The sequence below is a fragment of the Gemmata sp. SH-PL17 genome (assembly GCF_001610855.1).
In the GTDB taxonomy this organism is placed as follows: domain Bacteria; phylum Planctomycetota; class Planctomycetia; order Gemmatales; family Gemmataceae; genus Gemmata; species Gemmata massiliana.
The window spans coordinates 7,425,001-7,482,671 of record NZ_CP011271.1 but is presented as its reverse complement, the minus strand read 5'-3'; the positions used below and the strand labels follow the sequence as shown (position 1 = coordinate 7,482,671).

Sequence of the window (57,671 nt, the reverse complement as noted above, 5' to 3'; positions counted from 1 at the left end):
TGCTCGACGAACGCGGCGATGCGCTTGAGCACGTCTTCGAGGAACCCGCCCTCCTGACCGGCGCGGACCATGCTGACCGCGAGTTCGTTGAACACCTTGGGGTGGAACGCCATCGCCTGGGCGAGCCCGGTCCCGTCCGCGACCCGGGAGCGGATGTCGCGCAGCACCGACTGGAGCGTGCGGTTGGTGCTCTGGCGCTCGAGCAGTTCGAGCGATCGCAATAGCGGCACGCCGGAATGGAGCAGGTCCGCGAGTTGCGCGTACAGGGTGGCGGTCGCGCGCCCGCTGACGCGCCCGCCGAAGAGCCCGCCGGCACTGGACGCCTGGTTCTTGGCGCGGCCGATCTTGACCGGGAACAGTCCGCGCCCGTCGAGGATCAGTGCGGCCTCGCGCTCGCTGTTGGCCGTGAGCGTCCCGGTAGATTTGGCCCCGGTGCGGGCGAGTGCTTCAAAAGTGAAGTCGGGCATGGTATCGCTCGTACTCTGTTTGTTCCGTTTAGACGACTTCGGACCTTTGCACTCACGACGGACCACGAATCACGACGGCGATAGCAACTTAAATCGTCGCCTCGCCAGTCTTTATGCCAATTCAGCTAACAATTGCTGACATTTTCGGGGCGGCACGACTGCGTGCGGGGTGGGAATCCGTTCTAACTGCCGAATCAACCAAATTTTAGGGCCAAATTCCGCTCAGCCACGCTCCTCGCCGGCCACAAACGCCAGCTAACATTCGCTCACTCTCGCTCGCCCGACCCAAACTCCGGCCACTCGTCTCCGAAACACGATCGAGCGCGAATTTCAATTATACTGTACAAAAGGCCATTTTGTCAACTCCGTGTACCGGCTGGCTCTGGGACGCGCCCACGGAATTAAACGCCAAAGCCTCTAGTTAATGTCACCGGCGGTCGTGCGCGTCACTTCGTCGATGGTGGTGGTGCCGTTGAGCACCTTGCGCCAGCCGTCTTGACGGAGCGTAATCATGCCGGCCTTGAGCGCCTCCAAGCGAACCACGCCGGCGTTCACGCGCTGGACGACGAGATCCTTCATTACCTCGTTGTTGATGAGTAACTCGTGAATCCCGGTGCGCCCGCGGTACCCGCCCTGGCGACAGGCCCGGCACCCCGTCCCCTTCCACAACTTGCCGTCGTTCGCGGCTGCCGCGCCCATCATCTCCACCACGCCCTGTTGGATCGCGATGTCCGGGGCGGGCTTCACGGACCCGGTGCGCCCGGGGAAGTCGAGCGGCACGGCGTCCGGGTCGGGGACGTACTCGGCCTTGCAGTCCGGGCAGATCGTGCGCACGAGGCGCTGGGCCATGACGCCCTCGACCGTGCTCGACACGAGGAACGGCTCGACGCCCATGTCGATCATGCGGGTGAACGCGCTGGGGGCGTCGTTGGTGTGCAGGGTGCTGAACACCATGTGCCCGGTGAGCGACGCCTGGATCGCCATTTCCGCCGTTTCCTTGTCGCGGATTTCGCCGACGAGGATCACGTCCGGGTCGTGCCGCAGGATGGACCGGAGGGCGTGGCCGAACGTGAGGCCGATCTTCGCGTGCGTCTGGATCTGCGAGATCCCGGCCTGGTTGTACTCGACGGGGTCTTCCACCGTGATGATCTTGGTGACCTCGTCCTTGATCTCGTTGAGGGCCGAGTACAGCGTGGTGGACTTGCCCGACCCGGTCGGGCCGGTGACGAGGACGATCCCGTGGGGCCGGTCGATGACCTGCTTGAACGTGCCGTAGATGTCCGGCAGCATCCCGCAGTTCTTGAGGTTGAACGACATGCGGCCCTTGTCGAGCAACCGCATGACGATCCCCTCGCCGTGGATCATCGGGATGATCGACACGCGGACGTCGATCTCGCGCCCCTGCACCTTCATCTTGATGCGGCCGTCCTGCGGGAGCCGCTTCTCGGCGATGTTGAGCCGTGCCATGATCTTGAGGCGGCTGACGATCGCGAGCGCGAACCGGTTGATCTCCGGGGGCAAATTCTGGTTCTGGAGCAGGCCGTCGATCCGGTACCGGATGCGGATGCCCTGCTCCTCGGTTTCGATGTGGATGTCGGACGCGCGCTCGTTGGCCGCTTCGACGAGGATCTGGTTCACGAGTTTGACGACGGACGCTTCTTGCGCCGCCTTCGCCATCTCGCTGTCGTCGGTTTCCAGGGCCTCGAGGAGTTCGACGTCCTCGTTCTTGGCCTCTTCCGCGAGCGCCGCGACCGTATCACCGCCGACGCCGAAATTTTGCTTGATGAGTCGGGTGATTTCGCGGAGCGGGGCCAGCACCGGCATCACGTGGAAGCCGGTGAGAGTTTGCAGTTCGTCGAGCGCGTAGGCGTCGAACGGGTCCGCGGTGGCGACAACGAGGGTGCCGTTGTTCCGGGCGACCGGCATCAGGTTCTTGCGGTGAACGAGCTTCTGCGGCATCGCGGAGAGCACGTCCGGGGCGATCTTCGCGTGCGACAGGTCGATGAGTTCCAGCCCGAACTCTTCCGCCAGCACCGGCAGGATCGCTTCCTCGCGGACGAACCCTTTGTCGATGAGGATCTGGTGCGGGGGGGTGTCGGGGTTGGCCTTAATCATGTCGGCCGCGCGCGTGCGGTCGGCGTCGTTGAGGAGCCCGCGGGCGGTGAGCGTTTGGATCAGTTGCATGGTGGCCCCGTACCTGTGCTCAACTCGTGTTGCTGCACCGCGGCTGTGGTGGTCGTACCTGTGGCGAGTCTGAGGTGTTTCGAGAGTAACTGATTTTAAGAGGGAAGATATGAGAACCTGCTGAAACCGGGCAATCTGTGCGGGCTTATAACCGGCGCATTCGTCTGGCGTGGTGTACGCGCAAGTCGGCTGGTATTATCCGCAAAGCTCTTAAACGCGAGGGAGCCTCCGCTCGTGACCGGAATTATGAGGAATGTATGGAAGTAGCACTCGCAATCGGGGGACGGAAGGTGGTGGTCCCTGCGTGGGTGACAGACTTTGACACCTTCCGGCGGTGGTCGCATTCGGCCGAATTTCCCGAAGAGGGGCGGGTCTGTTTCATCAACGGAAAGGTGTGGATGGACCTGAGTATGGAGGAATTCTCAAGTCACAACGTCGTCCGCACGGAACTCGGTCGTGTGTTGGCGAATCTGATGAAGGAAACGAAATTCGGCCGGTTCGTGTCAGAAGGGATGCGATTCGGACACTTGGGGACGCAGTTGTCCACCGAACCGGACGGGATGATCGTTTCGCACGAGGCGTTGCGCAGCGGGCGCGTGGAACTGGTCGGCGGGGACACGGGGACGCAAACCGAACTGGTCGGTTCACCAGAGGTCGTCATTGAGATTGTTAGTGAGAGTTCGGAAGTCAAAGACACGGAATGGACAATGACCGCGTACTTTGACGCGGACGTGCAAGAGTACTGGGTCGTTGACGCGCGCGACGAAGACGATATCCGGTTCGATATTTACAAGCGCGGGAAGAAGGAATTCGTGGCCGTGCGCAAGGCCAGTGGGTGGACGAAATCGACTGTGTTGGGCAAATCGTTTCGGCTCACTCAGTCTGAAGGGGCAGACGGTAATCCCGACTTTACACTCGAAGTGCGGTGACGAATATGATCGATAGCCCACTGCGCCGCGTTGCGAATTACGTCTTCGGGATCAGTCAGTGCCTTTTCCAACGCTGGTAACGATCGTTCGTCGCCGATGTTCCCCAATACGATTGCCGCGTTGCGCAGCAGGCCAGTTCGCCGATTCCGCCAGAAAGATGTCTTCTTAAAACGCACGCGGAACGCATCCGCATCAAGGCCCAGCAGTTCGGCCGGGTCGATCCACGCCAAATCCGGGTCGTGCGGGAACGCCGGCGCACGGCTCCCGGCGTTGCGGTTCCACGGGCACACGTCCTGGCACACGTCACAGCCGTAAAGCCAGTTCCCGACGGATTCTCGGAGTTCGACGGGGATATCCGAACGCAATTCGATGGTCAGGTAGCTGATACACTTGGTCGCGTTGAGTACGAACGGTTCGGGGAACGCTCGCGTCGGGCACGCATCGAGACAGGCCGTACACGTACCGCAATGGGACGACGTTGAGGGAGAATCAGGTTCCAGTTCGAGGTCCGTGAGCACCGCGCCGAGGAAGAAGAAGCTCCCGCGTCGCGTGTTGATGAGCATCGTGTTCTTGCCGACCCACCCCAAACCCGCGCGCCGGGCGAAGTCGCGTTCGAGGAGCGGCGCGGTATCGGCGACCGCTTCCGTTCGACTGCCTGGGGCTTCGTCCTCCAACCACGCAGCGAGTGCGTTGAGTCGGTCCCAGATGTAGCGGTGGTAGTCCGGACCGGCGGCGTAGGACGCGACGCGGGCGAGGGCCGAACCTACCCCCCCGGCCCCCCTCCCTGAAGGGAAGGGGGAGAAAGAACGGTCATCGTGCGTAATACCGATCTCAGAGATTTCGTATGCCAGCTCCCCCTTCCCTTCAGGGAGGGGGGCCGGGGGGGTAGGTTCTGAAAACAACCCCTCCCCAACCCCTCCCCTAAGCGGAGAGGGGCTTAAAGCCACCGATGATTTTGTTCCCCCTTCCTTTCTAGGGAAGGGGGTTAGGGGGTTAGGTTGCCTCTCTCCCCTCCCGTACTCCATTCCGACCATCAGCACGCTGCGCACGCCTTCCAGAATGCTACGCGGGTTCTGGCGCTCGGTGCGGAACTTGGGGAGGTACGACATTTCGCCCGCGAACCCGCGGTCGAGCCAGGAGTTGAAGCGCGCGAAGCCGTCCGCGTCCGTAGCCGGGGCGATGCCCACTAGCTCGAACCCCAGGGTGCGGGCTTGCTCTTTGAGGCGGTCGGAGAGAGAGGTGCGCGACTCGGCGCGCTGGGGACTCGGGTGGCTCACACCTTCATCATGGTGAAGACGCGGACGAAGGTGCAGCCCAAAACGATCGGTGTCGGCACTTATTCCATGCGCACCTTGGCGCCGAAGTCCTTCTTCTGCGAGCTGATGAAGTAGGTGGCGCAGGCGGCGTCGATGAGGTCCGGGCTGAAGTTCACGCGCTCCATGTTGTACTTCGCGATCGACATCATCTGGTCGAGGATGTCGCGCGGCTGGCACATTCGGAACGGCCGCCCGCTCGGGCGGTACCACTTCTGAACCAAGTAGTCCACGCCGCGCGAGTCGAACTCGACGCGCTTGCTCCGGCACACCAGCTCCCAGATCTTGCGGTACTGGGCCTCGTCCGGGTCGCGGATCTCGATCTTGAACTTGATCCGGCGCAAGAACGCTTCGTCCGCGAGCTGGTGCGGGTCCAAGTTCGTGCTGAAGATGAGCAACTGGTCGAACGGCACCTCGACCTTCGTGCCGGTGATGGTGTTCAGGTAGTCGTACTTCTTCTCCAGCGGCACGATCCACCGGTTGAGCAGGTCCATCGCCCGCACCTGCTGGCGCCCGAAGTCGTCGATCATGAAGATGCCGCCGTTGGCCTTCATCTGGAGCGGCGCTTCGTAGTACTTGCCCACGGTGTTGTACTTCAGGTCGAGCATCGGCATCGTGAGTTCGCCGCCGACCACGATCGTCGGGCGCTTCACCTTGATGAACCGCTGGTCGAACTGCACCCCGCGCTTGAGCACGGTTTCGGTCACGTCGTGGTGGTCGTCGTCCTGGATCACGGTGTGCTGGATCGGGTCGAACACTTTGATGATCTGGCCGTTGGCCTCGACCGCGTGTGGGACGTAGATGGCGTCGCCCATGAGCCGGGTGATGCGCTCAGCGACGCTCGTCTTCCCGTTGCCCGGGTAGCCGAAGAAGAAGATCGACTGCGCGGAGTTGATCGCGGGGCCGATCTCGTTGAACGACTCGTCCGTGATGATGAGGTCTTCAAACGCCCGCTGGATGCTCCGGCGCGTCACCACCAGCCGCTTGATGGTTTGGGCCATCACCGATTCGACGTAGTCCGTGAACGGCACCGGGGCCGGACCGACGTAACTGGTCTTGGCGAGGGCGTCGCGGAGCGCGTCTTCGCCCTTGGGCGGCTTGATCGCGTAGACGAAGCTCGCGTCGCCGCTGTTACCGCGCTGGGCCACAATGTCGATGAGCGACTGCTTCCGCATCGCCTGGAACACGGGGTTCACGATCGGGAACGGAACGGCCATCGAGTTCGCGAGTTCGCCGCCCGTAATCTGCCCGCGGTTGTAGACCGTGCGCAGTGCCAGGTCGAAAATGAACGGTAAGTCGAGTCCGAGGTCTTCCCACCGGCCCGGGACACGCGGGATGTAGGCGTTCCCGGTCATCGGGATCGCTTCCTCGTCCGTCGGCGGCGCATCTCCAAGCAGAGTAACGTCTTCTGTCAGAGTGCCGGTACGCTCGGCGTCAGCGAGCAGCGCCTCAAAGTGCAGCTTGTGGAGCCGCAGGTGTGCGATGGCTTCCTGGTCGTTTTTGGCCTCGGCTTCGGCGAGGCAGTCAATAACGGCGGGGGCGACCGCGTACTTCACGCCGTCGATGTACATGTGGTGCAGAAACTCGCCAGGCCGGACGTAACAGTCCGGGGTGTGATCCGGCATGGCGATCATCTGCTGATAGAACTCGTTCGCAATAATGAACCGCATGGCGCGTGAGTTCCCGTGTTCGAGCGAAGGCGTTTTCGCGCCAAGCATAGAACACGGTTTGAGGTCACGCGCGAGCCTTCGTTTCTCACGACCTATCGCCCGCTCCGAGTCGGGAGCGGAAGTTCACCACATCAATGGGGCACGTAAGTGCTTGGGCGATTTGGGGGAAGTGCGTATCAACCCAGCCATTTACCGCGGCAACGTCCCACGATGTGCCAGGGGAGACATCGACTGATTTCAGGAGAATGAGCCGTTCGGCACGGAAAACGAGTGCTGCCCGCGCCGCGATCGAATCCGTGGTGACACTCCACGAATGGGGAAGCGCACCGGGGCGCCCCTCGTCTTCAAGTGCGAAGGCGAAGCAATCGAGACAACCTCCCCCCCCATCCCCCCTCCCTGAAGGGAAGGGGGAGCTGGCATACGAAGTCTCAGAGCTCGGTATCGCGCACGATGACCGTTCTTTCTCCCCCTTCCCTTCAGGGAGGGGGGACGGGGGGGAGGTTGTGGCTGTAACCCCTCCCCAACCCCTCCCCTAAATGGAGAGGGGCTTAAAACCACCGATGATTCGGTTCCCCCTTCCTTCTTAGGGAAGGGGGTTAGGGGGTTAGGTTCTGCCCCCACCACGCGCTCCAGAAACGCCTTCGTCACGCTCAGCGCTTGCAGTGCCAGCCAGTGTGCGGCTTCTTCGCCCAGCTTGTGCGTGCGGTCCAATTCCCGCACGGCGTCCGCGACGGGGCCGCCACCGGGAACGAGGAGTACGTCGGCAGGTTTAAGCGATTCAATGAACGTGCGGAGCGCTGGCCCGAGGGCCGGGGAGTCGAAAAGGCTTCCGCCAACCTTCACGACAATCATGGCCGGTGCTCCGCCAGCACCGCAACCGCATACGCCGGCGCGCACGCCGAGACGGTGGGGCCGAGTTGGTCGTTCAGGGAAGTGTGGTGGGGGTAATCGATGGCTTGTTGCGCGAGAAATTCTCCAGAACCGGACACGATGTAAGCGACATCTTCAGGTGGTGGCAATTCGGCGCGTAGCTCGGCGAACTTCCGATCGAGCACGCGCCGCCGGAACACACCGATACGGGCCAGAAAGTTGGTAAGCGACCACTGAGGTGCCACCCGTTCAAGGGCCGCACCTACTTGCCGAGCTTTCAGGGAACCACTGACGTCAGCGATGCACTCCCGGAGTCGCGCGAGTTGGCTGTCACGAGCACCTTGCACAAGGGCGTCGGTAATATCCGTTGGGATCGTTTCGACATCGGCACCGCACATGCGTGCGAGCCGGGCGGCGGCATATTTTCGCGTCGCCGGGCGCCCGTCGGCGGTGTCGCGGTCGTTGGGGTCTTCCGGGATGTTGCCAAGCATCACGTACACGTCGAGCGTGGTGGCGAACAGTTCGGCCGCCGTTAGCCACGGCAGGATTGCGCACACCGGTGTTCGGCGGACGCCGGTGTAAACCAGTTCGCCGCTAAAGAGGCGATCGTAATCCGTCTTGCCGACGGGCACCGGTTTGCCGTCCAGAATCGGGATGATGTCCGTTGTCGTGGTGCCCACATCGACGAGGATCGCCCGGCCCTCGGGAACGTACTGACCCGCGAAGGTCGCGAGCGCGTGCCAGTTTGCCGCGGCGACCTTCATGTGGTTCTGCTTTGCTTCTTCCGAGTTCAGGAACGCGCCGTCTGTGCTCCACACGCGGACCGGGTGCCCGCCGCTCGCGCGCCGCACGGCCGCAATGATCGCGTGGACGCCGTCGCGCTTCGCCTCGAAACAGTCGCACAACTCGCCGGTCATCGTTACAGCCAGTTCATCCGTACCCGGGAACTGGGACACAAGTTCGACGAGAGCAGTCGGCAACCGGTCCGGTTGCTTCCATAATGGGAACGGCACCGACGCCGCGCGCCCGTCCGCAGTTGCGGCCTTCAGGTTCGCCCCGCCGATGTCGAGTCCTAAGATTGAGGTTGCCATGCGGCTCAGAATACCGTCGCGGGGGCGTAACGTCGAAAGCGGTAAAGCCCTCTGAAACTCGTGCGGCGATTTCTGAACCTGGCAACTGGCAACCTTCGGCTTTGTGACCTGACGACCTTACGACACGACTTTGCGACCTTCGATTATGGGACGCTACCTCGTCGGAATCGACCTCGGCACCACGAACATCGCGGTGGCCTTCGTGGACACGGCCAGTAAAGCGGCCGGTGGTCCGCGGCTGCACACGTTCCACGTTCCGCAAGTCGTCGCGGCCGGTCAGGTGCAGGAGCACGACCTGCTCCCGTCGTTCCTCTATATTCCGGGTCCGCACGACCTCGCGCCCGGGGCGATCGACCTCCCCTGGAAGAAGAACCCGACCGACACCGCGGGCCTGTTCGCGCGGAACCACGGCTCGAAGGTGCCCGGGCGCCAGGTTTCGAGCGCGAAGTCGTGGTTGTGTCACCCGGGCGTCGATCGCACCGCGCCGCTGTTGCCGTGGGCCGGCCCGCCGGACGTTCCGCGCCTGTCGCCGCTCGAAGTATCGGCCAAGTACCTCAAGCACATCGTCGAGGCGTGGAACAACGCGCCGAACCGCAAGGACGCGGACAAACTCGAAGAACAAACGGTGGTGGTCACGGTGCCCGCGTCGTTCGATGACGTGGCGCGGAACCTGACGGCCGAGGCCGCGAAGCAAGCGGGGCTGAAGCACGTCACGCTGCTCGAAGAACCGCAGGCGGCATTTTATGCCTGGCTCGGAACTCACTCGCCCCAAGAGGCCGGGATGCTGCGCCCCGGGATGCGGTGCCTAGTCGTGGACGTGGGGGGCGGTACGTCCGACTTCAGCCTGATCCGGGCCGGCGAGGAGAAGGGCGAACTCACGTTCATCCGCGACGCGGTCGGCGACCACCTGCTGCTCGGCGGCGACAACATGGACCTCGCGCTCGCGAAGGCCGTCGAGCAGAAGCTCCCCGGCGGCCGGCTCGACGCGGCGCAGTTCGGGTCGCTCGTGCAGGCGTGCCGCGGAGCGAAGGAAGCGCTGCTCTCGGCCCCTCCGCCTCCCTCGTACCCCGTCACGGTGATGGGCAAGGGGCGCTCCGTCGTGGGCGGTACGGTATCGGTGAACATCACGCCAGCGGACGTGGCCGCGGCACTCTTCGACGGGTTCTTCCCGCTCACGGCGTTCGATTCAGCGCCGGCCCAGGGCGCCCGCACCGGGCTCCAGGAAATGGGGCTCCCCTACGTTTCGGACGCGGCCGTCAGTAAGCACCTCGCGGCGTTCATCCGCCAGCACGTCCCCACGGGCGAGAGCGTCGACGCGATCCTCTTTAACGGCGGCGTGTTCCAGCCGGAAGTGCTGCGCGAGCGCGTCATCGACGTGATGCGGCCGTGGTTCGATCAGTCGGACAAGAAGTGGGATCCGTTGGTTCTCACGAGCCCGTCGCTCGACCTCGCAGTGGCTTGGGGCGCGGCGTACTTCGCGTGGCTCAAACACTCCGGCGGTCGGCGCATCGGTGGAGGGATTCCGCGCTCGTACTACGTCGCGGTGGAAACGGATACCCCGGGTCGCGGGATGCACGCACACAGCGTTCCGGTGCTTTGCGTTGTTCCGCGCCGGATGCAGGAGGGCGAAGAGATTCACATGCCGGCGCCGGTGCTGGAACTCGCGCTCGGCGAGCCGGTGCTGTTCCCGCTCTACACCTCGACCGTGCGTGGGGATGACAAGCCCGGGCAAGTGCTGCGATTGCAAGAAGAATCACTGATGCGCCTGCCGCCCCTTCACACGATCCTGCGGGGCGGGAAGCGCGCGGGCGCGAAGCGCGTGCCGGTGACGCTCGCGGCCAAGTGTACCGAGATCGGCACGCTCGAACTCTACTGCGAATCGAAAGAGGGCAACCGCTGGCGCCTGGAGTTCAACGTCCGCGACGTGCTCCGCGAACCGACAAAGGACGACGTCGAGGACACGCAGGGGACTGTAATCGACGTCTTCCCGGAAGAGAAAGTGCAGGCGGCGGCGGCGCTGATCGCACAGGTATTTGGCGATCCCGGGACCGCGGGCGTCCCGCCCGCCTCTGGTGCCTCTGAAGCGGGCGGGACGCCCGCGGCCCCAGGGGTCACGACTTCGGACCTTCCCAAACTGCTCGAAGCCGCGTTGGAGTCGCCGCGATCTGACTGGCCCACGGGCTTGTGCCGGCGAGTGTGGGAGTTCCTCGAGGCCAACGCGCCCGGTCGTGCCCGGTCCCCGGGGCACCTGTCGCGGTGGTACAACCTCACCGGGTACACACTGCGGCCCGGGTTCGGCGACCCGGTGGACCGCTACCGCGTCGAAGCGCTGTGGAAGATGATTACCGCCGCAGCGAGCGGTCAAACGCAGACGAGCGGCCCAAAGAAGATGGTCGTTCCCGAGGGCGGCGCGGACTACTGGATCATGTGGCGCCGGGTGAGCGGCGGGTTGAATGCCGCGCTCCAGCAAGCGCTGTTCTCCCGACTGAAACCCACGCTGCTTCCTGTAAAGGGGAAGGCGTTCTCGCGCCCGCCAGCGAATGAATACGCCGAGATGTGGCGCGCCGCGGCGAGCCTCGAGCGCCTCGACGCGAAGACCCGCGAAACGCTCGGCGCCGCAGCGCTCCGCGACTGCAAGAAGTCGCCCGTGCCGACGTATGCGTTCTGGGCGCTCACGCGGTTCGGCGCCCGGGTGCAGTTCTACGGCCCGCTGAACTCGGTCGTTCACCCCGAGATCGTGGAGCAGTGGATCGACGAACTTCTGCCGTTCACACCGGCCAACGACAGCGAGAAGAACGGCTGGCTCTTTTGTTTGTCGCAACTCGCTCGTCAGAGCGGGTTGCGTGCGGTAGATATCAGCGATTCGACGCGGAACCGCGTTCTGGGTGTGCTCCGGGCGCACCCGTGCCCCGCGGCGTGGAAACGCATGGTGGAAGAGGTCGTCGCGGCCGAGGGTGAAGAAGCGTCGCGTTTGTTCGGCGAGAGCCTGCCGATTGGGTTACGATTATCGGGTGGGTAAAGCACCCAAGTGCCCCACGCTCACAAGGGCGGGCTCGCTGTAGTCGCTTGCTGCCTTGTCATTGCCACCAGCCGCTCTCGCGAGCGGAGTTCATCGGATAGCGGGCAGGATGCCCGGTTCTTCGGAACACCCTCATGATTACGCTCACGGTCGCGAACAAGCTCGAAACGCAGCAACTCACGCACAACAGCGGCCCGCTCGAACTCGGGCGCGGGCCGGCGCGGTCGGGGTCGGCGCGGGTCGTGGTGCGCGACGCCTTCGTCTCGCGCGACCACATTCACATTGAGGAACTGCCGGGCCGCAAGGTGAAGGTGCTGAACCTCAGCACGAAGGCGCCGATCACGGTGGACAACCACGCCGTGCTGAACCCCGGCGCCGAGTGCGACTACCTGCTCCCGGTGCGCCTGGCCGTCGGCGAAACGGTCGTCGACGTGGACTCCGGCGACTCCGAGCCGGTCTCGGTGAACGTGCTGAAGACCATCGCGGCGCCCGCGCGCGCCGGGTCCGGTACGCAGCCGGCGCTCATCGACCGGAGCGAGGCCGCGAAGCCCGAGGAGATCGTCGGCTGGCTCGAAACGGTCGTGAACGTGCAGAAGGCCGGCGAGCGCGATGCGTTCTACAAGCAGGCGGCCGACGCGCTCGTTTCACACATCGGGCTGGACACGGGCATCGTGCTCCTCAAGGAGCGCGACGCCTGGCGCGTGGTGGCCCAAGTGGTGAAGGACGACAACCAGCCCGCCCGGGCGTTCAGTCACGCGCTCCTGGCCCAGGCGCTCACGGGCAAGCGCACCTTCTACGTGGGCGCGGCGGCGGCCGGCGGCGGCGAGAGCCTCGTGGGGGTGCAAGGGGTCGTGGTGTCGCCGTTCTTCGACTCGAAGGACAACGTGATCGGCGTGATTTACGGCAACCGGATGCAGCGCGCACGCGGGCGCGAAATCGGGCCACTCGAAGCCCAAGTCGTCCAGTTGCTCGCGACCGCTGTGGGCGCCGGATTACAGCGCCTGGAACAGGACGACGAGGCCAACCGGCTGCGTGTGGCGAAGGACGCGGCGGAAGAGGCCGACCGCACCAAGAGCGGGTTCCTCGCGATGGTGAGTCACGAACTCCGCACGCCGCTCACCACCATCATCGGCTATTCGGAAATGCTGCTCGAACAGGCCGCGATGGACAACCTGCCGCAGTACACGGCCGACCTCCAGCAGGTCCACTCCGCGGGCCAGCACCTGCTCGCGCTCATCAACGACATCCTCGATTTCTCGAAGATCGAGGCGGGCAAACTGGAAATCGCGAACGACCCCTATGCGCCGGCGAGTTTGATCGGCGACCTGATCCTGTCGGTGGAACCGCTGGCGAAGAAGAACAACAACCGGATCGAAGTGGACTGCCCGCCGGATTTGGGGCGCGCGATGGGCGACCCGACGCGCATCCGGCAGTGCGTGCTGAACCTCGTGGGCAATGCGTGCAAGTTCACGAAGGACGGCACCGTGACGGTGACCGCCCGGCGCGAGCCGGTGGCCGGCGTGGACTCGGTCCGCGTGTCGGTGTCGGACACCGGGATCGGGATGTCGCCGGAGCAGATCGGCCGGCTGTTCCAGGCGTTCACGCAGGTCGATTCGTCCGCCGGGCGCAAGTTCGGCGGCACCGGTCTGGGGCTGGCGATCAGTCAGAAGCTCTGCGCCGCGATGGGCGGCCAGATCACCGTCGCGAGCGAACTCGGCAAGGGCAGCACGTTCACGATGACGATCAAAGCAGTGCTGTAACCGGTATGAGCCGGCGGTTTCGGGCGAACGGCCGGTGCAAGCCAGCCGGTGAGAACAGCGAAGAGCTTTTGACAGGATTTACACGATCCAGAAACCACGCACTTTGAGTCTCGTCCCTAACTGATCTGAATCCAGTTAATCCTGTCCAATTGTCTTCGCGGAATTGCGCTCGACACCGGCCGGCTTACACCGGTCGCTCGCCCGAAACCGCCAGCTCACACGGGCCGGTCACCTAAACACCACTCGCTTGCCATTTCAGCGCGATTCGTATCTTGTTCGTTGATTCTGCTGTGGATCTAAGTGCGTGAAAACGGCCGCACGTTCTGTCAATATTAAATCGCCACCTTTATATCTCGCAAAGAAATGAGTGCGGATGTAACCATCTCGTTGGTATTATGTCGCGTGCGTCGCTGATAGCCCATTTCGGTCTTCCGGTCTAACGGGAGTATTGCCGTGCTCACTCGTTGTTTGCTTGTGTTGCCCATTGTCTGGCTCGCGACTCTTGCCGGCGTGCCGCACACGCCGGTCGGCGCCGAGGACAAGCCCAAAGGCGATCCGCCCGCCCGAGCGAAGGACGACAAGGATCGCGAACTGCACGCCGTCGGCATCTACGAAGGGTACACCAAGAGCGAGGGAAAGATCCACGGGGGCAAGGCCCAAGTGCTGGTCCAGCGCCCCGGAAAGAAGGTCACGCTCGTTCTTACGTCCTACGCCCCGGTCACCTGGGAGGTAGCGATCGACAAAGACACCATCGTGGAGAAGGTAATTCTCGGCGGGTACAAGCGCTCGGCGGTCAAGGGGCTTCCGGAGAAAGTCGAGGTGATCGAGGCATTTAATGGCGTAAAGAACGCCGCACTCCCATTTTATGCGTACAAGTTCGACACGCCGAACTTTCGAGCATTGGTCGAAGCGTTGGACGGTATGACGGGGCGGAAGCTCACGAGCTTTACCGGGGTATATGGCGCCAAAGCCGACGATTACATCGAGGTAAATCAGACGCAGACGGACGCCCGACTCTCGATCGATTACCCGGTGCCGGTCGCGGCCGAGAAGCTCCCGAAGTTGACGTTCCAGGCGCACCACAGCGCCCCAGGTGCCATGCCGCACGAAGTGACGCGCTCGTTCGGCGAGTTCACACTGACGGGACCGAAGACAGACACGCTCCTCGCGCTCCCGAAGGACGTCTCCCGCATCACCTACGACCCGGTGGGCAAGAAGTACTACGGCATTCACCGTCACGCGCTCGGCGCGATCGACATGGAGAAAAAGAAAGCCGTAGTGATCGATACGGGGTTGCAGGTGCCCGAAATCAGTTGGCCGGCGGACGTCACGTTCGACACCAAGCGCGAGCGGGTGCTGCTCGCGACTTCAGGCGGGGGCGGTTACCTGTACTCTTACACCCCGAAAACGGGCAAGTGGGAGGCGCTGGCCGAAAAGCCCGCTCAGGTGCTCGCGTACCACGCGAAGGACGACGTGATCTACGGATTGAAGAGCGACTTGGGCCGTGAGGGCGTTGCTGAACTTCAGGCGATTAACGCTCAAGGTGCGGTCGTGACGGCCGCGAAAATCAGTGGCGAGTTTTTACCAGGGGTTCTCAACGCGGGACCGGGTGTTTCCGGTCTTCAACTGATCCCCGCGGGCGATAAACTCGTTCTGTTGATCTCCCCGACCGAGCGGTTGGGCGGGAGCGAAGTCCCGCTCCAGAAGATGGCGTACACGTACCTCATTGACCCCAAGACCGGTAAGGCGGAGCTGGCCTGGAAGGGTAAAGTCGGCGGGAAGTAGCTCGTAACGGAATGTCGGTCACCGAGAGTGCCCCAATCAACCGGGTGTGCTCTTGGTGACCGCCCATTCATCGCGGAGAACCGAGTACATTCGCACGTCCTCGAAGTTCCCGCGTCGTAGGAGCGCGTGGCGGAACACCCCTTCGTGGCGGAAGCCGAGCTTCGTCAGCACGCGCTCGCTCGCGGTGTTGCCGTCGATGACGCGGGCCTGCACCCGCTCCGGTTCGTACTCGGCGAACACGTGATCCAGCACCGCCCGGCACGCCTCGACAACATACCCCTTCCCCCAAAACGGTTCCGCGATCCAGTAACCGAGTTCCATCGTCTGGTGCAGTTTCGCGGCCCAGAAGCACCCGCACGCGCCGATGGGGTGTGGGTCCGGGGGAACGGTAATGGCGTAGGGTTCGGGCATTCCTTCGAGGTACCGCAGTACCGCGTAGTCGCGGAGGAACAGCATCGTGTCCGCGACGGTGCGGTGCGCGTCCCAGAGCGTGAACCGCGCCACGTTCGGGTTCCGGGCGTGCTCGAAGAGCGGTCGCGCGTCGTCTTCGGTGAACGCCCGCAGCGTGAGGCGCTCGGTCGTGAGTGTCGGCGGGCGCCAGTTGGGTGGCTTAATCATTTCAGCCCCGCAGCGCGTTCCACTTCGGCGCGATCGATTTTCGGCGTCCCGCCCGGGTACTCGCACACACGGGCTGCGTAGTGCGTGGCGAATTTCGCACACTCGCGAAGCGGGCGCCCCTCCAGGTGCAAGCACACCATCGCAGCCGTGAATGCGTCGCCCGCTCCCACAGTATCAACGACCTTCGCGGACACGCCGGGTTCGGTGAAAGTTTCTCTGGAGTAAAGCGGATCACCGTCGCTGTCTTTTTCTTCCCACTGCCGATAGACCTCGCACCCCAACTCGCCGCGAGTCAGAATCGCCACCCCGCTACCCAACGATTTGGCCGAACTTACGGTGTCGGACAACGATTGAAATTCCAGCAAGTCGCTGAGTACAGAAAGTTCATCCGAGTTGATTTTGATCCAATCGCTCATGGCGATTCCCCATCGCAGTATTTCTTCTGTGAAGTACCGACCTCGCAAATTCACATCGAACACGACCAGCCCTAACTGTTCTCGCTGGTGCAGCCCTTCCGCGAATCGGTGAACGGGAACCGGTGTACCGAACCGTTGCGCGAGCGTGCCGAAGCACGCGGCACGGGCCGTCTTCAGGAGCGATTCGAGCTTCTCGTCCCACCCGATGTAGTCCCACGCGACATATTCCGTGATCGTGTACGTCGGAACCTTGTTGGCATCGAGCGCCACCTGAACCGTGCCGGTCGGGTGATCGGGATCGGTCTGGATGTACTCGTCCGAAAGGCCGAGCGCCCGAACGCGCTCGCGCAATTCGCGCCCGAGGTCGTCGGTGCCGACGCGCGACACGATGACCGAGTCGTGGCCGAGTTGGTGGCAGTGGAACGCGAAGTTGAACGGTGCCCCGCCGGCCACCTTTCGGCCGCCCGGGTATACGTCCCACAGCACTTCGCCGATGCCGACAATTGGGTTCATAAGAGAAATCCAGCCACGGATGACACAGATAAACACGGATCAAGAATCATTTCTTGGATTGATCTGTGCTTATCTGCGTCATCCGCGGCGCGTTTCTTACCTTGCTTCGGGAATCCACGGAGCCGGCTTTTTGTCGAAGAACGCGGTCAGTCCGTGGCGGCACTCGTCGGTGAGGCGCGGTTCGGCGCTCGCTTTCGCGAGGTCGTCGACGCCCACCGACTGGCGCGAGCAGCGGCCCAGCAGTTCCTTCGTGGTCGCGAGTGCCTTGGGACCACCTTCGGCGAGTGACTTCGCCCATTCACCGGCCACCGTGAGCAAGTTTTCCGCCGATGCTACCTGATTCACCAGCCCCACGCGCAGGGCCGAAAGTCCATCAATGAGTTCCCCCGTAAGGAGGAGCCACCGGGCCGTGCGCTCGCCAACGTGTCGCAGTAGGTGCGGCATCACCATCGCGGCGACCAGTCCGCGGCGCACTTCCGGATACCCAAACTTCGCATCGGGCGTGCTCACCGCAAGATCGCACACGGTTACGAGCCCCGCACCGCCCGCGACCGCGGCGCCGTTCACGGCCGCAATGGTAGGTTTCGGGAGCGTGTAAATCAGTTCGTACAGCGCCGAGAGCTTCGCCGCGTCGTCCCAGACCTTGTCACTATCAGCGCCGAGCGTTCCGCGCAGTTCGTCGAGGTCCATCCCCGCGCAGAACGCCGCGCCGGTTCCGGTGAGGATCACACTTCGGGCGGCGGTGTCCTCGGCCGCGCGCCGGAAGGCATCGTTCAGCGCCGCGATCAGCGCGCGCGACAGGGCGTTGCGCTTGTCGGGGCGATTGATCGTGATGACCGCTGCGGAACCGCGATGCGCGTACTGCACGATGTCGGACATGGATTCTCCCCGTTCCCGTCAGGACGTCGGTTCTTCCCACGCCACCATCATCCGCAGGAGCGCGACCGCGAGCGTTTTGCCCTGCGTGTCAATGCGCAGTGACCGACTCGCGCCGCCCGCGAGGGCATCGTACAGCATGAAGTTGAAGCCCCGCACATTCGCGGCCTCGAAGCGTTCCACGCGGGTCGCTCCGAGCGGCTGAAAGTACGCGGCCACGACCTCGGCCGTGAGGTTCGCGCGCAGCCACGCGAACCCCGCGTCGGTGTACGCGATCACGGCGATATTTGAATGATTACCCTTGTCGCCGCTGCGCCCGTGGGCGATCTGCGAAAGTGGAACCTGCGCCATCACACCACCTCCACGACCGGTGTTACGGCCGACTTCGCCACGAGCGCGGGCCAATAGGCGAACACTTCGCGCACGGGCGGGCGGCCCGTGGTGTAACCCGTCGTCCCAGGGAACCCGGACGTGACGAGCGGCGCGAACTCCTTCGTGAAGCGCTCGACGGCGGCCTTCCTCGGGTCGCGCACGGCCACGCGGAGCACGACCTCTGGTGGATCGGCGGTTGCGGTGACCACTCCCGGCACGCAATCGCCCGCGCCCAGCGCTTCGATGCGACTCTCGGCGAAGGTGAACCCGGCCTGCTTCAGCTTTTCGAGCAGGACCGCTCCGGAGCGCCGGGCCTTTGCTGCGGCGTTCGGACCCGCGATGACCAGCGTGCCGGCCGACATGAACCCGTCGCGGTACGCGATCGACACCTTGTACGTGTCCGTTAGCCCGTTCGCGGTACCGCCGGTCACGTGTACCACGTCGGGCTTCGTCTGCGTTAATTTCACAGTGGTGAAATCGGCGACGACGTCGGGTGTGAAATACCGCGCGGGATCGGCCACTTCGTAGAGGAGCTGTTCCGACACCGTTTCGACGTTCACCGCACCGCCGGTGCCCTCGGACTTTGAGATCGTGAACGTACCGTCTTCGTGGATCTCCGCGATCGGGTAGCCGACGTTTTCGAGGTGCGTCGATTCGTCCGCGTTGATCCACAGCCCGCCGGTGGCCTGCGCACCGCATTCGATCAGGTGCCCCGCGACCGTTCCGCTTGCAAGCCGGTCCAGGTCCGCCGGACCGAATCCCCAGCCGAATTCATGTGCCGCCGGGCCGACCGTGAGCGATGCGTCCGCGACGCGCCCCGTGATGACGATCTCCGCACCCTGCTTCAGCGCGTCTGTGATTGGGCGTGCGCCCAAGTAGGCGTTCGCGCTTACCACTTTGTCGCGGATCGAGGAGAGCGGTTCACCGGTGTCGAGGTGATTAAGTGGGTGACCGCTGGCGAGTAGTTCGTCGAGCCGCGGGAGCAGGTCGTCACCGCTCACTACCGCGATTCGCTTCTCGATCCCGGCTTTTGCGATGACTTGTTTCGCCTGAATCGCGCACGCCCGCGGATTCATGCCGCCCGCGTTGGTAACGATCTTCAGACGCGGTTGCGCCTGGAGCGCGGGGGCGAGCCGACCGAGGACGTCGATGAAGTCCGTCGCGAACCCGGCGCTCGCGTCCTTCGCCTTCTGGACGGCGAGGATCGACATCGTGAGTTCGGCGAGGTACTCGAGCGTCAGATAATCGAGCCGTCCCGTGTTCGCGAGACGCACCGGGGCGTCGAGATTGTCGCCCCAGAACCCGCAGCCGTTGCCGATTCGCACGTGTTTCATCGTGTCCACCGGAGAGGAAGTGTCGCCTGTATTCTACGCCTCTCGGCAATTGAGAACATCTTTCACACAACCGACATGCGCGCGAACCTTACGTGGGGTATGATCTCTTTCACAGTATTGGGAGTGGAGCGAACAAAAACGAACGACAAGCTTCGACATATTAATTGGCGATCGAATTTTCGCACCCGCGGAGCGAACGCGCTCTAGGTTCGTGCGACTGCATTATTAGGGTGGACCCATGACCGATAGCGTGCTGCAAAACCCCGCCGACCGGACCGACCGCGTGACCGCGTCGTTTATTCAGGATCTGATGCGCCGCGCGCTCCAGAACGCGATCGCTCAGAGCAGCGTGGGCACGGCCGTTCCGCCCGCCCCGAACGCGGCGCCGATCGCGACCGATGCCGGTAACTGATGCCGTCGGCACACAGAAATATCAGTTCGTTTATTGATGAACAGCGCGGCGCGGGTTCGCAGTGGGCGAACCCGCGCCGCTCGCGTTTTGGTTTCTTGACTTCTTCACTTCGCGCACCCGTGCCCGTAAGCTGTGGCTCAACTCTCCGCCACAGAACCGTACTCGCACGGGCCAACTTATGTCGTCAGAGAACGTTCCCAGTGGTGCGCCGGAAACGCCACCGCATCAACCATTCATACCCGCCGCCGAAGCGCCACCAGAACTCACTTGGCCGGCGGTATTAACCGGTATCGTGCTCGGCATCATCTTCGGCGCATCGTCACTGTATCTGGTGCTCAAGGTCGGGCTGACGGTGTCCGCGTCGGTGCCCATCGCGGTGCTGTCGATCACACTGTTCCGCGCGTTCTCGAATGCGTTCAAGGTTCGCAAAACGACGATCCTCGAAAACAACGTCGTTCAGACCACCGGCAGCGCCGGTGAGAGCATCGCGTTCGGTGTCGGCGTGACGATGCCGGCGCTACTGATCCTCGGGTTCGAGATGGACCCGGTTCGCGTGATGACGGTGTCCGTTCTCGGGGCAGTTCTCGGTATCCTGATGATGATCCCGCTGCGCCGGGCGTTCATCGTGAAGCAGCACGGCAAGCTGATCTACCCCGAAGGAACCGCGTGCGCCGAGGTACTGGTTGCCGGCGAGAAGGGCGGCGCGACCGCGAAGATGGTGTTCATCGGGTTCGGCGTCGCTCTGGTACACAAGTTCCTCACCGCGGCAACGAAACTGTGGTCGTCGGAACCGTCGGCGAAGCTGTACGTCACGGACGAGGCGACCGGAGTAAAAACCGGGCTGAAGGGTGGGCAAGTGAGCGGTGAACTGTCACCGGAACTGCTCGGGGTGGGGTTCCTGATCGGCCCGCGGATCGCGGCGCTGATGATGGCCGGCGCGGTGATGTCGTACTTCGTCCTCGGGCCGCTCATCGCGACGTTCGGTGAGAAGCTGAACGAACCGGTCGCGCCAGCCGCGTGGGACGACGAGAAACCAAAAGACTCGAAGAACCCCGGGCTGATCCGCAACATGGACCCGGACGGTTTACGGGCCAAGTACCTGCGTTACATCGGTGCCGGCGCAGTTGCGGCCGGGGGCATCATTAGTATGTGCCGGGCACTCCCGCTCATCATCGGCTCGATCGTCGCCGGGTTGCGTGACATGCGGGCCGCGCGGTCAGCAACGGGGACCGGGGTGGGCGCACCTCGAACTGAACGCGACATGCCGATGACCGTGGTCTTGTGGGGCAGCATAGTGCTCGTGTTGATACTCGCGCTGGTTCCGCAACTCGGCCTGGGATTGAGTTTCCAGGGTATCGTCGGCGCGGGGATGATTCTGCTGTTCGGGTTCCTCTTTGTGACCGTCTCTAGTCGACTCACGGGCGAGGTGGGTAGCTCGTCGAACCCGATCTCCGGTATGACCATTGCCACGCTCTTGCTCGTCTGCCTGATCTTTTTGATTCTCGGCCGTACCGGTCCGTCGGCGATGCTCACGGCCCTGACGGTCGCAGCGGTCGTGTGTATCGCGTCCTCGAACGGTGGGACCACGTCGCAAGACCTGAAGACCGGGTACCTCGTCGGGGCCACGCCGTCGAAACAGCAGTGGGCCATTCTCATTGGTGCGGTTACGTCGGCGCTGGTCATCGGGTTGACGATGCTGGCGCTGAACAGTGCCGGGGTTCACTACACGAAGAACAGTATCCCGGCCGATGCGAAGCTGGTCGTGCCGGAGGACGCACCGACCGAGAAACCGGGGCGCCCTTACGATTCGGGGGATCTCCTCGACACGAAAGAGTACCGCGTCGTTCACGCGCGAGGAGGCGAGCACGACAAGCTGAAGCCGGGTCGGTACCTCGTGACATCGGACGGTAAGCCGGTGTACCGCACGGACGAACCGATCGCGCGCGAAGAGAAGAAGATGGACAACGGCGAGGACGCTCCAAAGGAGTTCACCGCTCCGCAGCCGCGCCTGTTCGCCAACATCATCTCGGGAATTCTGGGCGGTACACTGGAGTGGTCGCTCATCATCGCCGGGGCACTCATTGCCATCACACTGGAATTGTGCGGTGTCTCCGCTCTGCCGGTCGCGGTGGGGATGTACCTGTCGCTCGCATCGAGCATGCCCATCTTCATTGGAGGGATGCTGCGGTTAGTGGCCGATAAGGTACGTGGTAAAGCGAAATCTGAGGCCGAGTCCGAAACCAGCCCCGGGGTACTCCTCGCGAGCGGGTTCATCGCTGGGGGAACGCTGTGCGGTCTGATTGTGGCGTTCTTTACGTTCCTGCCGGATCAGTTTAACCAGGCTATTAACCTCGGTTTCCACTTGTTCAGCGAAGTGAACGATAAGGGCAAACGGGAGTGGAAGCCGGACGAAGTGGAATGGGCAAAGATCGTTTCGGTTGTGATGTTCGGTTTGCTTGGGGCGTTTCTGCTTTGGGTCGGTTCCCGAAAGGGAGGCGTGGAACCAGAGGCTCCTCCGTCCGCGCAGCCCACCGCGTGAGAACGCGAATTCGGGTTTGGTAGTGTAATCCGCTCGCTCCGCGAGCGGTGCTTGGGCTCCAGGGTATTCGAGCAAGTGCTCGCTCAGGAAGCCAATCGCTCGCTCCGCTCGCGGACCACACGACCGAACCGAGAAGCGGGTGAATTGCGCAGAAGGCTGCTGCTTGATTGGTGTAGCGCACAGCAAAACAGGACGGGCCGCGAGTTGGTACTCGCGGCCCGTCCTGTTTGAGATCGTTTCAATTTGGCAACTTAGCGCCAGCGGACGGCGAAGCACGAGTTCCCGAGCACGACCAGTTCGCGCTCCGAGTACCCCTGGTACTCCAGCATGTCCAGCATCTCTTCCGCCTCGCTCAACGCGCCGACGGTGGTGAGTTGCCAGTCGTTTTGAACAACCGGCTCCGAGCGGTGCCCGGTGGCCAGCGTGTCGGCGGACGGGTCGGCAAGACCGACGGCCGTGTTTTCACCGGCGAGAACAGCTTCTTTGGACTTCGCGGTCAGAACGTACACGGCTGTGAGGCCGAGCGAGATACCGCTGAGCGTGAGGAGGGTGAGCGTCATATCCTTGCCCCGCAATTGGTGCTGAACTCCGATGTAGCGGAACTGTAGAACACGAACCCCCAGATCCATTGAAAAATGGTCTAGGAAAACCGGGATCTGCTGGGCGTTCCGCGTCGGGCGAAAGAATGAAGATGGGCGCGAACCGAGAGACTTGTTACGCGGACTAGGCGTTCCTCTCCGTGTACTAAATTCACGGCGAGGCGGACACTCCCTGTCATTGAGCAAGCATCGGCGGACAGGGTCTGCCCGATTCGCTCTCGTCCATTATATCCGGGCCGAAATCAGACCGGGTAACGGACTCTTCGATTTGAGGGGTTGCGAAAACAGTGCCGAAAGTGCGCCCCGGCGCGACCTCGGGGCTGAAATTAGGCCGCAGAACCGACCAAGTGTCCACTCAGCGCCGGCGCTCGTGTGACAAGCGGAAATGGGCGCGAAACGGGCACTTGGTCGGGGGCGTGTTACTTAATCTGAACATCTGCCAGAAAATAAACAACTACGCCCCTGATACTTGCGCGTCACGCACGATCAGGTCGTTCACCCGCTTCGCAAATGCGACCGGATCGGTCACTTTTGACCCCTCCGCGATCACAGCTTGCTCGTAAAGCAGGCGCGCGTACCCGTCGAGGCGCGGGTCGACGGCGTTCTTTTCGTGTAGCACGCGGAGCGCTTCGAGGGTGGGGTGTTTCGGATTGAGTTCCAAAACGCGCTTTGGTGTTCCCGAATCGCGCCCCATGCGTTCCATCAAGCGCTCCATGTGAGCGGACACGCCGTGGGCCTCGGCCACGAGGCACGCCGCGCTCTCCGTGAGCCGGTTCGTGAGTCGCACGTCGGCCACGTCGGGCACCTTTTCCTTGAGAACGGTCAGCAGCGCTGCGAACCGTTCCTTGTCACCGGCCGGAACCTCGCCCACGCCGGTAGCCTCCCCGCGGTCGGCCGCAACGAGCTTCTTGCCCTTGTATTCGCCGAGTTGCGGGATCGCGAACTCGTCGATCGGGTCCGTGAGCAGGAGCACGTCCTGTCCCTTCGCGCGGAACGCTTCGAGGTACGGCGAGTGCCGGAGCTGCTCGGCCGATTCACCGATCAGGTACGCGATTTCCGTTTGCTCAGCGGGCATCTTCTCGACGTACTCGGCGAACGTGGTGAACTTGCCCGCCTCGGTGTTCGCGCTCTCGAACAGGAGCAGGTCCGCGATCTTCTCGCGGTTGCTCCAGTCGCGCGTCAGCCCTTCTTTCAGGACCGTGCCGAAGCTCTTGTAGAAAGTGAGGTACTTGTCCGGTTCAACGTTCTTCGTGCCGGCCAGCGATTCGAGGACGTTCTTCACGACGCTCTTCTGAATCACGTCGAGCAGCGGGTTCTGTTGGAGCAGCTCGCGCGAGACGTTCAGCGGCAGGTCGGCGGAATCGACCACGCCCTTCACGAACCGCAGGTACACCGGGAGCACCTGCTCGCACCGGTCCATGATGAGCACGCGCTGTACGTACAGCCGCAGCCCCGCGACCGGCTCCTCGTAGTCGAAGCCGAACGGCTTGTGCCCCGGGACGAAGCACAGCACCTTGAACTCGGTTTTGCCCTCGGCCGCGTAGTGGATCACGTCCGCGGGCGCATCGGTGTCGTGCGCGAGTGACTTGTAAAACTCTTCGTATTCTTCGGGCTTTACTTCACTTTTACTGCGGAGCCAGATCGCCTTGCGCGAGTTGAGCGTTTCCTCGGTCGTCTCCTTCTTGCCCTCTTCGACCTCCTTCTCCACGTCCATCACGACGGGGTGTTCGAGGAAGTCGGAGAACTTCCGCACGAGCTGGCGGAGGCGCCAAGTGTCGAGGAAGTCCTTGGTGTCGTCCTTGAGGTGCAGGATCACGTCGGTGCCGCGGGTCGGCTTCTCGCACGCTTCGAACGTGTAGCTCCCCTGGCCGTCGGACTCCCACCGCGTGCCGTCCGTCGGGGAGCCGGCCGCGCGCGTCACGACGGTCACTTTGTCGGCGACCATGAACGCGGAATAGAACCCGACCCCGAACTGGCCGATCAGCCCCGGCGTTTCGCCGGTTTTGCCCGCGCGCTTCGCGGCTTCGAGGAACGCCTTCGTCCCCGACTGCGCCACGGTGCCCAGGTTGTCGATCACGTCCTGGCGCGACATCCCGATGCCGTTGTCGGAGATCGTGAGCGTCTTGGCGGTCGCGTCCGGGGTGAGCTTGATCTTCCAGTCGGTGTTGCCTTCCAGTTTGTCCGCGTTGGCGAGTGCGTCGAACCGTACCTTGTTGATCGCGTCAGAGGCGTTCGAGATCAGTTCGCGCAGGAAGATCTCACGGTCCGAATACAGCGAGTGCGTGATGAGGTGCAGGAGTTGCTTCAGCTCTGCTTTGAATTCGAGCGTTTCGGCCGACATTTCGGAACCTCCAAAAGGCGAACGGCCGGGGCGAACCGGCCGGTGAGCGTTCCCGCTGTTGTACGCCGGCCGGCCCGTACCGGCCGTTCAGGGCCGGTGCCGCTTTACCCATTCTTTTTCACTCAAGTGTCAACCCGGCTACCGCAATCTGCCGAAACCAGTTGTGACGGATGCGCCGCGGGTCGCGCCGGGCGCGCCTTTTCCATAGGAGTCAAGGATGACGACTTCGCACGTGACGGTGAAGACCCTCGCCGCACTTACGTTGTTAGTCGGGTTCGGCTCGACCGGGCGCGCGGACCCGGCGCCGGTAACGGTCGATTGGGCGTTCAAACAGGCCCCACGGCAGCCCGGCGTGAACGTGCCCACGCCGGCGGCTGCCCAGTGTAAAGTGGCGCCGATCCCGGGTGACAAACCGGGCAAGTCGGTGGGCTCGATTATCACCGGGCCGGACGGCAAACCGGTGCGCCAGTTCGTCAGTTACGACGACAAGACCTTCAACATCGTTGTTTACTTTGTGGACGGGGTCGAGGCCTACCGCGAGGTCTACCCACCGGACCCGAAGGAACCGTTCCAGTTCCGCTGGCTCGGGCCGAACGGGACCAAGTGGGGGCTGGACCGCAACCGCGACGGGGTGATCGACGACTGGGTCGTGATCTCGCCCGAGGAGGCGAGCCAGGAACTCGTCCAGGCGGTCACCACGCGCGACCCGAAGCGGATCGAGGCCTTATTGGTGACGAAGGAGAATCTGACAGCGCTCGGGCTCCCGTCCGCGGACGCGGACAAGATCGCGGCCCGGACCGCCGGTGCCGCCAAGCGCGTGGGCGAAACGGCCACCGCGCTCAAGCTGACCGACAAGGCGAAGTGGGTCCACGTCGAGTACGGGATCCCGAACACGCGCGCGGCCGATTCGTTCGGCGGGCGCCAGGACTACACCGCGTACAAGAACGGCACCATTCTGGTCGAGGACGGCGGGAAGGGGCAGGCGCTCCAGACCGGCGAACTGATCCTGATCGGGAAGGCGTGGAAGCTCGTGGACGGCCCCTCGGCGGGCGCCGCGCCACAAGGCGGGAGCACACCAGACGGCCCGGTCGTGCCGGAAGAGGTCCGGCCGCTGGTCGAGAGGCTCAACAAGTTCGACCAAAACGTGCCGAACCCGCCGACCCCGGCCGCGATGTACGAGTTCAACTCGAAGCGCGCCGAGCTGCTCGAACAGATTCACGAGCGCCTGCCGGAAGACAAAAAGGAAACGTGGGCCAAGATGCTGCTCGACAGCCACGCCGCGGCCGCCGAGAACGACAAGCCCGGGAACAAGCACCTCGCCCGCCTGGACCAGTTCAAGAAGACCTACGCCGCGCCGAACATGAACCCGGCGATCGCGTCCTACGCCGCGTACCGCCTGCTCTACGCCGAGAACAGCGTGGCGATGGCGAACATGAAGCCGGACGGGAGCGACCTCGCGGCGATCCAGGACAAGTGGCGCGCCGCGCTCGAAGAGTTCGTGAAAGCGTTCCCGCAGAGCGCGGACGCGCCCGAAGCGCACTGGCGCCTGGCGATGGCCCAGGAGCACTCCGGCGCGAAGGACGCCGAGACCAAGGCCCGGACCGTCTACGAGACGCTCGTGAAGAACTACGCGGACACCCCGCAGGGCGCGAAGGGCGCCGGGGCGCTGAAGCGCCTCGACAGCGAGGGCAAGCCGCTCGAACTCACGGGCCAGGTGCTCGGCACGAACCAGACGTTCAGCGCCGCCCAACCCGGCAAGGTCGTGGTGGTCTACTACTGGGCGAGCTGGAGCGACTCGCTCGCCGAAGACGCCAAGAAGCTCCAGGCGCTCGTGAAGGATTACGAGAAGAAGGGGCTGGTGGTGGTCACGGTGAGCCTGGACCACGACGCGAAGCAGGCCACGGAAGCGATCAAGACCTCGGGCTTGCCCGGTACGCACCTCTTCGCCGAGGGTGGGCTGGACCGCAGCGCGCTGGCCGCGACCTACGGCATCCTGGCCCCGCCCTACGTGTTCGTGGCGGGCAAGGACGGCAAGGTGGTCAAGCGCAACAGCGGCATCGCTGCCATCGAAGAAGAAGTCAAGAAGCTTGCGCAGTAAGCGGTCGCTTCTGACCGACCGGGGCGAGTGAGTTGGCGGCCTTCAGCTTTTGATGCTGGAGGCGCCGACCCACTCGCCCCGGTCGTTTGCTGCGCCGTATCCTGTCGACATGACACCCTTCACGACGGAACTGGCTCTCGCCCGGCGCGCTCAAGAGTCTTGGGTCAAACGCAGTGTGCGCGATCGGTTGCGGCTCGTGCGCAACCTGCGTGCGCTCCTCGTCGAGCGCGTCGCCGATATCAGTGCGGCCATTCACGCCGACATCGCCCGGCCCGCGATCGAGATCATCGGGAGCGAGATTCTCCCCTGCACTGCCGCGCTGAAGTTCTTGGAAAAGCGCGCGGCCCGAATTCTCTCTCCGCGGCGCGTATCGAGTTGGGACCGTCCGGTGTGGCTAATGGGCTGCCGCGACGCGATCCACTACCGACCGTGGGGTGTGGTCGGTATTATCGGTACGTGGAACTATCCGGTCCATTTGAACGTCGGCCAGATCGCGTTCGCGCTCGTCGCGGGCAACGCGGTTCTGTGGAAGCCGAGCGAGAACACCCCGCGCACGACGAAGGTCATTCACCAACTCTTCTGCGACGCGGGCTTCCCGCCCGATTTGCTGCAAACGCTCCCCCACACGCGCGAGGCCGGCCCGCAACTGACCGAAACCGACGTCGATTACATGGTCTTCACCGGTTCCGATACGGTCGGGCGGAAGCTCGCGGCCCGGCTCGGCGAGCGCCTTATCCCCAGTACGCTCGAACTCTCGGGGTGCGACGCGATGTTCGTGCTCGCCGATGCCGACATCGAGTTGGCCGCGAAGGGCGTGTGGTTCGGGCTGACGCTCAATCGTGGGCAGACGTGTGTCGCGGTGCGCCGCGTCTTCGTTCAGCGGGCAAAGTACGCTGCGCTCGTGGCCGCGCTCAAGCCGTTGGCCGATCGCGCGGTGCCGATGAACTTGGTGATGGAGTCGCAACGCACACAGGCCGACCGGCTCATTCAGGACGCGATGAAGCGCGGGGCGAGTGTGCTGGGCGAACCTAACCCCCTAACCCCCTTCCCTAAGAAGGAAGGGGGAACAGAACCAAATACAATAGATGCGAAATCATCTGCGATGGTTTTAAGCCCCTCTCCGTTTAGGGGAGGGGTTGGGGAGGGGTTGTTTTCCACCCCCTTCCCTTCAGGGAGGGGGGACGGGGGGGTAGGTTCCGCCCTCGCCCCCACCCTCCTTCTCAACACCCCCGCGGACGCGGCCATTTGTCGCGAGGCGTGCTTCGCACCGGTCGCGGCCGTGATTCCGTTCGACACGGTGGAAGAGGCGCTCGCGATGGCGAACCAGTCGCCGTTCGGCCTGTCCGCGTCCGTCTTCTCGGCCGACGTTGCTGCGGCGCAAGAGTTCGCGGCGCGCGTGCCGTCGGGGAGCGTTGTCATTAATGATGTGCTTGCGCCAACGGCGCACCCGGCGACGCCGTTCGGCGGGCGCGGGGCGAGCGGGTGGGGCGTCACGCAGGGACCGGAGGGGCTACTGGCGATGACCGTACCGCAAGTGGTGACAGTCCACAAAGGAACGTTCCGCCCGCACCTCGACGACGCCGCAAACCCCGACCCCGCGACCATCGACCTCCTTCACGGGCTGATTCGACTGACGCACGCCCGTGGGCTCCGGGCGAGGCTCAGTGGCTTGTGGCAAATGGTGCGTGGCATCCGAAAGAAGAGAAAGTGAACCGAAAGGCGTGGGCGATCTGGGGTTCACGAACCCAACCACGACCCGATCTGCCCTTCCAGCTCCTTGACGAACTGGCTGCGCGGGAGCACGCGATCGCACCCCGCTTGCCGGGCGGCCCGCAGCACGTCTGCCTCGACGTGTGACCCGTAAGCCGTCACGCGCGGCATCACTTCGCACGCCGCTTTCAGTTCTGCAAGTAGCCCGGGGAGATCGAGCCCCGGGTTGTGAACGTCCAGAATGACCCCGCCCGGCGCAGCAACGCGCGCTGTGGCGAGGAGATCGGCCGGCGTGCGCACCATACGCACGGTCAACCCGGCCGCACGCGCCGCGCCCGATACGCGGCTGAAAAAAATCAGATCGTCGCACAGCATCAGTCCGTGCGGCCCGGCGCTCACAGTCACTTCTTTTCTCCCAGACCTTTGGCTTCGAGGGTCATGTCGATCACCTTCGTCAGCCCCTCGTCGAACTTACTCTCTTTAAAGCTCGCGATCAGCGTGGTCTTGAGTTTGGTCGCGAGCCCGGAGGGGAAGTCCTTCGGATTCGAGATCTCCACGTACAGCGTGGCCGGCTTCTTGCTCACGAGCACATATACGCCCTGGAACTTGAGTTCCTTCACCCGGGCTTCCACCAGTTCCTTGAAGAATTTTTCGCGCTCGGCCGGTTTCATCGCGGCGATCTTGTCCGCGTCGCCCTTCGGCGGGGTCATGTACGTCTCGACGAGGAAATCGGTGTTCTTCTCTTTGAGCAGCTTTTCCGCGGTGGGCGCGACCCGCTTCCACGCGGCATCGCCGAAGAATTTGCCGTCGTCCTTGCTCTCCAGGGGTTTCTCGCGCGGCGCCTTGGGCGGGTCTTTGGGTTGTTGAGTCGCGGCGCCCGCGCGGAGCAACTGGACCGAGCGCCGGTTGATGAGCCGCTTCACTTCGGACAGATCGACGAAGATGCTGATCGATTGCGCGTCGAGCGCGCCGCCCTGCGTGACGCCAATGAGTTCGCCCTTGTCGTTGACGAGCGGACCGCCGCTGTCGCCCGGGTTGGTGGGCGAATCGGTTTCGATCACCTTCGCCTCGAAGGAGACGGTGTTCCGCTCGTCGAGCTTCGCCTTCCACTTCTTGGTGTACACCTGCCGCACCTTGCCCGGCGTGTACACCCACAGCGCGCCGCTCTTGCCCGGGTTGCCGATGGAGTGGACCGACTGCCCCGGGTCCGGGCTTTCGGGCGCGAGCGGCAGTTCCGTCGCGCCTTCGGGAACGCGATCGATGCGGACCAGCGCGAGATCGGCCTGCTTATCGAGTTCGAGCACCTCGCCCGAAATACCGAGCTTACCGGAACGGTCGGTGTAATACTTTCGCTCCGAGATCGTCTTCTTACCCTCGCGCCCCTCGAATTCCGGGAAGTACACGGTCGCGGTCTTCACGTCGCCCACCACGTGATAGTTGGTGAGAACGAGCCGCCGCCCCTTATCCACGAGCGACCCGGTGCCGGTCGCGAACTTCCCGCCGCCCCGATCGGAGTGGACCCACACCGTCGAGCGCACCACCTTCTGGTACACCGACGTACCCGCGTCCGCCTGCTGTGGTGCGGGGTCGGGCTTCGGCTGGGCGGGCGCAGCCGGCGCGAGTAACGCAAGTAGGAGCAGGGCACAAGGGGGGCGGCGCATGTGGCGACCTCACGAGCGGACAAGGGAGCGTTGCCAATTCTACGCCCCTGAGCTGAACCGTGGAAAGTTCCCTGTTACCGCCCCTACCGGCGACCCCGACGGCGGAGCGGCGTTCTGCATTTCGCCGGCGCGCGGTCGTACTTGAGAGATTTTGGCACTTTTCCTCTGGCGTCGCCCGCGGCGCGACGGTATTTCCCCCGCACTCAAACACAAAACAGTTCGCACCGGTCCGCATGCACGGGGGGAAGTTCATGCGCAAGAAGGCGCTGTTGGGGGTCGGTCTGGCTTTGTTCACGGGCAGTGCGGGGACGGCGCAATTTGCGTCGGAGCGCGCCCCCGGCGCGGCCCCGGTCGGGCTGCCGGTTGCGGCGCCGCGAACACAACCCGCGCCCCTCCCGGGCGGTTTGACCCCGGTCGGACCGGGCACCGCGGCCCCGCAGCTCGGCGGCACCAAGACCGCGCCCTCGGTCTCAGGGGGCGCTTACGTTCCCCCGTCGAGCGGGGTTCAACCGGTCGATTACGCAGCCATTCCGCGCCCCGAACCGCTCCCGGCGAACGTTGAGATCAAAACCGCGATCCCGGCCAATCACGAGTGGCTCATCAAGCCGGAGCACGGCGCGTACTTCATCATGGTGAAGAGCTACGTGCGCCCCGCGAAGGGGTCGCGCGACGCGGTCGAGGACAAGGGGGTGAGCGCGCGCGAACTCGCCGAGGCGCTGGCCGCGGACATTCGTCAGACGTACCGGGTCGGGGCGTGGCTGTACGAGTACATCTCGGAGGAGCGCAAGGCCGAAGCGCGGCAGATCGCGGCGGCCCGGCAGAAGGCCACGGCCTACGCCGAACAGATCCGGATCCAGCAGCAAAAGAGCAAGCTCCAGAACATGGAGTTTCTGGCGCCGGACAACACGCTGCACATCATGACGCACAACCACCGCGACCAGATCGGTGTGCTGGTCGGCGGGTTCCAGACCGAGGCCGACGCACAGAAAGCGCTCGCGAAGCTGAAGACGTGGCCGGCGCCGAAGAACGACGTGCTGGTCGACAAGATCATGAGTAACGGGCGCGACGATCGAACGGCCGGGGCCGCGATCCTCAATCCTTACACGACCGCGTTCGTGGTGCCGAACCCGTCGGTCCCGCGGGCCACGCAGCAGCAGGGGCCGCGGAAGCTCGATCCGTTCATCGTGAAACTCAACGAGGGCCAACCGTACAACCTGCTGAAGGCGACGAAGGGGTGGACGCTGGCGGTGAAGTCGTTCACCGCGCCGGTGGAGATCGTGAACAAGGACTCCGACACGAGCATGATGCGGAAGATGGGGCTCAGCAAGGGCGCGGACGCGCTCGCGGCCGGTGCGGAACAGGCCGAGTCGCTGGCGAAGGCGCTGCGCGCCATGAAGGGGCCGGGCGGAGCGGACGGGCGCGGCGGGCAGGCGCTCAACCTCGAAGCGTTCGTGCTCCACACCCACAGCGCGAGCCTCGTCACGGTCGGCCAGTTCGACGGGCCGGACGACCCCGCACTGATCGCCACGAAGCGGCTACTCACCTCGATGAAGGTGAACGTGAGCGAGGACCAGCACGGCACCCGCGCCGCGGTGAACACCCCATCGGTCTTCGACAACGTCATCCCGATGCCGATCCCGAAGAAGGACTGAGCGGGCGGATACTGGGAAGCACGATCGCCCCGCGGGAACAGTGGCTCCCGCGGGGCGATCGCGCTTCCGTCTGCGCGTCATTCGACTTTCGTTGAGAGCGGTTGCTGTTTGCTCATCGAAGAGCAATTTGACAGGATCGACAGGATTTACGGGATAAAGACCCGGGCCGGGATGCCTTTAAATCGTGTTGATCCTGTTAATCCTGTCAAAATTCGCCTTAACTGCGGTGCTTCAAAAATCAATCGTCCCCGTTGATTCGGAACGGGAAGAACGCGGGCTCGTGATCGACGTCGTCGCCGTGGCACCCGTGCGCGAACAGTGGGAGCACCAGCGCGCCCGCGACGAGTGCAAAGAGCGCGTACCGCACGAGGCGGGCGGGCGGGCGCCAGTTCCCCGCGCGCGAAGTACGGAACACCAGGTGCGGAGTGCGGAGCGCGGAGCGGGTCTTCACTTTTGGTCCTTCCCCTTCAAGTGCGTGTCGAGGAACGTGAGCGCGGTGTTGAAAGTCTTCGTGAACGTGCGCCCGTTCCACCCGTGCCCCTCGCCGAACACGGTCACGAGTTCGGACGGCACGCCGGCGTCTTGGAGTTTCTTGTGGAGCGCCTCCGAGTGGCCCACCGGGACGACGAGGTCGAACGTGCCGTGGAACATCAGGACCGGCGGCGCGGTCTTCGAGGCGTAGGTGATCGGCGAGGCCCTCTTGAACACCTCTTTGTCGGTCTTCGCGCTCTTCCCGAACACCGGGACGAGGTACGAGTCCTGAATCGCCTCGGTGTTGTACAGCGCCAGGTCCGTGGGGCCGAAGAAGTCCACCACGCACTGGACGCGGGAACTCTGGTCGGTGTTCCCGCCCGCGTCCCAGCCGTCCACTTTGTCGGCGAGTCCGAGCAGTAGCGCGAGGTGCCCGCCGGCCGAGAACCCGCCCGCGGCGAACTTGTCCGGAGCGATGTGGTAGGTCTTCGCGTTGGCGCGCAGGAACCGCACCGCGGCGCGCGCGTCCTGGATCTGTGCCGGGAACGGGTGCTTGGGCGCGAGCCGGTAGCCGACCGACGCGACCACGTACCCGCGCGCCGCGACCGCCTCGATCAGGCTCGGGCCGACCTTCCCGTCCTTGCCCTTATCGCCGACCGACAGGTCTTTGCGGCTCCCGCCGGTCCACGCGCCGCCGTGCAACAGCACGACGCACGGGTACGGCCCGCCCTCCTTGGGCGCGGCGACGTCGAGGTACAGTTTTTCCTTTTCGATGGTGTCGTAGACCACGTTCCGTTCCGTGGTCACTTCGAGCGGCGCGGGTACCGATTTCGGCGGCACGGGGGGCTGATCGGCGCCGAAAGCGGCCGTCAGCACCAGTAGTCCGACCGCGAGTGCGGAAATGGGTCGCAACATAGAGTTCTCCGAACTCGTTCCAAGGGTGCCGATATTCTACGCGCCCGCGGCCCAGCGCCCCGACATTGGAACTGGCTTCCCGGTTCGGGGTAAGCTAGAATCTCAAAACTGGCGGGGTCCACCCGCACAAAGAATATGGCACAACGATCTGGGAATCATCAATTCGTCTCGTCGTAGTGCCACCTCCCAGTCGCCCGGCTTGATTCGTGCCATGAATTTGATCGTGAACTGTCCTGGTTGCGGGTTCCGCGGTCGCCTGCCCGAGGGCCTCGGCGACTTGCAGACCGTAGTCTGCCCGAACTGCCAGACCGTTGTGTCGCTCGACGAGATCCGGAGCCGTTCGGTTCCGGCCCCGGACGACTCGTTCCCCATCTGGGTGGACAGCGGATCGCACCCGCCGGCGGAACACGTTACCTCGGTCACCCCCGCCGCGGTAGTGCCGGGTAATGCGAGCGTGGCGCCGGTCCACGCGGTCGCACCGTCCGCCCCCTCCCCGCGCCCGGCCGAAGAGCCGATTTACACCGGCGATTACATGGCGGAAGAGGCCGAGCGCTTTTCGCAGTACGTCGCGGCCCGGCTCTCCGAACTCCACGCGCGCCGCGCGGAACTGGCCGAAGCGGAGAGCCAGTTCGAGGCGGTGACGATGCAGCGCAAACTGGAACTGCACCGGCAACAGGGGGCGCTCGCCAAAACCGCCGAGGACCTCGCGCGCCGCGAAGCGCTGGTGACCACGAGAGAATCCGACCTCATCGCGCGTGAGGCGGAGCAGATGGCGCGCGAGTCGCGCATGAGCCGGTCCGAGGCCCGTGCCGCGGACATCGACCGGCGCACCACGGAACTGCGAACGACCCTCGACCAGATCGAATCCCGGCGCGCGGCGCTGGCCGAAGAGCGGACCGAACTGGACCGCCGGGCCGACGAACTCTACCGGGCGGAACTCGCGATGCACCGGCGCACCGCCGAACTCGACGAGATGGACGAGCGCCTGCGCCAGGAACAAGAAGAGTGGGAACAGGCCCAAGAACGCGCCAAATCGCAGTAGCTCCTCTTTAGCATTTCTCACTAGATCCGGGCGCTCGCGCAATACGCCGCGGGCGCGGCGCATCACGGTTTTACTCCACGTCGAGAAGGCGCGCTTTTCGTTACCTGATTGGAACCGCGGTCATTATCATCAACCCGCTTCCCCAATGGGGGACGGGTTCCTCGCTGGCTCATAGGAGACTCTCCATGTCGTTCTCGCGCATCGCACTCGTGGCCGCGTTCGCCGCGATCGGGTCCGTGGCGCCGGCCGCCGACCACTGGGTGTATCTCGGTGTCTACACGGGCAAAGGTGAAAAGGACAGCAAGGGCGTTTACCGGGCGCGGTTCAACGACGCGACCGGCAAGCTGACCGAGCCGGAACTCGCGGCCGAAATGGACAGCCCGTCGTTCATCGCGGTCCACCCCAACAAAAAGTTCCTCTACGCGGTCGGCGAGGGCGGTGGAAAGGACGGCGGCCCGGTGGTCGCGTTCGCGATCGACGCCGGGACCGGCGCGCTGAAGAAGCTGAACGAGGACAAGAGCGGCGGGAGCGGCCCGTGCCACATCACCATCAGCCCGAACGGGGCCTTCGCCGCGGTCGCGAACTACGGCGGCGGGAGCACCTGCGTGTTCGCGGTGGGCGAGGACGGCAAACTCGGCAAGCGGCTCGGGTTCGTGCAGCACAAGGGGAGCAGTACCGACAAGGGGCGCCAGGAGGGGCCGCACGCGCACTGCTGCGCGTTCCTGGACGGCAACCGACTGGCGACGGTGGACCTCGGCATCGACCGCGTCAAGGTGTTCCAGATCGACCCGGCGAAGGGGGTGATCGAGGTCGAGAAGGACGACGTCGTGACCCCCGCCGGAAGCGGCCCGCGCCACATCGCGCTCTCGGCCGATCCGCTCTTCGCCTACGTGTGCGGGGAACTCGATTCGACCGTGAATGTGATCAAAGAGGGCAAGGTGGTCCAGTCGCTCTCGACACTCCCGAAGGCGACACCGGGCAACTCCACCGCCGAGTGCATCCTGTCCTCGGACGGTAAGTTCGTGTACGTCTCGAACCGCGGGCACAACAGCATCGCGGTATTCAAGGTGAACGAGGATCACAAGTTGACGGCGGCCGGGCACATCACGGGCGACATCAAGATCCCGCGCAACTTCAACATCGATCCTTCGGGCAAGTGGATGCTGATCGCCAGTCAGGACGGCGGAAAAGTGGGCGTGTGGGAACTCGACGCGAAGACCGGCGGGGCCAAAGAGACCGGCACCACCGTGGGGCTGAGCAAGTGCGTCTGCGTGAAGTTCGTACCCGTCCTGAAGTGAGTAAGAGTGAACCGGAGTTACGGGCGCCGGCCGGCTTACGTCGGCCGGTCGCCCAAACGAACGAGTGGGGTCTCAAGCCGCTATGCGGCCCAAATCCACTTGGTTCAACTGTAAGCGCGCAGCGAGAATGGGCTTCTTGGCTTTCAGCACCAACACGCGACCAATGAGCCGTTCGAGGAAAATGAGCGGCATGATGCGCCAAATGTGCGGGAGTTCCCCGCGGCGCAGGTGACGCTTCATCACGCGGTGCTCTGCGAACCGAGCGAATACGCGCCGCAACTCGTGTGCAGTAGTTTTAGGAGCGGTCGAGGGGGCTGGCGGGCACTGCCAGTAGATGCGTTGGAGCGGGAGCAGGATGTTCTGCCAGAACGCGGTGTCGTACCGCGCCGGGAACAGCCCGATCACCTTTCCGCCGGGCTTCAGCACGCGGAACAGTTCGTCGACGCGAAACGGGGCCGGTTCGGTCGGGTCGTAGAGCGCGTTCCACGTCACCACGTCGAACGCACCGTCGGCGAACGGCAATCGCACGCCCGTCAGCGCAACGAAGTCGGCCGTCAGGCCGTGCCGGGCAAAGTTGTCCTGGATCAACTGCGCGTGTTCATCCGGGGCGGTCGCAACGGTCACGTTCGTACCGGTTCGGGCGTAGTGCGCCGCGTCGGTACCGAGCCCGCACCCGAGGACAAGGAGCGATTCGCCGGGGTGCCGGCCGAACTCCAGTGCGCGGGGCAGCCAGTGCCCGTGCCGCTGGTATCTTTTTTGCTCTAACTCATCGAACCACGCCGCTGAATACGGCTCGCACCCGTGCCGGGTCGAACGGACCGTGTGCGGGCGGATCAGTTCGTGGGTCGCGGCCACGTGCGGGTCCGGTGCGGCCAGTGGAACCGGCGCTACCGGGATCGGGAGCGGGGTGGCATGTTCGGCCGAGTCCGAAGATTCGACCGCGAACAACTTTAGGTTCGCGAACCCGCTATCCATAGCGCGTACACCACACGTGGCTCCGGGTAAGATGACCGCGGGTTAATAGCGTGGGAACGAGAGCGGGTCAAGTGCGAGCGAGACCGGCCCGGAATTGCGTCCGGTCGGAGCGGAGGAACTATGAGCCGGTTCTGGGATGCGGTGAAACGGACGGTGACCGGTGACGCCAGCCCGCCGCCGGACGTCGAGGCGGCACTTTCGGCTGCGCGCGCAAAAACCCCGGCCCCGACGTTTTGGCTACTCGGCAAAACACAGTCCGGCAAGACGTCGCTCATCCGCTACCTGACCGGGGCCGAGGACGCCGCGATCGGGTCCGGGTTCCGCCCGTGTACCAAAACCTCCCGCCTTTACCAGTTTCCCACGCCCGACGCGCCGCTACTCAATTTTCTCGACACGCGCGGCGTCGATGAGCCGGGGTACGATCCCACGGAAGACATCGCCGCGTTCGACCCGAAGGCGCACGTTGTCATCGTGACCGCGAAGGCGACCGATTTCGCACAGGGAAACGTGCGCCACGCACTCGAGCGCGTGCGCGAGGTGAACCGTTCGCGCCCGGTGGTGCTCGTGGTGACGTGCCTCCACGAAGCGATCCCGAGGCAAGCGCACCCCGAGCCGTACCCGTTCGGCGCGATGACTGCGGACCCCAACGCGCCTGTGCCGGAAGGCGTTCCGGAACACCTGCGCGAGTGCATCGAGGAACATAAGCGAGCGTTCGTGGGGCTGTTCGATTTGTGCGTTCCCGTCGATCTCACCAAATCCGAGGACGGGTTCGCCGAACCGAACTACGGTGGCGAGTCGCTGAAACAGGCGCTCCTGAAGGTGCTGCCGTCTGCCTATAGACAGACGCTCCTGCGCCTCAAAGACGCGACCGACGCCCTCAAGGATGCGCACCAGCGCCACGCGGAGCCGATCATTCTGGGGTACACGTCACTGGCCGGGACCGCGGGGGCGGTGCCGGTACCGTTCGTGGACATGGTGCTCTTGCCGGGCATTCAGGCGCGGATGGCGCACCACATCGGCCAGATTTACGGTCAGCCGATGACTCCGGAGCGGTTGCGGGAACTGGTCGCCGCGATCGGCGTGGGGATGATCTCGCGCCAACTTGTGCGACAGGCGGTGAAGTTCATCCCCGTCGTCGGCTCCGCGGTGGGCGCGACGGTGGCGGCGGCTTCGACGTATGCACTCGGTCGCGCGCTGTGCTTCTACTTCGAGGCGGTGTGCGAGGGGCACGTCCCCACGCCCGATGTGCTGCGGAAGTTCTATCACGAGCACTACGACGCCGCCGAGAAACAGTGGAAGATCGACCACCCGAAGGGCGAGGCGAAAGCGACCTGATCCAGTCTCTGAGGGGAAAGGGGAGTAGGGCCGGCGAAGAACCTCTCCCCAACCCCTCCCCTAGGAAGGGAGGGGCTTAAAACCGCCTTTAATTCTGCTCCCCCTTCTTAGGGAAGGGGGTTAGGGGTTAGGTTCTTCGTCGGCCTCCCTGTTCTTGGGGCCATTCTTCCGCCGCACGCAGGATTCCCGTATGACCCGGCTCCGCATCGCTCTCCTGATCGTGCTGTTCACGACGCCGTTCGCGTTCCTCATGGGCGCGGGCGGGTACCACTTGTGGACAACGGGGTGGATGATCTGGGTGTGGTGGCCGATGGTGCTGTGCATCGCCCTCGCGTACTTACTCGCGTGGCGGTGGACCAAGCGCCCCACACTCCCGCCGACCGACGACCGGCCCGGGTACTGGACCGACCGCGACAACGCGGCGTGGGCGAAGGTGACCGAGAAGGCGAAATCGTTCGAGGCGATCACCACCAAGCAGCTCGAAGACCCCAAGCACTACAGCGACCTCGCGCTCGACCTCGCGAAGCAGGTCGCGGAGCTGTACAACCCCGGTGTTCCGGACCCGTTCGACCACCTCACGCTGCCGGAAGTGCTCGCGTGCATCGAACTCGCGTCCGCTGATCTCAATGAACTGGTCCAGAAGTACGTGCCGGGTTCGCACCTGCTCCGCATCCGCGACATCAAGCGGGCGCGTAAGGCGGTGGACTACTACAAGGTCGGGCAGAACATCTATTGGGCCGGCGCCGCGATCGTGGACCCGCTCCAGACGGCGCTGCGCTACTTCGCGTCGAAAGCCGCACTCGGCACGCTGCTCGACAGGCTCCAGAGCAACGTGATCCTGTGGTTCCACACCGCGTTCATTCATCACCTCGGCCGGTACCTCATCGAACTGAACAGCGGGCGCCTCCGGGTCGGCGTGAAACGGTACCGCGAGTTGCTCGCGCAGCACCAGGCGCCGCCGGTCGACGACCCGAGCACGCGCCCGCCCGTTTCACCCGAGCAGAGCGCGGACGCCACAATCACTGCCGCGGCCAACACGGCGACCGGCCCAAAGGCGATTACCGTGAGCATCCTCGGCTCGGTGAAGGCGGGGAAATCGAGCCTAGTGAACGCGCTGCTCGGCAAGAACGCGGCCACCGTGGACCGATTGCCCGTGACGGCCGGTGTGCGGTACGACTACATACTCCCGGGCGGTCAGCCGGTGAGTATCCTCGACACCAGCGGGTACGGACAGGACGGCCCGACCGACGAGGATTTCGCCGCCGCCGTGGAGGCATCGCGCGACGCGGACCTGATCCTGCTCGTAACGCAGGCGACGATCCCCGGGCGCCAGTCGGACGTTGATCTCCTGGACCGACTGCGTGTGTGGTTCGCGGAGAAGCCGCACCTGCGCATGCCCCCGGTGGTCGTGGTCGTTTCGCACATCGACTTGCTCAGCCCGAAAGCGGAGTGGGCACCTCCCTACGACTGGATGACCGGCACGCGCCCGAAGGAAGTGAACATTCGGGACTGCGTGAGCGTGGTGAAAGAACAGGTGGGCGCCCGCGCCACGGGTGTTGTACCGGTGTGCGGGCGCGAGGGGGAGCGGTTCGGGATCGCGGAGGAACTGATCCCCGCGATCGTCACCCACCTCGACCACGCACGCGGGTCCGCGGTCCTGAAAGCGTTCGAGGACGAAGCCGGCGCCCGGAAGTACGAGAAGATCGGCGAGCAGGTCATCGCCGGCGGGAAGCAGGTGCTGAACGTGCTCCGGGACGTGTTCGGGAAAAAGTGACTGGTGTACGGCGGGCTTCAGGGCGAACGGCCGGTGAATGAAGGAAGAGTATTTGACAAAATTCCGTCAAATACTCTTCCTTCATTCACTTCGTTACTTTCACCGTGAACGTGTGGAACACTTCCTGGCCCGCGCCGTCGCGGACGGTCAGGATTACTTCCTGGTCGCCGGTCGCGTCGGCCGGCACCGTCCACGTCACGACCCCGGCTGCGGACACTTCCATGCCCTTGGGCCCGCTATCGAGCTGGTAGGTCACTTTCGCGTTCTTCGCCTTCACCTTGATGGGGTACGTGAGCGTCTCCCCGGGTTTTATCTCGCGCGGTGGTTGCGACGAAACGAGCAAGTAATCCAACCCCGATTTCTCCAGCGCCGCGTCCGGGTCGAACTTGTGGAGCACCACCTGGTCGTTGCTCCCGGGAAGGACCGCGATCAGTTTCGCGTCCGGGACGAAGAAGACGCGCTTCCACGGCCCGAATTCTTCGCGGTCCCACCCGTCGAAGCCGAGCCCGTGTTCGGCCTTGTCCAGCTTCGCGATCGGCCGCTTCACCCCGCGCAGGAACACGGTAAAGTTTCCCCCCTTGCCACCCTCGGCCGAAGTCAGGGAGAGGAAGTAGTCGCCGCGCACCGCCGGCAGACAGTACCCGTAGTTCGCGTCGTCTGCTCCACCGCGCTTGAGTAATTGGGACGCGATCCCCTTTCCGGTGAACACTGTTTTGCCGTCCGGACCGGGAATCACGTGCATGAGATCGCCCTCTTCGTACCGCCGGATCACGTCCCCCTCGCGCACGAATGTGGTGGACGTGCTCGGGGAATAATGCGTGTTCCACACGCCGAACACGCTCCCGTCACCGGACGCGAAAACTCGGGCTTCGGCGACCCAGACGCGCGCGTTCTTTTTCCCGTCGACAATCGACAATTGCTGGAACGTATTCGGATCGAGACAGTACCCGTTCGTCACGAGCGGACCGTTGGACCCGTGCCCCATGACGATCGTCTTGAGATCCTCTGTGAACGGCGGCAGGGCCGACTTCTCCAACTCGAAGGTGGTCAGGCTCCAGCGCTCCAGTTTGCCCGACTTCTTCAACCCGATGACCACGCAATCCAAACCCGCGGTGTAGATGATGTCGGGTTCGGTCAGAGGAATGTATTTGGTTACCCGGCTCTCGTTCATGTCGAACACGGCGAGCTTCTTCAACTTCGGCATGTGGAAGATCAGGTACCGCCCGCCCCCACCGACCACCACATCGGTGAACACGTCCGGCAGTTTCTTGACGATCTGGTCCCCGGGCAGCGGGGCGCGGTGATGACCACCGACGACGGATCGGCCGGCCCCACACGCGCCTGCGCCGGATCGCGCACAGAAACGGGTGCCTCGACCCGGGCGAGTTCCTTGCCGCCGATCCGCGCGACCACGACCGCGGTCACAGCGCCCACTTCCGCGGTTTGAATCGCCAGTTGCGAGGCTTTGGATAGATCGAGCCGAACTTTCTGGCCGCCCACATCAATCTCGGTCGGACCGAGGCCCACAACGTCACCTTCGAGGGTGGTGCGGTCGTCCGCCAACAGGACCTTTGACTTCAGCGCGTTGAACTCGATCCGGCGCATACCGCTGAGCCGAACGGGTTTGCCCGCGACCTTGAGCACTACGTCGTTGATGGTGCCGGTAACGGCCCCCGGTCCCGTGCCGAACCGGGCGGACACTTCGATGCGCGTGCCCGGTGCTTTGCTCAGCGGGGCCGCGGTCGCGGTCCACACGCCGTTTTGGGCCTTCATGGGGTACTCGCGGGCTTCGCTGCTCCCGGCCGTGCGCAGGATCAGTACCACGTCCGGCTCCGGCGCGTTCGGTACGAGTGACGCGACCTGGGCCTTAAATTCCACCGGCTTATCGAGTTCGGCGGTTTTCACCGCGGGCGGCACGAACGCGATGTCCGGCGCGTTCAGGAACCGGTTGAGGTGGTTCACCGGGATGGCTTCGTTAATGTTCCTGCCCTCGAACCCGGACACGACCACGCCGATGACCTTTCCGTTGTCGTCCAGAACTGGTCCGCCAGAGTTACCGCGGTTAAGGGCGACATCGACCTGAATGAGTTGCAGTTCGCCGCCCTTGTGCCGCAGCGCGGTCACGCTCCCCGCGTTCACGCTGACTGCCGGGTACTCTTTCTTGTCGGTCGCGAGAATCTTGCCCAGAGGGAACCCGCACGCGACCACGTCCGCGAGTTCGGCGATGCCGTCCGCGGACCCGAGTTGGAGGCTCGGCAGATCCTTCGCGCCCTCGACACGGAGCAGTGCGAGGTCGGCATTTTTATCAGCGCGGACCACCTTCGCTTTGAGCACTTGCTGCGTCGCGAGGGTCGGGTTCAGGACGAGTGTGATTTCGCCCCGTGCGTCACGAACGACGTGCTCGTTCGTGACGAACAGCCCCGACGGGTGGATGCAGAACGCCGTTCCGCTCCCGACTTGGGGAACCTCGGCGAACGCGGTTGCGGCCTTTCCGCGCTTGCCGATTTCGACCTTCGTAGGCTTGTCCGCGCCCCAGGCGGCGGACGCGGGGGAAAGCACCATGCCGGCGAGGAGGCCGACACCGGTGACGAGTCGGAGCATGAGCGGGCACCTCTGCGGTCCGTAACGGGAAATCTTGACCGTTAAATCCTAATGGCGCGGGGACCACTGAACAACGGGTCGTGTCCGGATCGTGAATGCAGTATCGTGAACGGGTCTGATCGCCCGTTCCGCGCCGCGAAGGACGAAATGCAATCCGTTCCGACCAATTTGATTACCGGGTTTCTCGGCGTCGGGAAAACGACGGCCGTGATCGACCTGCTCCAGCGCAAAGAGCCCGGGGCGCGCTGGGCGGTGCTCGTGAACGAGTATGGCGCGGTGTCGATTGACGACGCGCTGATCGAGGGGAGCGCCCCGAGGGCGTGACAGTGAAGGAGGTGGGTGGCGGGTGCGTGTGTTGCGCGAGCGCGCCGTTTCTGCCGGTCGCAATCCACTTCCTGTTACTCGAAGCGCGGCCCGAACGACTCATCATCGAAACGACGGGCTTGGGCCACCCGGCCCGGCTCCTCGATTCGCTCCGGATGAGCTACCACGGGCGCCTGGACGTGCGCGCCACGCTGGGGATCGTCGACCCGCACGACTTCGCGAAGCCGGAGATGCGGGACAACCCCATCTTCATCGACCAGATCCAGATGGCCGACGTGCTCGTCATGAACAAGCTCGACGCCGCCACCCCGGAACTTGTGGCCGATTTCCAGTCGTGGGCGAACGGGCTGTTCCCGCCGAAACTGCTGATCGCAGGGACCACACAGGGGCGGCTCGACCCTGCGTGGCTCGACCTCAGTGCGAACGACGAGCGCCTGCCGCTGTACCCGCAGGCGCATAACCTTGAAAGGCAACCTAACCCCCCGACCCCCTTCCCTAAGAAGGAAGGGGGGACCGAACCATCGGGGGTTTTAAGCCCCTCTCCGTACTCCGGCCCGCGAGAAGCTCTGCTGACAGGGCCGGAGAGCAAACAGAGAGGGGTTGGGGAGGGGTTGCTTTCTTCCCCCCCCAAGCGCTACCTCACTCCCCCCGCCTGCGGGTGGGTGTTCGACCCTGCCGATGTGTTCGACGAAGCCAAGCTCCTCGCGCTGCTAGCGAACACTAAAGAGGTGACGCGGTTGAAGGGCGTGTTCCACCTCGCCGACGAGTGGGCGGCCGTGAACCGGGCCGGCACAGCGATGAGCGTCGCGCCGACCGCGTACCGCCGCGACAGCCGCATCGAAGTGTTCGCCGACGGTCTCGATTGGGACCGGTTCGAGCGCGAGCTGTGTGCGTGCGTGCTCGCACCACAATGAGAGGCACCCACGAGCCTTGCGGACGATCTCATAAAGTTGGGAAAATCGCTTGCGCGGACGCGATAATGGAATCGCAGTTCGCGCAAGCGAAGGCTGCGGTCCTCTCGTGATCGCCAAATTCATCTTCCCCCTCATCGGAATCGTCGTTACCCTCGGTGCAATTGGGCACGGGATTTACGCAAAGGGTAAGGCCGAAGCGTACACGCGGGCGTTCGGGGCGCACAAGCGCCGGCGAGCGGCCGCGGAACACAGTGCCACCCGCTGATCCCGTTTCCCTTGTGCGGTGCGTCTGGTACAACATCGCTGCACACCCGCCCGCTCCCGCGCACTTAATTCCGGAGACCTCTATGCCCGCCGGGCGCTCTCTCCTCTCCGTCGGCCTATTGCTGGGGTCGGCCGCCGCGCTGCTCGCTGTACTCGCTCCCCCAGCCCCCCCTACCAGAACGGTCGCTGCACAACCGGGTGAAGTTGCGCCCGGTGAACTCAAACTGGAACAGGGCGATCACGTTTGCATCATCGGCAACACGCTCGCCGATCGGATGCAGCACGACGGCTGGGTCGAAACATTCCTCTACGCACGCTTCCCAAAGCACGACCTCACGATCCGGAATCTCGGATTCTCTGGCGACGAGGTGAGCCTGCGGATCCGGTCCGAGGCGTTCGGCACACCGGACCAGTGGCTCAGCGCCAGCGCCCCGGTCCCGAAGCCGGAGTTGGTCGCGGACAAGAGCGTCGTGAACCCGAACCGCTTTGAGAAGGCGAACACGAAGCCCGACGCGATCTTCGCGTTCTTCGGTTACAACGAGTCGTTCGCAGGCGAGGCCGGGCTGCCCAAGTTCAAGACCGAACTCGCGGCGTTCATCAAACACACCCTCTCCCAAAAGTACAACGGGAAGTCGGCCCCGCGACTCACGCTGTTTTCGCCGATCCCGTTCGAGGACCACAAGTCGCCGAACCTGCTGACGGGTACGGCCGTCGCGAGCACCAACAAGAACATCGAACTGTACACGCAGGCGATGCGCGAGGTCGCGCAAGCGAACGGCGCGTCGTTCGTCGACCTCTACAACCCGATGAAGGTCCGGTACGAGAGCGTCAAGAACGGTGGCAAGTCGCTCACGATCAACGGCGTCCACCTGACGGAAGAGGGGCACCGCAAGCTCGCCGAGGTGATCGACAACGTCATTCACCCGGCGGGCGGTCAGTACGTACCGCCGGATGAAAACCTCATGGCGAAGCTCCGCCCGGTGGTGCAGGACAAGGCGTTCCACTGGTACCAGCGGTACCGCGTGACCGACGGGTACTCCACCTACGGTGGCCGCGCGTGGCTCCAGTTCGTCGGCAAGCAGACCAACTACGAGGTCGTGCAGAAGGAACTGGAAACGCTCGACATCATGACCACGAACCGCGACAAGGTCATCTGGGACATCGCGAAGGGCCGGGACGCGAAGCCGGACGACAGCAACCTGCCGAAGTCGGTGCCGGTCACGACCAACAAGCCGGGCGCGGGGCCGAACGGCACGCACCTGTTCCTCACGGGCGAGGACGCGATCACGAAGATGAAGATCGGCACGGGGTTGAAAGTCAGCCTGTTCGCGAGCGAGGAGAAGTGGCCGGAACTCGCGAAGCCCGTGCAAATGGCGTGGGACGCGAAGGGGCGGTTGTGGGTCGCGGTGTGGCCGAGCTACCCGCACTGGAAGCCGGGCGAGCCGTACAATGACAAGCTTCTGATTTTTGAAGACACCGACGGCGACGGCAAGGCCGACAAGATGATCACGTTCGCCGACGGGTTGCAGAACCCGACCGGGTTCGAGTTCTACAACGGCGGCGTGCTCGTGGCGCAAGCGCCGGACCTCGTCTTCCTGAAGGACTCGAAGGGCGGCGACAAGGCCGACATTCGCGAGCGCGTCCTCCACGGGCTCGACACCGCCGACACGCACCACACCGCGAACAGCTTCGTGCTCGACCCGGGCGGCGCGCTGTACTGGCAGGAAGGTACGTTCCACCGCTCGCAGATCGAGGATCCCTACGGCCGGTGCAAGCGCCTGGGCGACGGCGGGGTGTTCCGCTACGAGCCGCGCACGCAGAAGCTCGACGTGTACATCACGCACAGTTTCGCCAACCCGCACGGGCACGTCTTCGACCACTGGGGTCAGGACATCGTGGTGGACGGCACCGGCGCCCAGCCGTATCACGCCCCGCTGTTCAGCGGCTACCTGCCCGGTCCGAACTTGAACGGGTACCCGACCGGCAAGCACGTCACCCCGCCGCAAGTGTACCAACAGCGCACACGCCCGTGCGGTGGCATCGAGGTGCTCTCCAGTCAGCACTTCCCGTCGGAATGGGACGGGAACCTGATCGTCACGAACTGCATCGGGGTCCAGGGCATTCTGCGCTACCGCCTCTCGGACTTCGGGGGAGCCTCTCGGGTCAGGAACAGGAGCCGATCCTCACGAGCAGTGACCCCAACTTCCGCCCAGTGGACGCGAAGACCGGACCGGACGGCGCGCTGTACTTCATCGACTGGCAGAACCCGATCATCGGGCACATGCAGCACAACCTCCGCGACCCCAGCCGCGACCGCACGAAGGGGCGCATCTACAAGGTGACTTACGACGGGCGCCAACTCTCGCAGTCGCCCAAGATTGCGGGTGAGAGCACCGAGAATCTGATGAAGTTGCTCGAACACCCGGAAGACCGCGTGCGCTCTCGGGTGAAGATCGAACTCGGCGCCCGCAAGACCGAAGAGGTGATCGCCGCGGCGAAGAAGTGGGCCGGCCAGCCCTGGGGTGGCGCGGACCCGACGCACCACATCCTCGAAGCGCTGTGGGTCCACCAGTACCACAACGTCGTTGACGTCGATTTACTCAAGATGATGCTCGCGGCGAAGGATTTCCGCGCCCGCGCCGCCGCGGTGCGCGTGTTGTGTGAGTGGCGCGACCGCGTGCCCAATTCGCTCGAGATGCTGAAGCAACTGGCCGCCGACGAGCACCCGCGCGTGCGGATGGAAGCGGTCCGGGCCGCGAGCTTCTTCACCGTGCCCGAGGCGGCCGAGGTCGTTTTCGTCGCGCAAGACAAGCCCACGGACCTGTTCGTTGCGCACGTCGCACGGGAGACAATGCGGGCGCTCGACCCGATCGTGCGCCAGGCGATCGCGGAGAAGCGCCCGATCAAGTTCACCACGGCCGCCGGCGCGCGGTACTTCCTGAAGTCGGTCACCACCGACGACCTGCTGAAGATGGAGCGCACTTCGGCCGTGTACCTGGAACTGCTGTTCCGGCCGGGGGTGCGGGACGAGTTCCGCCGCGAGGCCCTGACCGCGCTCGCGAAGCAGGACCAGAAGTCGGAACTTGCGGTTCTCGTGAGCGCGATCCGGCAGCACGACGAGGCCGCCATCACGGAAGAGAGCGTTGCGTTCGACCTGGCTCGGTTGCTCTCCGGGCGCCCGCAGCCGGAACTCGTGGCCGCTCGGGGCGACCTCGAAGCTCTGGCAACGAAGGGCCGCGCCCTCGAAACGCGGCAAATGGGCTACACCGCACTCATCGCCGCGGACGGCGACATCGAGAAGTCGTGGGCGCTCGCGACGAAATCGGTCGCGGCGCTGAGGGACTACATCTCCGCGGTGCCGATGGTGCGCGACCCGGGCGCCCGCGCCGCACTGTACCCGAAGGTCAAGGCGCTCCTCGACGGGCTCCCGCCGGACCTCGCGAAGACCGTGGAGGGCGGGAAGAGCGTCAGCGGGCGGTTCGTGCGCATCGAGCTGCCCGGCCCGCAGCGCACGCTCACGCTCGCCGAAGTGCAAGTGTTCAGCGACAACGTGAACGTGGCGGTTCGCGGGAAGGCGACCCAGAGCAGCACCGCCTACGACGGCCCCGCTGTACGCGCCATTGATGGTAAGACCAACGGCGCGTACAGCGACGGCACCTCGACCCACACCCGGGAGGGGACCGCGAACCCGTGGTGGGAGGTCGATCTCGGGCGGGCGGTGTCGATCGAGAAGATCGTGGTGTGGAACCGCACCGACGGCGCGTTCGGGGACCGGCTGGCCAACTTCACCGTGCGCGTGCTCGGCGCGGACCGGAAGCCCGTGTTCGAGGCGCTGAAGAACCCGGCCCCGAAGGAGAAGGCGGAGTTCAAAGTTGGTACCGGCGCGCCGGAGCGCGTGATCCGGCGGTCCGCGATGTTCGCGCTCGCTACTGTGCGCGGTCAGGAAGCGGATGCCTTTAGGGGGATCGCGAAGTACCTCGCCGACGAGAACGACCGCGAGCCCGCGGTGCAGGCGCTCCTGCGCATTCCGGCCCGCGACTGGCCGAAGGATGATGCGAAGGCCACGCTCGACACCGTGATGAAGTTCATCCGCTCGGTGCCGGTCGCGGAGCGGACCTCGACCGTCGCGCTGGACTTCATGCAGCTCGGTGAGGGCCTCGCGGGGCTGCTCGCCCCGGCCGAGGCGAAGGCCGCGCGCAAGGAACTGGCCGACATCGGTGTCCGCGTGATCCGCGTCGGCACGCTGTTCGATCAGATGAGCTTCGACAAGGAGCGCATCACCGTGCAGGCCGGGAAGCCGGTGGAGTTCGCGTTCGAGAACACCGACATCATGCCGCACAACTTCGTGATCGTGGCGCCGGGGAACCTCGAAAAGGTCGGCAACGCGGCCGAGGCGTTCGCGCTCGAACCGGGCGCGGCCGCGGCACAGTACGTCCCCAGCATGCCCGCGGGGGCCGTGCTCCTGAAGAGCAAATTGCTCCAAACGCGGCAGGCCGAGCAGTTGAAGTTCACGGCCCCCAAGGAACCGGGGATTTATCCCTACGTCTGCACCTACCCGGGGCACTGGCGCCGGATGCACGGGGCGCTCTATGTGGTCGCCGACCTCGAAGCGTACCAGGAGAACCCGGAGGCGTACCTCGCGAAGAACCCGCTGACCGTGAAGGACGACCTGCTGAAGTTCAACCGCCCGCGCACCGAGTGGAAGCTCGAAGAACTGGCCGACGCGGTCAAGGAAATGGAGATGAAGGGCGGGCGGAACTTCGCGAACGGCAAGCAGATGTTCACGGTCGGCACGTGTATCGCGTGCCACAAGTTCGGCGGGCAGGGGGCCGAGTTCGGCCCGGACCTCACGAAGCTCGACCCGAAGGTGTTCAAGAGCGGCGTGGACGTGCTCGAACACGTCCTCGACCCGGCGAAGAAGATCGACGACAAGTACGCCGCGTACCGCTTCGTGCTGACCGACGACAAGGTCGTCCTCGGGATGATCGTGGAGGAGAAGGACGGCGTCGTGAAGATCATCGAGAACCCGCTGGCGAACGCGAAGCCGCGCGAGATCAAGCGGGCGGACATCGCCGAGCAGAAGAAGGCCCCGACGTCGATGATGTCGAAGGGGCTGCTCGACAAACTCTCGCGCGACGAAGTCCTCGACCTGCTCGCCTACGTCTGGGGCCGGGCCGATCCGAAGAGCAGGCTCTTCGGCACCGGTCACGACCACTAGGCGCACGTGATTTCTGAAGAGGGCGGGGGCGGTCCCCGCCCTCCGTCGTTTCTGGGCGGCCGGGGGCTACCCGTGTCGATCGCAACGTTCGAGTCTCGGGAACTATCACCTCGCGGTACGCTTGTTCGGCCGTTAAACTGAACGCCATCTCGCGCTAATACCATCGGGCGCGGGCCGTTTCAGGAGCCGCTAACATGAGTCAGTCCGTTGTCAGTGCCGCACTCCTCGAAAAACTGCGCTGCGCCTACACGGCGTGGCACGATTCCCGCGGCACGAGTGACGACACGTGGATCGCGCTCATGGCCGACGACATCGAGATGCGGTCCATCGCGGACGGGGCGCCGGGCATGGACTTCTCCGTGCCGCGCAAGGGGAAAGACGCCATTCGGGGCTACTTCACCGGGCTGCGGGCCGACTGGGAAATGATCCACTACACGTTCGACGAGTTCGTCGTGGACGGGGACCGCGTGGTCGTGTTCGGGCGCTGCGCGTACCGCAACCGCAAGACGGGAAAGGCGGCCGAGTCCGTTATCGTGAACCGCTGGCGGTTCCGCAACGATTTGGCGGTCGAGTTTTTCGAGCTGTACGACACCGCGAAGGCGTTCGCCGCCGCGGTCCCGGACCCGGCGTGACCCGCGGTCACACCCACACGACCGTGCGCGCGGACCGGAAGTCGTGGGCCGCGACCATGCGGCAAATCGCGTCGGCGATCTTCGCCCCGCCCACAACCGACGGCTCAATGGGCGAGATCGGTGAGTAGTCGTCGGCGTGGGCACACGTCACGCGCAGGTCGATCAGCGGGAGCCCCGCGCCGATGGCCGCGCGGGAGATCACGTCGTTGAACGCGGCGAGCGCGGCGCGCTCGGCGGCCCCCAGAACGGGGATCGCGTCGTAAATGGTGCAAAGCGCCGTTGGCTTCCCCAACGCGCGCACGTTCTTCAACATTGTTGCGTAAGCCGCGCGGAACTCGTCCAGCGATTCCGCGACGGTCGCGAGCGCGTCGCCCACGGTCGCGGCCGGTTCGCGCAGGAGCCCGCTCGCCAGGAGCGCGTCGTTCCCGCCGACGCTCACGACGAGGTGCGTCGCGTCGGCGGGGACTCGCGGTAACTGCACCGCAACACCAGTGATCGTGTGGCCGTCCACCGCAACAAGCGTTGTCTTCCAGTCCGGCGGCAGTCCCCGGCGCACCTGCTCGATGACCGGTGGGCGGTCGGGTACGTAACGCGCGTTATCGAAGATAGAATCGCCGAGCAGAACGACGTGACTCATGACCGGCCTTTGCCTCGGAGTACGGACCGAATGCTCGCACTCCGGGGTAAGAGCGCGAACCCGCCCGTGTCAGGATGCTACCCGACGCGGGCGGGTTCGCGGGGCATCAATCTTTCCCGAACTCGATGTCGTTGGTGCCGATGTCCCAGACGATCTCTTTCTTACGCAGCTCGGTCGCGAGCGGGGCCTCCCACGACGGCGCGCCGTTGATCGTCGGCTGGCGCGTCTCCACGTGCCCGTCGGCGAAGCACACGTTCGCGATCCCGTCGTGCCGGAAGTGAACGTTCGGGAACCCCTGGGACGGGGCCGACAGGTACCAGTTCTCGGTGAGCTTGTCGAACGGCGCGCTGTACGGCACGTTCGCCGAGTCCGCGAACGCGATCGTCGCGGACGTGCCGCGCCGGTTGCTCACGACCACGATCGCCTGGCCCGCGATCCCGTTCGAGGCGCTGAACTGGTCGTTGTAGGCGTAGCTCGCCGTCGGGATATCGAACCGCAGCGCGAACCGCTCCGGCCCGAACACCGGGCACTGTACGATCGAGCGGTTGCCCTCCAAATACGGCGACAGGATGCCGGTGCTCGGGTTCATGACGCGCGGGGTCGAGGTGTTGTTCGTGATCTGCCCGAACCAGTACCAGTCGGTGTACGTCATGGTCGGGGCCGATTTCATCGACGAGACGGTGAACTTTCCGCCGTTCGTTTCGGCGTGGTTGTGCAGCGCGAGCCCGAGCTGCTTCAGGCTGTTCTGGCACTTCAACCGCGCGGCCGCGGCCCGCACCTTCTGCACCGCGGGTAACAGCAGGCCGATCAGGATCGCGATAATCGCGATCACCACCAGCAGTTCGATGAGGGTGAACGCACGACGGGTCGGGGGCCGGTGCCCCTGGGGGCGCAAGTGACGCACGGGTTCGCTCCTTCTCGCCGGGACGGGCGAGTGGTGAGTTCGGGGCGGACCGCGTGCGTGAAATCGGGCGGGTTGCTGCGCGCGCAGCGGAGAAACGAGACCGGCCCGTTCACCGGCCCGGTCCGGGGCCACGAACGTTGGAATCGCCAACGGGCAGGTCTTCTGGCTCACGGCTCTTAGCGAGTCTCGCGCAGCCTTCCCGCGGTTGCCCGCAGTGGCGTGGGAGCGCGAACCTCTGGCCGAACACAGCAGCGGCCCTGCGCCGGAATTGCACCGGCTTCCCTTTTCGTCCGCGGCAGAAGCACCCGCCGCGGAACCCGTCTGGCGAACTTACAGCATAGCGACCCCGAACCGCGCGGCAACGCGCGCCGGAGCGGAACGGGAAATTCGTACTAAGGTTCGTGAAATGCACTTCTCCGGCGGGTACAGTGTGGCCACGCATTTCTCTCCCAAGGAATTCTCCTCATGCGTGTCACCTCGTGCGCGATAGTCGTAGCCGGGTTGCTGATCGGCGGTGCGTTCGTGCTCGGACCGCGTTCGTCCGCGCGCCCGACCGAAACCGAACCGGTCCGCAAGGCCACCGGCATCGAGAAACGAGAACTCTGGACAGCATCCAAAGTTGCCGGCTCGCCAGAACCGCCGGACCCGTTCGTCATGGTGAAGGCGTACCCCAAACTGAGTTTCAACGAGGCACTCGAACTGACTGCGGTGCCGGGCCAGAAACTGTGGGCGCTCGCGGAACGGCCCGGCAAGGTTTACGTGTTCGATATGGACCCTGCAAAGACCGAGAAGAAGCTCGTGCTCGACGTGAAACGCGGGATCTACGGACTCGCTCTGCACCCGAAATTCGCTGAGAACGGTTACTTTTACGTGTCGTCCATCACGGCCGGTGACAAGCCCGACGGCACGCGCATCTCGCGCTATACCGTGACCGATCGCGAGAAGATGACGGCCGATCCCAAGAGTGAGAAGGTGGTCTTCACGTGGCCCTCTGGCGGGCACAACGGCGGCTGCATGCGGTTCGGGCCGGACGGCTTCCTCTACCTCTCCACCGGCGACGGGAGCGGCATCGCGGACGGTCTGGAAACGGGGCAGAACCTAGGCACCGTGCTCGGGAAGATTCTCCGCATTGACGTGGACAAGGAAGCCGACGGCAAGCCCTACGCGATCCCGGCGGACAATCCGTTCGCGAGCACCCCGGGCGCACGCGGCGAGGTCTGGGCTTACGGTATCCGGCAGTGCTGGAAAATCAGCTTCGACTCCGCAACCGGCGATTTGTGGGCCGGCGAAGTCGGCCAGGACTTGTGGGAGATGGTCTACAAGATCCAGAAGGGCGGCAACTACGGCTGGAGCGTGACCGAAGGCGCCCACCCGTTTCGGCCCGAGCGCAAGAAGGGGCCGACTCCGATCCTGAAGCCGGTCGTCGAGCACAACCACACCGAAGCGCGGTCGATTACTGGCGGCTTCATCTACCACGGCAAGAAGCACGCGGACTTGAAGGGCGCTTACGTGTACGGCGACTTCGACACCGGCCGCACCTGGATGCTGAAGTACGACGCGAAGGCCGACCGCGTCACGGCCCACACCGAACTCGCGAAAACCAACCTGCGCATCGTCGCGTGGGGCCAGGACCACGACGGCGAGGTCTACGCACTCAACTTCATTGACGGCGGGATTTATCGGTTCGAGCCGAACCCGTCTGTCGCACAGGAGCGGGTCGCGTTCCCGCGCAAACTGAGCGAAACCGGGTTGTTCGCGTCCACAAGGGACCACGCCCCGGAGAAGGGGTTGATCCCGTACTCGGTGAACTCGGAACTTTGGTCCGACGGCGCGAGCAAGGAGCGGTTCATTGCGATCCCGGGTGAATTGCAGGTCGAGTACGAGACGATGACCTACCCGCAGCCGGCGCCGGGTTCGGTTCCGGGCTGGCGGTTCCCCAACGGCACCGTTCTCGTGAAGACGTTCGCGCTCGAAACCGAACCGGGCAAAAAGCGCCGACTCGAAACGCGGCTACTCGTGGCCTCGGTGCTGGGCGGCACGGAGGAGTACGGCGACCAGGTGTGGAACGGCTACACGTACATCTGGAACGACGAGCAGACCGACGCGGAACTCGCGGACAAAAAGGGCGTGGACCGCGAGTACACCATCAAGACCGCGGACGGGGAGAAGAAACAGAAGTGGCACTTCCCGAGCCGGGCGGAGTGCAATATGTGCCATACGGTGACGGCAAAATACGCCCTCGGTGTGAACACGGCTCAACTGAACCGCGACCACAATTACCACGGCGTGGTCGCGAACCAACTCGCGACGCTCGATCACATCGGGATCTTCACGAAGAAGCTCCCAGCTCCCGCGGAGAAGCTCCCGAAGTTCGTGGACTACCGCGACGAGAAGGCGAGCGTCGAGGACCGTGCGCGGGCGTACCTACACGCGAACTGTAGTCACTGCCACCGGAAATGGGGCGGCGGGAACGCGGAGTTCCAACTGCTCGCCACGCTCCCGGTCAAGGAACTGGGTGTGCTCGATACGAAGCCGGGGCAGGGGAGCTTCGATCTCAAAGACCCGCGCATCTTGGTGCCCGGCGACCCGGCGCGCTCGATGATCTACCACCGGATGACGCTTACCGGTTTGGGCCGGATGCCGCACATCGCGTCGAACGTGGTCGATGAACCCGCGCTCAAACTCGTTCACGACTGGATCAAACAGATGAAATGAGGGTCGTGACGGGCTTCACCCGTTCGTTGGTACGCATGATTCCTGGGGCTTTCTTGGCGAACGGCCGGCGTGAACCGGTCGGTGAAATGCGGACGCGAAACGCATTTTTTGACAGGATTAACAGGATCAACCGGATTAAGACCGAACGCGAGATTGGCTTCTGAATCTTGTCGATCCTATTAACCCTGTCAAATTTCTGCATTGGAGATCATCACCTGCTCGTTATCACGAACGGGTGTAGTCGCACTGCTTACTTCTTGAGTTGGAAGATCGCTTCGACTTCAACGCTTGTGCCGAGTGGGAGTTGCGCCATCCCGAGGGCGGTGCGAGCGTGGCGCCCGGCCTCTTGGCCGAACACCTCTTTGAGCAGGTTCGTTGCCCCGTTGATGACGAGGTGACAATCGGTGAAGTCCGGGTCCGTGTTGACGTACCCGGTCACGCGCACGACGCGCTCGATCCGGTCCAGCGAGCCGAGTTTCAGAACGATGGCCCGCAGAATGTTCGCGGTACACAGGGCGGCGGCTTTGGTCGCGTCCTCGACCGACACCTGCGACGGCACCTTGCCCTTGCTCGTCAGCACGCCCGCGTCGTAGGGCACCTGCCCGGAGGCGTAGAGCGTTTCACCCAGGACCGAGAGCAAGTCGATGACCGGCCCCTCTTTCGGTCCGCGGTCGAGAGGGAACCCAGCGGCTTCGAGCTTCTGTTCGCGATCGCCCATGACGGTCTCCGATTCGTGATGTTTTGGAACTGTTGTATGGGCCGTGTTTCCAGTTTCCCCCGCGGAACGTTCCGGTTAAGATCGCTTGAGGTTTCCCGCGCACCGAGGAACAGGAAATGCGGCTGCTGCCCCGCTCTTCCGCCATCGTCGGGCTTCTGATCGCCGCTTACTGGGCGCCCGCCGCCGAACCGCCCGGAGCGGAGTGGGCGTACAGCACGTTCAAGCGCCCCGCGGTCCCGGCACTTCCGGACCCGAAATCACGCGCCACAAACGAGATCGACCGGTTCCTGCTCGCCGCGCTCGCTGAGCACAAACTCGCGTTCGCACCGGAAGCGGACCGGCGCACGCTGATTCGCCGCGTGTACTTCGATCTCATTGGGCTTCCGCCTACGCCCGAACAGGTCGAAGCGTTCGTCGCGGATCAGTCGCCGGATGCCTACGAAAAGCTGGTGGACAAGCTCCTGGCCGCACCGCAATACGGCGAGCGACAGGCGATATTCTGGCTCGATCTCGTGCGGTTCGCCGAAACGGACGGGTTCAAGGCCGATGACCCGCGCCCGCTCGCGTGGCGGTACCGCGATTACGTCATCAAGTCGTTCAACACGGACAAGCCGTTCGATCGCTTCGTGAAAGAGCAACTCGCGGGAGACGAACTCTACCCCGATGACTCGGACGCGACCGTCGCTACCGGTTTCTTGCGGCACTACCCGGACGAATACAACGCGGTGAACCTGGAGCAGCGCCGGTACGAGATCATTACCGACATTACCGACACGACTTCGGCCGCGTTCCTGGCGCTCACGTCAGGCTGCGCGCGGTGCCACGATCACAAGTACGACCCGATCACGCAGAAGGACTATTTCCGGCTGCAAGCGTTTTTCGCGGGCTACTGGCCCACGGAATCGCCGCTGATTTCGTCCAAGAATCGTGCGGAGTACGAGAAGAAACTTGCAGCGTGGGAAACCAAAACGGCCGACGTGCGTGCCGCGATCGCGGCGATCGAAGACCCGTACCGCAAGAAAGAGAGCAACCGGCAACGCGGCCGGTTCCCGGACGAGTACGTGAGCTTGGTCGACATCCCGTTCGAGTCGCGAACACCGCTCCAGCGACAACTCGCGGCGATGGTGGAGAAACAGGTTTACATTCGCGGCGACGTCTCTAAGAGCCTCAAGCCGGCGGAGAAAGAGCAGATGGAGGTGCTGAAGGCGCGCCTCGCGGAACTATCGAAGGAAAAGCCGACCGAGCCAGTGCGAGCGATGGCGATGACCGACCTCGCCGCCCCGCCGACCACGAAACTCTTCAAGCGCGGGAACTGGCAGAAACCCAGCGACGAACTGGTGCCCGGGTTCCTCTCGGCCATCGACGACCGCGACGCCGACACGAAGCCGCTCGGGGCCTCGTCCGGGCGCCGGTCCGCGCTCGCGAACTGGATCGCGTCGAAGGACAACCCGCTGACGGCCCGCGTGATCGTGAACCGCATCTGGCAGCAGCGGTTCGGAGCGGGACTGGTTCGCACGTCGAGCGACTTCGGCGTGACCGGAGACCGCCCCACGCACCCGGAACTGCTGAACTGGCTCGCCAGCGAATTGGTGAACCCCTCCCCAACCCCTCCCCTAAACGGAGAGGGGCTTAATACCGCCTCTGGTTCTGCTCCCCCTTCCTTCTTAGGGAAGGGGGCTGGGGGGTTAGGTACTGCTCCCTGGTCCCTCAAACACATTCACCGGTTGATTGTGCTCTCCAGCGCGTACCGTCAGGGCACCCACGGGGCGCACGCGGGCGAAAAGATCGACCCCGAGAACAAGCTGCTCTGGCAGTTCCCGCGGCGCCGGCTCGACGGCGAAACGCTCCGGGACGCGATGCTCGCGGTGTCGGGGCAACTCAACCCGAAGGCGGGTGGGCCGAGCGTGTTCCCTGAGTTGCCGCCCGAACTCCAGAAATCGGCGGGCGCCCAGTGGAAGGTTTCGGTCGATGTCGCAGAGCGGAACCGGCGCAGCGTGTACGTGTTCGTGAAGCGCAACCTGCGCTACCCGCTGTTCGCTCTCTTCGACGCACCGGACCGCAACGAAACGTGTGCGCGTCGGTTCGTGACCACCACCGCGCCACAAGCACTCACGATGCTGAACGATTCGATCGTCATCGGCTTCGGTAAGGCACTGGCGGACCGCGTTACGAAGGAAGTGGGCGCGGGCCGGGAGAAATTCATCGACCGCGCGTTCTACCTGACGACCGGGCGCCCCGCGACCAGCGAAGAAAACGCGGCCATGCTCGGCTTCCTGACGCGACACAAAGGCACCGCGAGCGAAGCCGCGACCGACCTCTGCCACGCGCTGCTGAATCTGAGCGAGTTCCTCTACGTCGACTGAGAGGGTCAGTTCCAGGATTTCCAGAGTTCCACGTTCCAGAAGTTGAAGGCACGAACCCAAACACTATTGCCTTTAACTCTGGAATGCTGGAACTTGGAACTTCTGGAACTTGGGGCTCTTGGAACTAACGAACCAATTCTTCCGTAATCAGGTCGTAAAGCGCGTCGAGCGACTGCGAGATGACGTGCGTGTCGCCCGTTACTGCCATGAAGTTCTGATCGCCGGCCCACCGGGGCACGATGTGCCAGTGCAGGTGTCCCGGCACGCCGGCCCCGGCCGCCCGGCCGAGGTTCAGGCCGACGTTGAACCCGTCAGCGTTTATCCGCTTTTCCAGAATAGCGA

45 protein-coding genes and 1 riboswitch (2 of these 46 only partly in view) are annotated in these 57,671 nt (G+C 64.3%); of the genes, 21 read left to right on the top strand and 24 right to left on the bottom strand.

Annotated elements, in window-relative coordinates; genetic code table 11:
• Together VT84_RS31010 and VT84_RS31005 are read right to left on the bottom strand one after the other, a co-directional pair.
• Nucleotides 1–467: the 5' end (the start) of a type II secretion system F family protein gene (locus VT84_RS31010; RefSeq protein WP_082842243.1), read on the bottom strand. Its footprint begins 748 nt before the window's first position; the window shows 467 of its 1,215 coding nt (coding positions 1–467); it begins with the start codon at nt 465–467; the stop codon falls past the left edge of the window.
• A gap of 417 nt (nt 468–884) precedes the next feature.
• On the bottom strand, nt 885–2,651 hold the full coding sequence (locus VT84_RS31005; RefSeq protein ID WP_157470026.1) for a GspE/PulE family protein: 1,767 nt from the start codon (nt 2,649–2,651) through the stop codon (nt 885–887).
• Between the two features lie 257 nt (nt 2,652–2,908).
• Between VT84_RS31005 and VT84_RS31000 the strand changes: the two genes are divergently transcribed.
• Nucleotides 2,909–3,580: a Uma2 family endonuclease gene (locus VT84_RS31000; RefSeq protein ID WP_082842242.1), complete on the top strand. Its 672-nt coding sequence runs from the start codon at nt 2,909–2,911 to the stop codon at nt 3,578–3,580.
• On the opposite strand, the gene queG is transcribed toward VT84_RS31000, so the two are convergent.
• The 4 genes from queG to VT84_RS30985 form a co-directional block, all read right to left on the bottom strand.
• Complete coding sequence (gene queG / locus VT84_RS41385) at nt 3,529–4,857, bottom strand: tRNA epoxyqueuosine(34) reductase QueG (RefSeq protein ID WP_239465506.1); 1,329 nt, start codon at nt 4,855–4,857, stop codon at nt 3,529–3,531. The two genes, VT84_RS31000 and queG, sit on opposite strands and share 52 nt — an antisense overlap.
• A 59-nt stretch (nt 4,858–4,916) precedes the next feature.
• The gene (locus VT84_RS30990) at nt 4,917–6,563 is read right to left on the bottom strand and encodes an AAA family ATPase (RefSeq protein ID WP_082843453.1); all 1,647 of its coding nucleotides are present in this window, start codon (nt 6,561–6,563) and stop codon (nt 4,917–4,919) included.
• 237 nt (nt 6,564–6,800) lie between these two features.
• On the bottom strand, nt 6,801–7,415 hold the full coding sequence (locus VT84_RS42560; protein WP_410000372.1) for a hypothetical protein: 615 nt from the start codon (nt 7,413–7,415) through the stop codon (nt 6,801–6,803).
• Entirely contained in the window at nt 7,412–8,524 is a 1,113-nt protein-coding gene (locus tag VT84_RS30985) for a hydantoinase/oxoprolinase family protein (protein ID WP_082842241.1), read from the bottom strand. Before VT84_RS30985 ends, VT84_RS42560 begins: the two co-directional genes overlap by 4 nt.
• A 145-nt stretch (nt 8,525–8,669) precedes the next feature.
• On the opposite strand from VT84_RS30985, the gene VT84_RS30980 reads away from it, so the two are divergent.
• The 3 genes from VT84_RS30980 (at nt 8,670) to VT84_RS30970 (ending at nt 15,088) form a co-directional block, all read left to right on the top strand.
• A complete protein-coding gene (locus tag VT84_RS30980; protein ID WP_082842240.1) occupies nt 8,670–11,543 on the top strand; it encodes a hsp70 family protein in 2,874 nt (957 codons plus the stop codon).
• A gap of 134 nt (nt 11,544–11,677) precedes the next feature.
• Complete coding sequence (locus tag VT84_RS30975) at nt 11,678–13,303, top strand: sensor histidine kinase (RefSeq protein WP_082842239.1); 1,626 nt, start codon at nt 11,678–11,680, stop codon at nt 13,301–13,303.
• A 453-nt stretch (nt 13,304–13,756) separates the two neighbouring features.
• The gene (locus VT84_RS30970) at nt 13,757–15,088 is read left to right on the top strand and encodes a hypothetical protein (protein ID WP_157470024.1); all 1,332 of its coding nucleotides are present in this window, start codon (nt 13,757–13,759) and stop codon (nt 15,086–15,088) included.
• 36 nt (nt 15,089–15,124) lie between these two features.
• Here VT84_RS30970 and VT84_RS30965 read toward each other — a convergent pair whose 3' ends face one another.
• The 5 genes from VT84_RS30965 to VT84_RS30945 all read right to left on the bottom strand — a co-directional run bounded on the left by VT84_RS30965 (nt 15,125) and on the right by VT84_RS30945 (nt 19,217).
• Nucleotides 15,125–15,706 carry a GNAT family N-acetyltransferase gene (locus VT84_RS30965; RefSeq protein ID WP_082842237.1) on the bottom strand — a complete coding sequence of 194 codons (582 nt, stop codon included), beginning with the start codon at nt 15,704–15,706 and terminating at the stop codon, nt 15,125–15,127.
• Nucleotides 15,703–16,635, bottom strand: coding sequence for a carbohydrate kinase family protein (locus VT84_RS30960; RefSeq protein WP_082842236.1), 933 nt, complete (start codon nt 16,633–16,635; stop codon nt 15,703–15,705). Before VT84_RS30960 ends, VT84_RS30965 begins: the two co-directional genes overlap by 4 nt.
• A gap of 96 nt (nt 16,636–16,731) precedes the next feature.
• Nucleotides 16,732–17,514 carry an enoyl-CoA hydratase-related protein gene (locus tag VT84_RS30955; RefSeq protein WP_082842235.1) on the bottom strand — a complete coding sequence of 261 codons (783 nt, stop codon included), beginning with the start codon at nt 17,512–17,514 and terminating at the stop codon, nt 16,732–16,734.
• An 18-nt stretch (nt 17,515–17,532) separates the two neighbouring features.
• A complete protein-coding gene (locus tag VT84_RS30950) occupies nt 17,533–17,862 on the bottom strand; it encodes a hypothetical protein (protein WP_052557052.1) in 330 nt (109 codons plus the stop codon).
• Entirely contained in the window at nt 17,862–19,217 is a 1,356-nt protein-coding gene (locus tag VT84_RS30945) for an acyclic terpene utilization AtuA family protein (RefSeq protein WP_082842234.1), read from the bottom strand. Before VT84_RS30945 ends, VT84_RS30950 begins: the two co-directional genes overlap by 1 nt.
• Before the next feature lie 238 nt (nt 19,218–19,455).
• Between VT84_RS30945 and VT84_RS39120 the strand changes: the two genes are divergently transcribed.
• Nucleotides 19,456–19,629, top strand: a complete 174-nt coding sequence (locus VT84_RS39120) for a hypothetical protein (protein ID WP_157470022.1) — start codon at nt 19,456–19,458, stop codon at nt 19,627–19,629.
• Between the two features lie 178 nt (nt 19,630–19,807).
• Complete coding sequence (locus tag VT84_RS30940; RefSeq protein WP_082842233.1) at nt 19,808–22,168, top strand: OPT family oligopeptide transporter; 2,361 nt, start codon at nt 19,808–19,810, stop codon at nt 22,166–22,168.
• Between the two features lie 251 nt (nt 22,169–22,419).
• On the opposite strand, the gene VT84_RS30935 is transcribed toward VT84_RS30940, so the two are convergent.
• Together VT84_RS30935 and htpG are read right to left on the bottom strand one after the other, a co-directional pair.
• The gene (locus VT84_RS30935; RefSeq protein WP_082842232.1) at nt 22,420–22,728 is read right to left on the bottom strand and encodes a hypothetical protein; all 309 of its coding nucleotides are present in this window, start codon (nt 22,726–22,728) and stop codon (nt 22,420–22,422) included.
• A 493-nt stretch (nt 22,729–23,221) separates the two neighbouring features.
• Nucleotides 23,222–25,108 (bottom strand): molecular chaperone HtpG, encoded by a 1,887-nt coding sequence (gene htpG / locus VT84_RS30930; RefSeq protein WP_082842231.1) that lies wholly within the window; start codon nt 25,106–25,108, stop codon nt 23,222–23,224.
• Nucleotides 25,109–25,325: 217 nt separating this feature from the next.
• On the opposite strand from htpG, the gene VT84_RS30925 reads away from it, so the two are divergent.
• Nucleotides 25,326–27,206 carry a thioredoxin-like domain-containing protein gene (locus VT84_RS30925; protein WP_082842230.1) on the top strand — a complete coding sequence of 627 codons (1,881 nt, stop codon included), beginning with the start codon at nt 25,326–25,328 and terminating at the stop codon, nt 27,204–27,206.
• Between the two features lie 109 nt (nt 27,207–27,315).
• Nucleotides 27,316–28,917, top strand: a complete 1,602-nt coding sequence (locus tag VT84_RS30920; protein ID WP_162271896.1) for an aldehyde dehydrogenase family protein — start codon at nt 27,316–27,318, stop codon at nt 28,915–28,917.
• A 26-nt stretch (nt 28,918–28,943) separates the two neighbouring features.
• Here VT84_RS30920 and VT84_RS30915 read toward each other — a convergent pair whose 3' ends face one another.
• Nucleotides 28,944–29,321, bottom strand: coding sequence for a hypothetical protein (locus tag VT84_RS30915; RefSeq protein WP_082842228.1), 378 nt, complete (start codon nt 29,319–29,321; stop codon nt 28,944–28,946).
• Nucleotides 29,318–30,577, bottom strand: a complete 1,260-nt coding sequence (locus VT84_RS30910) for a serine protease (RefSeq protein ID WP_082842227.1) — start codon at nt 30,575–30,577, stop codon at nt 29,318–29,320. The genes VT84_RS30915 and VT84_RS30910 overlap by 4 nt, the downstream gene beginning before the upstream one ends.
• 251 nt (nt 30,578–30,828) lie before the next feature.
• On the opposite strand from VT84_RS30910, the gene VT84_RS30905 reads away from it, so the two are divergent.
• Nucleotides 30,829–32,229 carry a hypothetical protein gene (locus VT84_RS30905; protein WP_052557019.1) on the top strand — a complete coding sequence of 467 codons (1,401 nt, stop codon included), beginning with the start codon at nt 30,829–30,831 and terminating at the stop codon, nt 32,227–32,229.
• 238 nt (nt 32,230–32,467) lie between these two features.
• On the opposite strand, the gene VT84_RS30900 is transcribed toward VT84_RS30905, so the two are convergent.
• Nucleotides 32,468–32,680 (bottom strand): hypothetical protein, encoded by a 213-nt coding sequence (locus VT84_RS30900; protein WP_052557017.1) that lies wholly within the window; start codon nt 32,678–32,680, stop codon nt 32,468–32,470.
• Nucleotides 32,677–33,615, bottom strand: coding sequence for an alpha/beta hydrolase (locus VT84_RS30895; protein ID WP_052557014.1), 939 nt, complete (start codon nt 33,613–33,615; stop codon nt 32,677–32,679). Before VT84_RS30895 ends, VT84_RS30900 begins: the two co-directional genes overlap by 4 nt.
• Nucleotides 33,616–33,838: 223 nt before the next feature.
• Between VT84_RS30895 and VT84_RS30890 the strand changes: the two genes are divergently transcribed.
• Nucleotides 33,839–34,657 (top strand): hypothetical protein, encoded by an 819-nt coding sequence (locus VT84_RS30890; protein WP_157470020.1) that lies wholly within the window; start codon nt 33,839–33,841, stop codon nt 34,655–34,657.
• Between the two features lie 185 nt (nt 34,658–34,842).
• Nucleotides 34,843–35,955, top strand: a complete 1,113-nt coding sequence (locus tag VT84_RS30885; protein WP_082842226.1) for a lactonase family protein — start codon at nt 34,843–34,845, stop codon at nt 35,953–35,955.
• 72 nt (nt 35,956–36,027) lie between these two features.
• Here VT84_RS30885 and VT84_RS30880 read toward each other — a convergent pair whose 3' ends face one another.
• Nucleotides 36,028–36,930: a class I SAM-dependent methyltransferase gene (locus VT84_RS30880; RefSeq protein ID WP_082842225.1), complete on the bottom strand. Its 903-nt coding sequence runs from the start codon at nt 36,928–36,930 to the stop codon at nt 36,028–36,030.
• Between the two features lie 120 nt (nt 36,931–37,050).
• Between VT84_RS30880 and VT84_RS30875 the strand changes: the two genes are divergently transcribed.
• Nucleotides 37,051–38,265 carry a YcjF family protein gene (locus VT84_RS30875; RefSeq protein WP_239465505.1) on the top strand — a complete coding sequence of 405 codons (1,215 nt, stop codon included), beginning with the start codon at nt 37,051–37,053 and terminating at the stop codon, nt 38,263–38,265.
• A gap of 190 nt (nt 38,266–38,455) precedes the next feature.
• Nucleotides 38,456–40,039, top strand: coding sequence for a GTPase family protein (locus VT84_RS30870; protein WP_082842224.1), 1,584 nt, complete (start codon nt 38,456–38,458; stop codon nt 40,037–40,039).
• Nucleotides 40,040–40,124: 85 nt separating this feature from the next.
• Here VT84_RS30870 and VT84_RS30865 read toward each other — a convergent pair whose 3' ends face one another.
• Together VT84_RS30865 and VT84_RS30860 are read right to left on the bottom strand one after the other, a co-directional pair.
• The gene (locus VT84_RS30865; protein ID WP_082842223.1) at nt 40,125–41,294 is read right to left on the bottom strand and encodes a putative Ig domain-containing protein; all 1,170 of its coding nucleotides are present in this window, start codon (nt 41,292–41,294) and stop codon (nt 40,125–40,127) included.
• A complete protein-coding gene (locus VT84_RS30860; RefSeq protein ID WP_082842222.1) occupies nt 41,252–42,640 on the bottom strand; it encodes a S1C family serine protease in 1,389 nt (462 codons plus the stop codon). The genes VT84_RS30865 and VT84_RS30860 overlap by 43 nt, the downstream gene beginning before the upstream one ends.
• Nucleotides 42,641–42,745: 105 nt before the next feature.
• Between VT84_RS30860 and VT84_RS41830 the strand changes: the two genes are divergently transcribed.
• The 6 genes from VT84_RS41830 to VT84_RS30840 all read left to right on the top strand — a co-directional run bounded on the left by VT84_RS41830 (nt 42,746) and on the right by VT84_RS30840 (nt 49,992).
• Complete coding sequence (locus VT84_RS41830; RefSeq protein ID WP_162271895.1) at nt 42,746–42,964, top strand: GTP-binding protein; 219 nt, start codon at nt 42,746–42,748, stop codon at nt 42,962–42,964.
• Entirely contained in the window at nt 42,961–43,878 is a 918-nt protein-coding gene (locus VT84_RS30850) for a CobW family GTP-binding protein (RefSeq protein WP_082842220.1), read from the top strand. Before VT84_RS41830 ends, VT84_RS30850 begins: the two co-directional genes overlap by 4 nt.
• Nucleotides 43,879–43,984: 106 nt before the next feature.
• Nucleotides 43,985–44,143 (top strand): hypothetical protein, encoded by a 159-nt coding sequence (locus VT84_RS39115; RefSeq protein WP_157470018.1) that lies wholly within the window; start codon nt 43,985–43,987, stop codon nt 44,141–44,143.
• Nucleotides 44,144–44,225: 82 nt separating this feature from the next.
• Nucleotides 44,226–46,484: a PVC-type heme-binding CxxCH protein gene (locus VT84_RS41375; protein ID WP_239465504.1), complete on the top strand. Its 2,259-nt coding sequence runs from the start codon at nt 44,226–44,228 to the stop codon at nt 46,482–46,484.
• Complete coding sequence (locus VT84_RS40330; protein ID WP_315850308.1) at nt 46,424–49,360, top strand: HEAT repeat domain-containing protein; 2,937 nt, start codon at nt 46,424–46,426, stop codon at nt 49,358–49,360. The genes VT84_RS41375 and VT84_RS40330 overlap by 61 nt, the downstream gene beginning before the upstream one ends.
• Before the next feature lie 194 nt (nt 49,361–49,554).
• Nucleotides 49,555–49,992 (top strand): nuclear transport factor 2 family protein, encoded by a 438-nt coding sequence (locus tag VT84_RS30840; RefSeq protein WP_082842219.1) that lies wholly within the window; start codon nt 49,555–49,557, stop codon nt 49,990–49,992.
• Between the two features lie 7 nt (nt 49,993–49,999).
• Here the strand turns inward: VT84_RS30840 and VT84_RS30835 are convergent, their stop codons facing one another.
• The gene (locus VT84_RS30835) at nt 50,000–50,629 is read right to left on the bottom strand and encodes an SGNH/GDSL hydrolase family protein (RefSeq protein WP_082842218.1); all 630 of its coding nucleotides are present in this window, start codon (nt 50,627–50,629) and stop codon (nt 50,000–50,002) included.
• Nucleotides 50,630–50,735: 106 nt separating this feature from the next.
• The gene (locus tag VT84_RS39775) at nt 50,736–51,533 is read right to left on the bottom strand and encodes a DUF1559 domain-containing protein (RefSeq protein ID WP_082842217.1); all 798 of its coding nucleotides are present in this window, start codon (nt 51,531–51,533) and stop codon (nt 50,736–50,738) included.
• 134 nt (nt 51,534–51,667) lie between these two features.
• A riboswitch (cobalamin riboswitch) is annotated at nt 51,668–51,869 on the bottom strand.
• Nucleotides 51,870–51,998: 129 nt separating this feature from the next.
• On the opposite strand from VT84_RS39775, the gene VT84_RS30825 reads away from it, so the two are divergent.
• Entirely contained in the window at nt 51,999–54,248 is a 2,250-nt protein-coding gene (locus VT84_RS30825; RefSeq protein ID WP_052556984.1) for a PQQ-dependent sugar dehydrogenase, read from the top strand.
• Nucleotides 54,249–54,498: 250 nt separating this feature from the next.
• On the opposite strand, the gene VT84_RS30820 is transcribed toward VT84_RS30825, so the two are convergent.
• Nucleotides 54,499–54,966 carry a RidA family protein gene (locus VT84_RS30820; RefSeq protein ID WP_052556983.1) on the bottom strand — a complete coding sequence of 156 codons (468 nt, stop codon included), beginning with the start codon at nt 54,964–54,966 and terminating at the stop codon, nt 54,499–54,501.
• Between the two features lie 116 nt (nt 54,967–55,082).
• Between VT84_RS30820 and VT84_RS30815 the strand changes: the two genes are divergently transcribed.
• Complete coding sequence (locus VT84_RS30815) at nt 55,083–57,329, top strand: DUF1549 and DUF1553 domain-containing protein (protein ID WP_082842216.1); 2,247 nt, start codon at nt 55,083–55,085, stop codon at nt 57,327–57,329.
• Nucleotides 57,330–57,453: 124 nt separating this feature from the next.
• Here the strand turns inward: VT84_RS30815 and VT84_RS30810 are convergent, their stop codons facing one another.
• Nucleotides 57,454–57,671: the 3' end of an HIT family protein gene (locus VT84_RS30810; protein ID WP_082842215.1), read on the bottom strand. 286 nt of this gene lie beyond the right edge of the window; only the last 218 of its 504 coding nucleotides appear in the window; its start codon lies off the right edge, out of view; it ends in the stop codon at nt 57,454–57,456.

What these genes read in the sequence shown, in the direction of transcription:
- VT84_RS30820 (WP_052556983.1), bottom strand. Translation starts at nt 54,966, where the DNA reads ATGGGCGATCGCGAACAGAAGCTCGAAGCCGCTGGGTTCCCTCTCGAC.
- VT84_RS30835 (WP_082842218.1), bottom strand. Translation starts at nt 50,629, where the DNA reads ATGAGTCACGTCGTTCTGCTCGGCGATTCTATCTTCGATAACGCGCGT.
- VT84_RS30880 (WP_082842225.1), bottom strand. Translation starts at nt 36,930, where the DNA reads ATGGATAGCGGGTTCGCGAACCTAAAGTTGTTCGCGGTCGAATCTTCG.
- VT84_RS30960 (WP_082842236.1), bottom strand. Translation starts at nt 16,635, where the DNA reads ATGAACCCAATTGTCGGCATCGGCGAAGTGCTGTGGGACGTATACCCG.
- VT84_RS30935 (WP_082842232.1), bottom strand. Translation starts at nt 22,728, where the DNA reads ATGACGCTCACCCTCCTCACGCTCAGCGGTATCTCGCTCGGCCTCACA.
- VT84_RS30825 (WP_052556984.1), top strand. Translation starts at nt 51,999, where the DNA reads ATGCGTGTCACCTCGTGCGCGATAGTCGTAGCCGGGTTGCTGATCGGC.
- VT84_RS30885 (WP_082842226.1), top strand. Translation starts at nt 34,843, where the DNA reads ATGTCGTTCTCGCGCATCGCACTCGTGGCCGCGTTCGCCGCGATCGGG.
- VT84_RS30990 (WP_082843453.1), bottom strand. Translation starts at nt 6,563, where the DNA reads ATGCGGTTCATTATTGCGAACGAGTTCTATCAGCAGATGATCGCCATG.
- VT84_RS30870 (WP_082842224.1), top strand. Translation starts at nt 38,456, where the DNA reads ATGACCCGGCTCCGCATCGCTCTCCTGATCGTGCTGTTCACGACGCCG.
- VT84_RS30840 (WP_082842219.1), top strand. Translation starts at nt 49,555, where the DNA reads ATGAGTCAGTCCGTTGTCAGTGCCGCACTCCTCGAAAAACTGCGCTGC.
- VT84_RS30925 (WP_082842230.1), top strand. Translation starts at nt 25,326, where the DNA reads ATGACGACTTCGCACGTGACGGTGAAGACCCTCGCCGCACTTACGTTG.
- VT84_RS31005 (WP_157470026.1), bottom strand. Translation starts at nt 2,651, where the DNA reads ATGCAACTGATCCAAACGCTCACCGCCCGCGGGCTCCTCAACGACGCC.
- VT84_RS30860 (WP_082842222.1), bottom strand. Translation starts at nt 42,640, where the DNA reads ATGCTCCGACTCGTCACCGGTGTCGGCCTCCTCGCCGGCATGGTGCTT.
- VT84_RS30945 (WP_082842234.1), bottom strand. Translation starts at nt 19,217, where the DNA reads ATGAAACACGTGCGAATCGGCAACGGCTGCGGGTTCTGGGGCGACAAT.
- VT84_RS41375 (WP_239465504.1), top strand. Translation starts at nt 44,226, where the DNA reads ATGCCCGCCGGGCGCTCTCTCCTCTCCGTCGGCCTATTGCTGGGGTCG.
- VT84_RS30895 (WP_052557014.1), bottom strand. Translation starts at nt 33,615, where the DNA reads ATGTTGCGACCCATTTCCGCACTCGCGGTCGGACTACTGGTGCTGACG.
- VT84_RS30910 (WP_082842227.1), bottom strand. Translation starts at nt 30,577, where the DNA reads ATGCGCCGCCCCCCTTGTGCCCTGCTCCTACTTGCGTTACTCGCGCCG.
- VT84_RS30975 (WP_082842239.1), top strand. Translation starts at nt 11,678, where the DNA reads ATGATTACGCTCACGGTCGCGAACAAGCTCGAAACGCAGCAACTCACG.
- VT84_RS30980 (WP_082842240.1), top strand. Translation starts at nt 8,670, where the DNA reads ATGGGACGCTACCTCGTCGGAATCGACCTCGGCACCACGAACATCGCG.
- VT84_RS30875 (WP_239465505.1), top strand. Translation starts at nt 37,051, where the DNA reads ATGAGCCGGTTCTGGGATGCGGTGAAACGGACGGTGACCGGTGACGCC.
- VT84_RS30920 (WP_162271896.1), top strand. Translation starts at nt 27,316, where the DNA reads ATGACACCCTTCACGACGGAACTGGCTCTCGCCCGGCGCGCTCAAGAG.
- VT84_RS30955 (WP_082842235.1), bottom strand. Translation starts at nt 17,514, where the DNA reads ATGTCCGACATCGTGCAGTACGCGCATCGCGGTTCCGCAGCGGTCATC.
- VT84_RS30965 (WP_082842237.1), bottom strand. Translation starts at nt 15,706, where the DNA reads ATGATTAAGCCACCCAACTGGCGCCCGCCGACACTCACGACCGAGCGC.
- VT84_RS39120 (WP_157470022.1), top strand. Translation starts at nt 19,456, where the DNA reads ATGACCGATAGCGTGCTGCAAAACCCCGCCGACCGGACCGACCGCGTG.
- VT84_RS30815 (WP_082842216.1), top strand. Translation starts at nt 55,083, where the DNA reads ATGCGGCTGCTGCCCCGCTCTTCCGCCATCGTCGGGCTTCTGATCGCC.
- VT84_RS30985 (WP_082842241.1), bottom strand. Translation starts at nt 8,524, where the DNA reads ATGGCAACCTCAATCTTAGGACTCGACATCGGCGGGGCGAACCTGAAG.
- VT84_RS30905 (WP_052557019.1), top strand. Translation starts at nt 30,829, where the DNA reads ATGCGCAAGAAGGCGCTGTTGGGGGTCGGTCTGGCTTTGTTCACGGGC.
- VT84_RS42560 (WP_410000372.1), bottom strand. Translation starts at nt 7,415, where the DNA reads ATGATTGTCGTGAAGGTTGGCGGAAGCCTTTTCGACTCCCCGGCCCTC.
- VT84_RS30950 (WP_052557052.1), bottom strand. Translation starts at nt 17,862, where the DNA reads ATGGCGCAGGTTCCACTTTCGCAGATCGCCCACGGGCGCAGCGGCGAC.
- htpG (WP_082842231.1), bottom strand. Translation starts at nt 25,108, where the DNA reads ATGTCGGCCGAAACGCTCGAATTCAAAGCAGAGCTGAAGCAACTCCTG.
- VT84_RS40330 (WP_315850308.1), top strand. Translation starts at nt 46,424, where the DNA reads ATGCAGCACAACCTCCGCGACCCCAGCCGCGACCGCACGAAGGGGCGC.
- VT84_RS31000 (WP_082842242.1), top strand. Translation starts at nt 2,909, where the DNA reads ATGGAAGTAGCACTCGCAATCGGGGGACGGAAGGTGGTGGTCCCTGCG.
- VT84_RS30940 (WP_082842233.1), top strand. Translation starts at nt 19,808, where the DNA reads ATGTCGTCAGAGAACGTTCCCAGTGGTGCGCCGGAAACGCCACCGCAT.